Raw genomic sequence first — 44,867 nt, forward strand, 5'->3', positions numbered from 1 at the left:
CCAGGACGGCATCGACCATTTCGAAGGGCACCTGCTGCGTCAACTCACCCAGATGACCCGGCGCGAACCGGCCGGCAGCCACCGCGATCGTCCGGGTAATGGCACACTGTTCCAACGGCGGGGCTCCCGGTCCAGAGGCTGTCTTGGAGTGACAAACCTCTATACCGAGACCCCGCCGCCCTCGTCCAACGACACGCCCCTTGACGAGCGCCCCAAACCCTTAACTGAGCGGCATTGCCTCTAACCCCGCTCAAAGCGCACACGTTGCAGTGCTTGCGGGCCTCCGGTCAGCCGCGGCGTCACTGGGCCTAGGCGCGCGAGGCAGCTGCCGGCTGACGTCCGGGCCGCGCAGGGCCTCATCCGGCGACGGGGGACGGGACCTCCCGCAGCCGGATGATGTCGAGCCCTGGAATGTCCGCCACGGCGTCTGCGATTCGGCCCGGCAAGCCGCTCCCATCCGGGAAGGGCAGCAGTACGACGACGGAGCCGCTCGGCAGTTCGTGCCACAAGTCGTCTAGGACAGGAGTGGCGACCACGCATTGCCCCGGCGCGAGGCCAGCCAGCACGCTCCGCCTGCCCGTTGCGGATAGGGTCGCGTCGATGACGGGGACCGGCGCCGACGCCGCCCCGGCGAGCTGGTCGGCGGTATAGATGGCGTCGGCGGGCGTGGGCGCGACGACGAGGCAGGGCCGGGACAGCGACGCGACTCCGGCGAGCGTGCGGCGCAGGACGTTCCGTCGATCGTCGTCGGGCGGCGCGTTCTCGATCCGGTCGAGGACCGCCCATACTTGGGTAGACAGGTGCTCGCCGGCGTCCGTGGCACGCGCCAGCAACCGGGCGTGCAACGACGGCAAACTGTTGCTCCACCGCTGGGGGTGCTCGACGCCGAGGTTCCGGAGCAGCGCCCGAGCCTCCGTGCGGAGTTCCAGTTCCTCGCGGCTCACCTCGAAGGGCACCTCACGCACGGTCGGGTGGCCGCGTTCGTGCAAGACCTCCGTGCCGACAGCCAGCAGCACCGACCATTGTGCCCAATGCTGCCCGTCGCCCTCAGAAACCAGGGCCACCACCTGTCGAGCCTGGTCAGCGAGCTCGACCGGCAGCGAGGAGGCTGGGTCGTCCCATATCAGCAGGTCGGGACGCACGCTTGCCAGCACCCGCCGGCTCGGTCCACTCCGCAGCCTGCTGAAGGTCGTCACGATCGCGCCATCGCGCAGGCGGTCGAGACTCTCCAGCAGTTCCAGCGCGTCGGAGGCGCCGGCGAGCAGTCGCACCACCACGTCCCGATCCGCGAGCCGGGCAGCCCACTGGCGGGCCTCTGCGACGCTCCGCGTCACCACCATCACCAGCGACGTCGGGGCGACGCCGGCCACGTGCAAGAGGACAGCGGTGCGGATGCCAGCGCCGGGAGGTGCGAGGACTACACCGGCCCGCGGGCACGATGGGTCCCGGAGCTTTTCCAACAGGTCTCGCTGATGCGCGTACAGGTACCTCACCGGCCGCCGCCGCTCATGATGGCGCGGCGCCGGACCCAGGTCACGGCCTCGGACAAGCTTTGCACCTCCTCGGGCAGGATCTCGCCACGGAAGTGGAACACCTTGTTCCTGATCTCGCGGACAGGTTCCAGGGTGACCTTCACGACCCCCCGGTTCCGCCCGAAGCGGTGCCGAAAGAACCGGCCGAAGTTGCCGTCGTGTAGCAGCACTGTGGTGAGCTGGGACCAGGTCAGGTTCTCCAGGCGGGGCTCCGCGACCTCTACATCCGCAGGCAGCGCTGCGGTGATCGACGCTGCCAGGTCGTCGGCGGCGCAGCAAGAGCTCATCAGGTCGCGTACGCCAAGCTCGATGTCCCGCAGCAGCAGGAACGGCTGGGTACGCCGCCACAGGAACCGGTTGAGATCGGCGGGTGTCACGACGGCGAGCAGCCGCTCCTCGTCGCCGACCAGGACCGCGTTGTCGATGGCCAGCGGCTCGAGCACTTTCTCCATCCGCTCCGACGACGCCACGAAGGGCAGATCCTCAACCAGATCGTCTACCGGCGCCGCCAGCGGGTTCTGCCCCGGGACATGCGGGAGGCCCCGGGCGAGTGACCGATGGCTGAACACCCCAACCACGTGGCCGTGGGCGGTCCGGACGGGCAGCTGGTCCACGTTGTGCGAGCGCATCAGGCGCAAGGCCTCGGCGGCTGACGTTCCCACCAGGACGTCAAGGATCTCCTGATCGTCGGGGACGAGCTCGCGAACCCGGACGAAACTGATGTCCATCCTTGGCACCGCCGCTGAGCCGATCACCGCGATGGTGCCAGCATGACAGGCGGCTAGTCCACTGGGGCCCGGGTCAGGCAGCGCTGTCGGTGATGGCCAGGAAGGCCAGGATGGTGTGGGCTGGCGGCGGCGACCGGCACCCCCGCGCACCCCGCCTTCGTCATGTCGGAGAACGCGCAACGCCTGGCCGACAACGGGATCCTGCCCTCCATGGGCTCGGTCGGCGACTCGTTCGACAACGCCCTGATGGAGAACTTCTGGTCGGGAGGCACGTGGTGACGCGGTCGCGACGGGCGTGAAGCCGGTACGGCGCACGGCGTACGGCGCGAAACGGATCCGCTGAAACGCTGGCGGCTGACGTTTGGACGGAAGGGCCGGGGCCGGCGCCCTTGGCGGTCGACTGCCTCGGGCGGCTCGGGAGTGGCGGTCCTTTGGGCCCCGGCCTTCCGCGCGGTGAAGATTATCGGCGCGCACTGACCCTCGGGCGCCGCTTATGGCGGATTTAATCCGCAAATAAGCTCGTTGATTAGCCATACCCACTTGCTCACGGAGGGTGTGCGGGGCGGTCGGTTCGCCGACGTCGATGCCGCCGGGGTCGGGGGCAGCGGGGTGGCGGGCGCCCGCGTCGCAGTAGAGGGGCCAAGTACCCCTGTCCGGCGCCCACACCGGCACGGTTTCTGCGCGACGAGAGGATGTGCCAGCCGGTCAGTTGCCGCTGGTCTCGCGGCCCGAGATTGGGGAGCAGGTTGGGAGCAACCGGGTGCACTGAACGGCGTCAAACAGCGCCCAACGGCACCGAACGGCACTCAACTGCACCCACCCCGACCTGCAGGTTTCCATTTCCGCAGGCCAGAGTCGGTGCGGCGTCCTGCTTCACACGCAGTGCTCAACGGCGCTGAACAGACTTCAACTGCGCTCTATCTCGCCTGGTGGGGAGTATGCGCAGGTCAGGGCGGTAACGAGTCTGCGGCCGGGGCGGGGCTTTCGCTGGGAGCAGGTTGGGTGCACGCTAACGAAGTGGTCATCCTTGCCGAAGTGCTCAAGCAGCCCGCCACCGGCCAAGGCCGTGAGCAGCAACGATGTGGCGATCTGGCGTGCTTGACCTCCCAGTGAAGACCGAAGTGGTCACTCTGCTGCGGCTCCGCGATCGACCCGCGTCGAAAGCGTGTCGAGCACCGTCCGCGGGCCAGGAGCGAACCTGCTGAATCGACGCCTGACTCTGCGGCCAAACGCGCAGGCGCGACATGGGTCCCACGGGCTGGTACTCCGATCCCACCGGCATTGCCCTGACCAGGGCTTCCTGCTCGGCGACCTCTTCAGCGTCCTCGAAGGAGTCAGCCGCCTTCTACGCACCGATGTGTCCGGCTGGCGGCCGGGGCCTAGAGGAGTGGAAGTATCGGTAGTCCAGCCACTCGTCGCCGCGGCCCAGTAGCAGCAGGCTGCTGTCGAGGCTCTGTTGCGTTGAGCGTTGGCGTGATCGAGGCAGGCTTGATCGGTGAAGTCGTTGGTGCGTCCTCGCTCGTGGCCGCCACCGAAGTCGGCGTTCGCTGGCTTCCGGTTCCCAACCGAGGTGATCGTCGTCGCGGTGCGCTGGTATCTGCGGTTCAATCTGTCCTATTGGGACGTTGAGGAACTTCTGGTCGAGCGCGGCGTGGAGGTCGATCACGTCACCGTGTACCGGTGGGTGCAGCGGTTCACGCCGCTGTTGGCCGACGCTGCCCGGTTCTGCTGCCATTCACCAGGCGATAGGTGGCACGTCGACGAGACCTACGTCAAGCTCAACGGAGTCTGGCGGTACGTGTACCGGGCGGTCGACCAGTACGGGCAGGTCATCGATGTGCTGGTCTCGGCGCGTCGGGACGCCGGCGCCGCGCGGAGGTTCTTCCGCCGGGCGCTATCGGCGTTGAAGGTGACACCCAGCGAGGTGGTCACCGACGCCGCCGCGGTCTACCCCCGCTGTCATCGACGAGCTGATCCCGTCGGCGTGGCACCACGTCGAGCAGTACGCCAATAATCCGATCGAGGCTGATCACAGCCAGCTCAAACGCCGGCTGAGACCGATGCATGGGCTGCGAACGGAGGAGACAGCACAGGTGATCATCGCCGGACATGCCTTCATGCAGAACGTTCGACGCGGCCACTACGAACTCGCGGTCGACGCCCCGCCGACAACGCGGGTCGCCGCTGCGTTCACCGAAGTCGCCCAAGCAATCTGACCGCGGACCCTGCCCAGGTTCAACCCGTCCACCGGTTCCACAACGCAACGGCGCCGTTCCTTGTCCTGGAGGCCCCGCAGGCAGGGACCAGGACGGCGGCGCGCCCTGGTCCCGCTGCTGACGTCACTGGCGAGGCCGACGACGTGTCATGGTGGCTCTGGCTATCTGACGGGCTCGCCGGGAGTCACCCGCGTCGCCGGAGTCGTTGCGCAAGCTTCCGCAGCCGCTGCTGGTTGTCGGGCTTGTTGAGCTGCTCACGCGCTTTGCGGGTGAGCCGTTGTCCTTGCGGGTTGTGCAGGAATGTGCGGATGCGGTCGACCATGGGTGTCATGCTGGTTTCCTTCCTATCGTGGATCTTCGTGCCGGCGGCGGGGCGTTCGCCGGAGTCGGGTGAGGGCGGGGATGGGTGCGCGGCAAACCGGCGCCCGACGCTGACACGGGTGGCTGCTTCCCTCATTGCTGTCATCACTGTTCCGATCCACGCGCCCAGGATCGGGGCCCGGTTCCGCCGCGCGGTCGGAATCATGGCAGCCAGGCTGCCCCCGTCGGTCTTCCACACGTCCCGGGCAGGCTGTTCGCGCGGCTGATCCAGGCGGCGCTCGCCAGGGTGGGGGGCGCCTGGCTGGGTGGGGCCTGCTGGGGCCCGCGGCGGCGCTGTGGTGGCCGGGTCTGCCGGTGCGTTTCGGGTGCGATTGACGGACATGACATCCCCTGGGGTAGGGCCGGTGTGGCTGGCACCTCAGGAATGGGATGTCGTCGATTCCGGGATAACTCGATCGTACGCTTGTTCGGCCTGGCGCGCTTGGTGCTACTTGGGGGTCGTGGCCGCAACGCCCGCTGATGTCTCGTCCCTGCATACCGGACACGCCGCGTTCGACAGCGCACACATCTATCCAACCCGGCATCGTCGGCCCGCAAGCACCGGGCCTCAGCGGACGAGGCAGACCGGGTGTCGGACCGGACCAGCCTCGCAAACAGGAAGGAGAACACGATGGCAACCCGTCCGATCTCCACGGTCCAGCCCGTCGCGCCCCGCGAAGGCCCCACCGCGCGAAATGCACCGCGAACGGGTCCGGCGCGTCATACGCCGCCGCGCCGGCCGCATCCGGGGACTGCTCTTGGTCCTCGCCCTGCTCCTACCTCTGTTGATCACTCGCTCCTGGGCGAACTGACCTACCACAGCGGTCCCGCGTCGGTCGGAGGCCGGCGGGCCCCAACCGCGGCGGAACACTCTCGAGGTGCCTGCGTTCGCCCGCCGAACCAGCCGTTACAGCTACTGGCCCGCCGCGTTGTTGTCGGTGTTCGACACTCGCACGGCAGCGAGATCGGCGTGTTCATCACCGACCAGGCCGATAGCCGGTCACCGACTGAAGGTCCGAAGGGCGGAGCAGCCGCATGGAGTTCGACGTCACCATCGAGATCCCCAAGGGAACCCGCAACAAGTACGAGATGGATCGCCAGACCGGCCGGATCCGGCTGAACCGCACCCTGTTCACCGCGACTCAGTACCCGGCCGACTACGGCTTCATCGAAAACACCCTCGGCGAAGACACCGACCCCCTCGACGCGCTGGTGCTGGTACAGGAACCGACCTTTCCCGGCTGCCTCATCCGATGCCGGGCCATCGGCATGTTCCGGATGCGGGACGAGAAGGGGCCCGACCCAAAGGTGCTGTGCGTGCCCACGGCTGACCCTCGCCTCGCGCACCTGGGCGACATCACGGATCTGGAACACTTCCACAAGCTGGAGATCCAACACTTCTTCGACGTGTACAAGGACCTGGAGCCGGGCAAAAGCGTCGACGTCGAACGCGGGATCTGGGCAGGCCGGACCGAATCTGAGGCGGAGATCAGACGCTCACAGGAACGCGCCCGCCAGCCGACCTCTGCCAGATGACCACGCCAGGCCGAGCCCCCCGGAGCCTTCGTCCGCCTACTCGCCGTCCGGCCGAGCGTCTGGTAGCGCCGTTCAGGTATGCCGTACGGGTGGCGGAGTAGGCTGATGGAAGCGTTTGCTCCAGACCCCGGCGGCGTGCTGAGCGTCGATTACCGGGAGGATTCGTGAGCAGCATCGATTCGACCATCGCCCAGGTGCGGCCAGGGTCGCAGCACCGTCGCGGCAGCGATTATGCCGAACTGTGACCCGAACACCGAGGTGACCGAGTCGGCCAGGCGTTGTCCGGACGTGCGGTGATCGTGCCGGTACTGGTTAGCGGGGTGTCGGTGGTGATGCGGGGTCATGTCGGCCGCCACCCTTCGGGCCGGAGGGCCTGTCGTCTTCAGCCGGGCCGGGACGAGATGCCTTCGGCGTCGGCCGGTCGATGCGCTGCTGGGCGGGCAGTCGCGGCGCGTGCGGCGGCCCGGGGTCGTCGGTGTCGAGCATTCCCAGTCGCAGCACCAGGTACGGATGCCCGAGGTCGGCCACCAGCCGCCGCACCGACTGGCGGGTGCCGGCCACCTCGACGGCGGCGCTGAGCGGCAGGACGGACACCCCGAGCTCGACCGCGGTGAGCCAGGCCGACGACAGGGCTTCACCCGCGCGCAACCAGTCCACTGACTGGTCATTGGGACCGTAGAGCACCCCGTACACGGCATTGCGGTCGTGCCCGGTGCTCACCGGTAGGTCGCCGTGGTGGCCGAAGTCGCGGCCGGGCACGGTCGTCTGCGGAGCACGGAGGGGAATCGTGTCGTCGGGAACACCGGTGCCCGCTGGTCGGGTGCCACCGGTCCAGCACGCCAGCTCCGCCTGCCACGCCGGATCGGCGGTCTCCGTCTGTTGGGCGTGACTGGCTGCGGCGGCGAGGTCCAGCAGTTGGTCTGGTCGCAGGATGTGCAGCCACGCCCCTTCGGCCTGCACCGCGGCGGTGACGGCGCGCAGGTCGTCGGGTCCGACCGCCGGGCCGCTGACGGGACGGCGATCGGTGTGGCGCAACCGGATGGTGTGCGTACGGCGGACCGCCCGCAGTTCGACCGGCGCCCGCCCGACGACGCGCAGGTGCGCGAGATGGCCGGGGTCGGTCGGATCTGGCATCCGGGTCACGATGGCGCGCCAGCCTTGCGCGGCCAGGGCGATCCGGGCGTGGTGCAGAGCGGCTCCGCAGCTCAGTGTCGCGAGCCGGCTGTCAGGGTCCGTGACGGCGAACGTCCGGGCGCGGTCGGCGAAGAGGTCCAACCGGGTCCCGCCCACCCGCCACCGCCATGGCTGGGTGTTGTGGATCGACGGCGCGTAGCCCGCCACGGTTGCTGCTCCGACCAGCGCCTGGATCACGGCCCGAGCGTCGGTCGGTTGAGTCTGGGTCGGCACGACAGCGTCCCTTCGTGGATCTCTATGTCGTCTGGCGAGGCCGGTCACGCACCTCGCGCGGCTCATGACGGGCGCGGCCCGAGGCCCAGCGGTTGGTGGCATCGGTTCATCGCGCCCGGCGCGACCGGCGAGGCCGGCGGCAGGAGTGGTCCGCGAGGTAGCGCCGCGATTGCATCCCAGAACGGGGATCGGGCCGTCGTCGGGGCCCTAACCGAGGGCGCGTGCACCAGCGGTGGACTGTCAGCCACCGGGGTCCCGAGCGACACCCGCAGCCTACGCTCCCACACTGCCGGCGGCGATGATCGGATCGAACCCGCTTCCCCACCAGCCCGGCTGATTCGCCCCGGTCAGCGCGAAGCCTTTCCCGCTGACTGCGCGTATGGTGAGGGTGTCGCTCGGGCCCCCGGTGGCTGACCGCCCGCCGCCGTCGATCCGCTCACGAGCCGACCAGATCCCGTTGCTGTCGCACTGCGCTGTGCGCGGCCGGCCGACCGGTTGTGGCACCGATTCGCTGGCCCGACCACGTGACCGACACGCGGCCGTTCGCGTCGTGGGACTGACCCTGGGTCTCGCCTGGGGTGCGCTGTTCGGGATGGCGTTCGCCGCGGCCGGCTATGCCCTGACCGGCGGGCGTCGCGATTTCACATCCAGGAGTGCCACCGTACCCAGTCGTTTCGAGGTTCTCGTCGCCGCTGGGTACGGCGACCGGGCTCGCACCGTGCTGGAGGGCACGGCGCGCTGACCCGGCCGTGACCGCGGCCCCACCGGGAGCCACAGGTGGGGCCGCGCGGGCTCTCGGGCACCGCGCTGGCCGCAGCAGCGCCGGCGTCTAGCAGGTGTCGGCCAACCTCTGCCGGGTGCGGATTTGTGGTGGCGCCGGGTCAGCGGATCAGGTGGACGAACCTGGGTGGCGATGGGGGAGGGAGCGGTGGCGTCGACATGATCGCCACGGCCTTGCTGGAAGCCCCACGCGTCCGCACGGGCTGCTCCCCGCCGAGCCGCGACCGCGATCGGTGGACGCCCGATGCGCTCCGTGACCTTACCGGTGGCGTAGGGTGAGAGACGCAGCAGCCGCCCTGGTCCCTGGTGGTGCCCGAACCGCAGGCACACCACCAGGAGCATCGGATGTCTGTCCCACGCATCTACGTCGTGCCGGGTACTGAGTCCGTCAATGATCTCGTCAAGCGGATCGCCGACCGCGACCAGGCCGCTTTCCGCCGTTTCCACCGTCGTCTCGTCCGCGCCGTCTTCACGCAGGTGTGTGAGAGCCTCGGCAGCCCGGCGCTCGCCGTGGCGGTGACCCGGGCGGTGTTCGTCGAGGTGTGGCGGCTCGCGCCGATGCCCGCCTCCCGCCAGCTCGACGGCACCGCCTGGGTGACCGCCATCGCCGCTCGCCGGGCCGCAGACCGGCTCCGCGGGATCAACGGCCCTACGCCGACCCTCGGCACCGCCTATGACGATCTCCTCGGTCGCGAACTCGCCGTCGCGCTGGGAACCATACCGCCGGCACAGCTCGGAACTTCCTTCCGTACACCGACTGACTGACCGCCGCTTGCCGCCAACTGACTCGCGGCGCGCTGTCAGCCGTCGTGGCCGCACATCCGATCCTCGGGTTGGTGATCAACCGGGTCGTAGCCGATCGCACCGGCGCTGACCCGGTGACCGGCGGGGTCACCGGGCCGGCGCCACGTCCGGTCAGCGCACCGGTATCGGTGCGGCCTCCGGTTCGGGCTCGCTGGTCACGCGTCGCACGGCCGGCACCGTCACCGTCTCAGGGGCCGGCGGCCGGGTCGCGGCGGTCGGTGCCGGCGTGCTGGCGGCGGGCGTGACGCGGTCCAGGAAGCGCAGGAGTTCGACGGGGAACGGCATGACGAGGGTGCTGTTCTTCTCGGCGGCGACCTCCACGACTGTCTGCAGCAGTCGCAGTTGCAGGGCGGCGGGGTCGGCGGCCATGGTGGCGGCGGCCTGGGCGAGTTTGGTGGCAGCCTGGTATTCGCCGTCAGGGGCGATGACCCGGGCGCAGCGTTCGCGTTCGGCCTCCGCCTGGCGGGACATGGACCGCTTCATGGATTCGGGCAGCGCGACGTCCTTGACCTCGACGCGTTCGACCTTCACACCCCACGGTCCTTCGGTCGGTGTGTCGATGATGCTGGTGAGTTCGGAGTTGAGCTTGTCCCGGTCGGAGAGCAGTTCGTCGAGGTCGGCGCGGCCGATCACCGCGCGCAGCGAGGTCTGGGCAACCTGGGATACGGCGTAAAGATAGTTCTGCACGTTCACCAGAGCCTTGACGGGGTCGACGACGCGGAAGTAGACGACCGCGTCGACGCGTACGGAGACGTTGTCGCGGGTGATGCCGTCCTGGGCAGGAACGCTGAGGGTGGTGATCTGCAGGTTGACCTTCACCAGCCGGTCGACGCCGGGGACGATGAGGGTCAGCCCCGGGCTGCGGCTGCCCTCCTGCACCCGGCCGAAGCGGAAGACCACCCCGCGTTCGTACTGCTGAACGACGCGCACCGCTCGGGCGGCGGTGATGAGGCCGATGATGCCGATCGCCACGATCGCGATCACGATGGTTGTCGCTAGAGCGTTCATGCGGGCACTCCAGTGCGGGGACGGGTGGTGGATTCGGTGTGGCCTCGGTGGATTCCGCCCGACGCGGGGCTGCCGCCCTCGTTGTCCCACACCGCGTACGCGTCGGAGCTGGTCGTCGTTGTCGCGTCCTGCGGGGTCGGTCCGGTGGTGAGGATGTCGGGTGCGTGCCTGAGGTTGGTCGGGTCGGCGGCGGTGGCCATGGCCCGCTCGGCTGCCTCGGGTGTCGTGCCGGGTGGCACGACGAGCAGGTCGACCTGGTCGTCGCGGCCGGTGGTGGCGACCAGCAGGGCCGGGTCGAGGGTGTCGAACCAGCCGATCCGGACCACGTCCGGTCCGACCGCCAACCGGCGGATCCGGCTGTCCCAGGCGTGGATGTTGAGCATGATGTGCCGGATCCGGCCATGCCGTTCAGTCAGGGCGAGGACGAGGCCGGGGAGTTCGGCCACCGGGTCCCAGGAACGCGGCCACCATCCGCCGTCCAGGACCGTCCGGCCCCTGGTGGGAGCGAGGGACAGTCCGGGCCGGGAAGGCGGCGACGGGGGGATCACGGTGGTGGGCATGGCTCACCTGTCCTGGCGGTACGAACGCTTCGGCGTAACGCGGGCGGTGCCGGTCACCGTCGGGGAGAGCGGACCGGGCCTGGGTCGGGCGTCGGGGTTTCCGGCGGGACGGCGTTGGAGCATCCGGAGTTGCACGATGCGGGCGGTGCCGGGGAGGGCGACGAGCAGGATCCCGAAGACCGCGGCCAGCAGCAGAGCTACGCCCATGGGCAGGTGCCCGTGCGCGCCGAGGAACGACACCTCGGCACGCTGGCCGTTCTGCGCGTCGGGCGGCCAACACGGGGGACCTCGATCGGTGGGGTGCGTCCGCCGGCGGCGAACTGTCAGCCACCGGGGTCCCGAGCGACAACTACCATCGTACGCTTCTGCGGTCCCGGCGGCGATCGTGTCGGCGATCGCCTTGGCGCCCCGCGCCGCCCGCCAGGAGTACGGTGAGAGCGTCACCCGAGACCCCGGTCAGCCACACGGTATCTGTCCGCTTCGGACGACCCGGGTCGGAGCCAGTCTTGGACGAGCAGATCAGCGGGACCAGTCCCCGCTTGCGAGTCGCTTCTCGCACCCGCGTGCCTGTGCTCCGACTGACCGCGTCCGATTGTGGTCGCGCGGCCGATCCCGGTACGGCGAACCGATGAACTCCGATCGCAGGATCCGGCTGTGGACCCTGGTCATGGACGTGGCCCGGGGCGAGACGGTCGCGGTCGAGCACGTCTGCGCCGCGTCGGTGGCGGTCGCCGGCGTCGACTCTGCCGCCGTCGCGGTGACGCTGCGCGCCACCCCACGCGAGGTGCTGTGTGCCAGTGACCGGACCGCGTCGGAACTGGAGGACCTGACCCTCACCCTCGGTGAAGGTCCGTGCGTGGACGCGATCAGCGCCGGCCCGCATCTGGTCGCCGATCTGGCGGCGCCGGAATGCCTGGCCCGTTGGCCGGTGTTCGCCCCGGCGGCGGTGCTCGCCGGGGTCCGTGCGGTGTTCGCGCTGCCGCTCCAGGTCGGCGGGATCCGTCTCGGTGTACTGGACCTCTACCGTGCGCGGTCTGGCGGCCTCGACGGCGAGCAGCTGACCGACGCCCTGGTGTTGGCTGACACGGCGTGCGCGGTGCTGCTCGATGGCGCGCGGCCGGACCGGGACGAGCGTTGGCCCGAGCAGGCCGGTCTGCAGCATCCCGAGGTGCACCAGGCCACGGGGATGGTCACGGCCCAGTTGGGGGTGACCGCGGCGGTGGCGCTGATCCGGTTACGCGCCTTTGCCTACTCCCACGGCCGGCGGCTGCGGGATGTGGCAGGTGACGTGGTTGCCCGCCGGCTGCGTTTCGACTCCACCGACGACGCACGGGATGGCGGGGCCGGCTGAGAGTCCGACCGCGGCCGTCGCGAGGCGGCGGCGCCGACCACGGCCCCGTACCGCCGGAGAGCCGGCGGGACTATGGTACGACGAGGGTGAGTGACATGGGCGAGAGCCAGCTGGCGGACGTGTTCGTGGAAATGGCCGACACTCTCGTCGACGATTTCGACGTGATCGAGTTCCTGCACGTGCTGACCGAGAGGTGTGTCGAACTGCTGGGTGTGTCGGCGGCCGGGCTGCTCCTGACGGACCAGCGGGACACGCTGCAGGTCGTCGCCGCCTCCTCCGAACGCACCCGACTGCTGGAGCTGTTCCAGCTCCAGACCGACCAGGGTCCCTGCCTGGACTGCTTCCGTACCGGTCAAGCGGTGTCGGTCGCCGACCTGCCAACCGCCAATCGCTGGCCAAGGTTCACCGCCGCCGCGGCCGAGGTCGGCTTCGCTGCGGTGCACGCCCTGCCCATGCGCCTGCGCTCCGAGGTCATTGGCGCGCTGAACCTCTTCGATGTCCGGCCGGGGGCCCTCGACGAGGGCAAGCTCCGCATCGGCCAGGCGCTCGCCGACGTGGCAACCATCGGACTGCTGCAACAGCGCGCCATCCACCGGCGTGACATCCTCGCCGAACAGCTGCAGACCGCACTGAACAGCCGAGTCCTGATCGAGCAGGCCAAGGGGGTCCTGGCCGAACGCCTCCAGGTGGACGTGGGCGAAGCCTTCGCGCTGCTGCGCGACGGCGCCCGCAGCCGCAACCGGCGGCTGTCCGAACTGTCCCAGGCGATCGTCGACGGTTCCGAGCAGTTCGCGCCAGGAACGGCAGCCAACTTGTCCGCCTGACTGCCCGGTCAGGTCGATGCCGCCCGACCGCCACCGCCGGGCCTGTCCCGCCGGCCGACTTCCGGCGGTGCCGATTGGCACGATGAGGCGTACGGTGATGTTGTCGCCCGGGACCCCGGTGGCCGTCAATTTGACCGCCACCAGCCGTAAGGGGCGTTGAACAATGGACATCCCCACCCCGACGGCGACGACCGTTCCCCGATATCCGCCGGCGGATGAAGTGCCCGTGACGAACGACCAGCTGTTGCGTCGACACGCTGCCCTGGCCTGCGATGATCCTGGTCGCACGAGGCTCCGGGATCGGATCATCGAGGGCAGCCTCCCCATGGCCAGCCGGCTGGCCCGCCGATACGTCGGACGTGGGGAGCCCTATGACGATCTGACCCAGGTCGCTGCCCTTGCCCTGGTCAAGGCCGTCGACGGATTCGACGTCCACCGGGGCGTGCCGTTTTCCTGTTACGCGGTCCCCACGATTCTCGGTGCCCTCCGCAGGCACTTCCGCGACACGGCATGGGCGATGCGGGTCCCGCGCCGCGCACAGGAGCTGAACAGCATGGTGGGAGCCGTCACGGGGGACCTCACGCAGCGGCAGGGCCACCACCCGACCGCCGCGGAGCTCGCCGACCACCTCGACGTGAGCATCGAAGACGTGGTGGTCGCCCTCACCGCATCGCAGGCCTACCGCCTGCCATCCCTCAACGAGCCCCACCTCGGAGCCGATCACGTCGAGACCATCGAACTCATCGGCGCCGCCGATCCCGGCTACGCGCGCGTGGACGACCACCTGACCCTCCTGCCGTTGCTCGCCGACCTTCCCCTGCGTGAGCGCCGGATTCTCACCATGTGGTTCTACCGCCACATGACCCAGACGCAGATCGCCACCGAGGTCGGACTGTCACAGATGCACGTGTCCGGGCTGCTGAAGCGTTCTCTGGCTAAGCTCAGGGCCGCCCTGCCCAGCTGACGGGCCACCCCGTCCCGGTCGCATTCGATCGCCCGGAGGAGAGCGTCAAACGATCACGAAAGGACCTCGATGGCAGTTGATCCGTCCGTCACGACCGAGTCCTCCGTCATCCGCACAGGGGGATCCAGCCCGGTGCGGCTGGGCGTACGGGTGAAGCGGGCCGTCGAACGGCGCTCGGGTCGGGTGCGGGTGATCCTGCTCGTGACCGTTCTGCTCCTGCCGTTGCTGTTGACAACGCTGTTAGCTGACCGCTGACCGGGCACAGACCCGCCCTGAGCTTCTTCCTGGCGCTCGCCACCTGGTGGCTGCTGGCCCAGCTGCTCGCGCGGCGGACCCTCAACCGTGAGGCGCTCAGTGGTTCCGTGCCCGCCGCCGGCTGAGTTCGCAGGTGTGGCTGGAATGGTGTCACGCGGCCGGTGTCCTACCCCACTGGCCCAGTCCCTGGGCCGGACGGTGTCCCACCGCAGACCTCCGGCCCATACATCGCCCGGCAGGCGCCCCGGTCGCCTCGCCCACGCTACGACAAGATCAACTCAACATGCATCGTGGACACAAATTTCTCGAAGTCACGGAGGCTGGTCAGCTTCGGGCTGGTCTTCGGTGGTTTCGCAAGGAAGTTGTCCATTTTTTACGAGAAAGCGAACTGCATAGTTGGTCAAAAGGCAGCCAACCAACCATGAGAGAGCCGCAACGACGACTAGGTCGAAAAATAAAATATTCGTCATGCGACCAAGGGCCCATGCAAGCGTGGCGATCACGCCAGCTGGCCATGTCAGCCACTGCGGTCGCACTTCATCAAGTTCCGTATCCATACGCGCACCACAAAATTTCTGAGCCTCCCCGCATTCTCGGGACTGCTCTTCTTCGAAGATCAGGCCGCGGCTGCGGCCGGCTGTAGGGTCGTTCTAGCCGATCGGGGACAGGTTGCCAAGGCTTGAGTGGCGGCGGCGTGGGTTGTACCAGGCCTTGGTTCAGCCGAGGATCGCCTCGGCCAGCTGGTGGGGGCTTGCCCACGGCTGGCGCTCAAGCAGCTCGCGCTGCATCGAGCCGAAGCTCAGAGCCAGCGAGGCCGCCCAACGCGTCGCCGTCGCCGCGACCGGCAGCACCTTGACGAGGTCCACGGGCATCGCCGTCGTGCTGTCCCCGAAGATCCTCGGCTACGTCTGTGATATCCGCCGTTCCCGCCGGCAGGCCAGTTCTCCAGCTACATCGGCACCTTGCCCCTGGACGCCTCCAGCGGTAACCGCAACCGCGGCTGAGCCCCGGACACCATCGTCGTCTGCAAATCCCGACCCCGGCTCCGACGGGTCTACTGCCTGCGCAGACTCAGCGAGCCGAAGACCGCAGCCGAAGCCCGCCGGTCCCGGCTTACCCGTCCAGATCTCCGGTCGACCGGCATTGTGCCGGGGCCGGGGATTTGACCCGTTCGGGTGTCCCCCGGTCATGTGACCGCAACTAGCGTCGCGCAAAGACGGGCGCGTCGCGGATCCCCGGACCAGAGCGACGAACAGGCGCTGGTGCTGTCCGGGCGACAGGTGGTGCCCAGGTGAAGTTCAACGACGTCCTCGCCCATGCCCTCAGGTTGCACGGCGTCGAGGTGATGTTCGGCGTCATGGGCGACGCCAACATGTACGTCGTCGACTCCTTCCACTGCAAGGAGGGCGGCCGGTTCGTTGCGGCAGCCAACGAGGGCGGGGCGGTGCTGATGGCTGCCGGGTACGCCGCCGTGTCCGGACGCGTCGGTGTCGCAACCGTCACCCACGGCGCGATCGCGAACTGCGTGAGCGCCCTCTTCGACGCGGCCCGCGGCCACCATCCGCTGCTGGTCATAGCCGGCGACACGGCCAGGCACGAGGCCTTCCATCTGCAGAACATCCCGCAGCGCGACGTCGTCGTCCCGACCGGCGCGGCGTACTGTCAGGTCCGCTCGGTCGACACGGCGGCCGCCGATCTGGCTGCCGCGCTAGGGCAGGCCGTCGCGGAGCGGCGTCCTGTCGTGCTCGAGGTGCCCGCGGACTTTCAGCAGGCCGACACCACGATTGCAGCCGGCAGGATCCAGCAACTGGTCAATGGGGTGCTTACGCCGTCAGCCGAGGACCTCGAAGACGCTGCCGCTCTGATCGCCGGCGCCAACCGACCCCTCGTCATCGGCGGCCGCGGTGCCGGCTCTCCGGGCACGGCCGGGATGCTCCGCCAGTTCGCCGAGCGGATCGGTGCGCCGTTGGGCACCACTCTGCGCGGCAAGGGGCTTTTCGCAGGCGACCCCTTCGACATCGGCATCGTCGGGACCCTGTCCCACCCGGTTGCCTCGGACGTGATCGGCCGGGCCGACTGTCTCGTCGTCTTCGGCGCGGGGCTGAATGCCCTGACCACGCTGAAAGGGGAGTTGCTCGCGGGCAAGCGAATCGTCCAGGTCGACACCAACCCGGCAGCCCTCGGCCGTTACTTCCCGGTCGATGTGGGGATCGTCGGCGACGCGGCGAGGACCGCGGCCGGCCTGAGCGCCCTCCTCGACGAGGCGGAGGTGCCACCCGCCGGCTTCCGGCGCGACGACCTCGCGCGCCGCATTGCGGCCTGGCACGAGGAGGACAAGGCGGCGGCCGACAGCGATGGTCCGCTCACGCTCACCGGCGTGCTGCACCGGGTCAATGAAATCGTGCCGCGAGAGCGCACGCTGGCCATCGATGGCGGCCGGTTTTCGCACGAGGCGCTGCGGATCCTGGACGTCGACCACCCGTGGAACTACGCACACTGCCTCAACGTCGGCCACATCGGGATGAGCGTCGGCTACGGCATCGGCGCCTCGCTCGGCCGGCCGGGTGTGCCGGCACTTGTGGTCGCGGGCGACGGTGGCTTCATGCTGGGTGGACTCGCCGAGTTCAACACCGCCGTGCGCAATCACCTCGACGTCGTGGTCGTCCTGCTCAACGACGGTGCGTACGGGGCGGAGTACTACCGCTTCGTTGGGCAGTCGCTGGACCCTGCGTTGACGATGTTCGATTGGCCGGATTTCACGGAGGTGGCGACTTCGCTGGGTGGTACGGCGGTGCGGGTCGCGGAGTGGGGGGACTTCAAGCGGTTTGCCGAGGTGGTGCGCCGGGGTTGCGGCCCCGTCCTGGTTGAGGTCCTTCTGGACGTCGCCGCGATCCCGGACCCGGGCTTGCACTGATGTGGTGCCAGCTGGCCGTCAGCTGGCAGAGGGGCGCCCCGAATCGCGGCCGCCCGACGCCCAGATCATCTGGACCAGCTCCGCGCGATTGCGCACGTCCGTCTTGGCGAACACCCGCTTGAGGTGCTGCTTGACGGTGTTTTCGCTGATGAAGGCGCGGTCGGCGATCTGCTTGGTGGTGAGCCCCTCGCTGACCAGCTGGGCGATCTCCTGCTCGCGCTTGGACAGCACCTCCCAGCTCGGCAGGGTGCGGGCGTCCTGTGGGCCGCCGCAGTCGAAGATCAAGGTGACTGCCGCGCCCTGGGTGTCACCGAGCCGGTAGCTCTTGACGATCCTTTGGCTCTGGGTTCTCGGCTCGCGGATGCTCTGAATGTGCACGCGCTTGCCGTTGACCCGGAACTCCTCCATCGCCTCGGCGATGCTCTGTTCGACTGATGGGCCGCGATGGGGCCCGGGAATGCTGGGACGCAGCAGATCCGGGTCGTTGCGGGCGGCACGGTTGCGGAAGAGCACCTGGGCCTCGAGGTCGGTCACGATGACTGCCTGCGGAAGTCGGTCGAGAGTGCTCTCCATGATGCTCGCGCGGTGACCGGTCATCTCGAAGCGGAGCGCTCGTTCGGTGGCAAGGCCGAGCTGCTCGCTGATGATGCGCGCTGAGACCAGATCCTCGTCACTGAAGGCCGGCTGGTTGCCGGGGCGGGCGAAGTTCATCGTCCCAAGGAACATCCCGGAAGCGACCAGAGGTGCCTCCAGGGAGTGGTCCAGACCAGCGCTGCCGAGCGCTGACCGGGCGCCGCTTGCCTCCCAGACCTGCTCTGGCACCGCACGGCTGGAATCGATCGGCCGCCGTTGGCGGAGCACGAAGTTGAGGACGGGGTCGTCGGTACGCCCGTAATCCTCGTAGTGCTCGAGGAAGGCGCCCTGGGCATCGGAGCGGACGTCGAGCACTTCACTGGACTCGTGGTGGAGTCGGTACATCCCGACCGAGTGCGCGGGCAACACGGTGCGCACGGCCGTCACGAAAGTGTTGCTGACCTCGTCGAGCGTCAGGGCGGACTGCAGCGCCGCGGCAAACTGATGCCGCGCGGCAGCCGGCGATGACATGTCACCCATTGGTGCACCCACCCTTCGACCGTGCCCCCCCTACCCAGGGTGGGCGAACCCGTCGACAACGGCTTTGGCCGCCTATCATGCTTGTGAGCTGCCAAAAGCGGAAGGGTTACTGGCGAGTAGGGCTCACCCGGAGCGGGTGGTAACTGGGTAACAGCGTTGCGTCATGCGCTTGCTGGTCGGACGCGTGACAGCGAGCCTGCGGGCGACCAGGAGCCCATTTCAGCGTCCTACCGGGTCGGTGGTCCACCCTGTCGGCGAGCTGCTATCAACGCTGTTGCCGCTCCCTGAGTCCAGCCAGAACAGCCAACACCGGCGCGCTGCTGGTCGATGACGTGCGGCACCAGCCCGGCGTCGACGTGGAGCTTTGTCCGTAAACGCACGACCGTGGCGGGATGACGCATTTCCTCGCGCCAGCATGCCCGAATTTCCGCACCAACCAGGCTTCAGGACCGGCGACCTGGAGTAACCGATCAGTTGCACCGCGCTGCGTCAAGCGGAATCCACCCGTTTGGGTAAACCACTCGCGTTCGAAGCTGCCTAGCGTCGTCCCTCAAAGCCGACGGGCGCCTCTGCCGTCCCTGCCGGCGCTCCCATTCCATAGACGCCCTGGAGGCAACTCATGAGGAGATGGCGCAATACGGCACTGGGAGTGGTAGGGGCCCTGCTGCTGACCAGCGTCGCGACCGCGTGCGGCGGAAGCTCGCTCGGCAACAGCTCTCAGCGGTCCGACAGCGGCAAGGTGAAGGTCGGCGTGCTCGTCTCGCTCTCCGGTGTCTACGCCTCGGTCGGCAAGGACATGAAGAACGGTTTTGACCTCTACCTCGAGCAGCACGACAACAAGCTCGGCGGTCGGACGGTCGACCTGGATGTCGTCGACGAAGGTTCGGAGCCGCAGAGCGGCGTCGCCGGCGCCACCAGGCTCGCGCAGCAGGACGGCGTGGATCTCGTGGCCGGGATCGTCTCCGGCCCGACCGCGAGTGCCAGCCGCGACATCTTCGATGCCGCAAAGGTGCCGGTCCTGATGGGCAACACCGGTTCGGTCGCCCTCGGCAAGAAGCTCAAGTCCGACTGGATCTGGCGCGCGTCGTACGACAACGGTGACCCCGGCCGCCTGCTCGGCAAGGAACTCGCCGCCGACAACTCCGCGGGGAACGTGTTCCTGATCGGCGCGGACTACTCCGGTGGCCACGAGACACTCGATGGTTTCAAGGAGACCTTCCCGAAGGACCGGATCGCCGGGGAGCTGTACACGCCGTTCGGCAAGACGTCGGACTACTCGCCCTACCTGGCCAAGATCCGCGCGTCCGGTGCGAAGAACGTCTTCTGCTTCTACGCCGGCGGCGAGGCCATCGAGTTCACCAAGCAGTTCCACCAGTTCGGCCTCGACAAGTCCGTGAAGCTCTACAGCGCCGGGTTCCTGACCGAGGGCACCGCCCTGGACGCCGAGGGCGACGCAGCCCTGGGCGTGATGAACGCCAGCCGCTACAACTGGGACGTCGACAACCCCGAGAACAAGCAGTTCGTCGCGGCGTACCAGGCGAAGTTCAACCGGCTGCCCACCGTCTACGCGGCCAACATGTACGACATCGGCATCCTGCTCGACCAGGCGATCAAGTCGATCGACGGCGCGGTCACGCACGACAACCTGCGAAAGGCCATCAACGAGCTGGGCGGCGTGAACGGTGTGCGCGGCAAGCTGGAGTTCGACGACACCAACACGATCAAGCAGCCCTTCTACCTGGTGAAGGTGGACAAGACCGCCGAGGGGCTGCGCAACGTGATGGTCAAGGACCTCGGCCGCTCCTGAGAGGATCGAAAGGGCGGGAGACAGCTGATGGACTGGTTCGTCGACAACGCCGGCGTGCTGCTGAACGGCGTCGCCATGGGGCTGCTGCTGTTCATGATGGCCGCTGGACTGACGATCATCTTCGGACTGCTGGATGTGTTGAACCTGGCACACGGGGCGTTCTTCCTGACCGGTGCCTACCTGGGATACCGCATCGCCGGTGAGGCGACGGCCACCTGGGGAAGCTTCTTGCTGGCCGTGGTGGCGGCCGTCGTACTCGGCGCGGTCATGGGCGTAGCGCTCATGCTCATGACCGCGCCTCTGGTCGCCCGCGGCCACATGGACCAGGCGTTGCTGACCCTGGGCCTCGCGCTGGTCATCAGCGAGCTGCTGCTGCTGATGTTCGGCAAGGACGACCATTCCGTGGCCGCGCCGGCAGGGCTGGCGCACTCGACGTCGGTGCTCGGCAACTCCTACCCGGTCTACCGTCTCGCGCTCATCGTCGTGGGCGCCCTGATCGCCGCGGGCGTCTGGTACCTCCTCGAGCGGACTCCGGCCGGCGCCGTGGTCCGGGCTACCGTCGCCGACCGCCAGATGGTCGAGGCGGTCGGCATCGACGTCCGCAAGGTGATGGTGGTGACCTTCGCTGCTGCCACCGTCCTCGCCGTCCTCGGCGGAGTGCTGGCAGGCCCGGTGAAGGGCGCCACCGCCGGACTGGGGGACGAGATCCTGTTGCTGGCGCTCGTCGTGATCGTCATCGGTGGGCTCGGCTCGGTGCTCGGAACCTTGCTGGGCGCCCTGATCATCGGTCTGGTCCAGAACGTCGGCGTCATGCTCGCGCCGCAGTTGGCGTCGTTCACCATGTTCGCGGCGATGGTGCTGGTGCTGACCTTCCGGCCCCAGGGCCTGATCCCATCCGCGACGGCGGTGTCCCGATGACCGCCGCGCTGCGGGCCCGGCTGCTGCCGGCCACCGTCGCGGTGGTCCTGGTCGCCCTGGCACTGCTACCGATGATCGGGGCCAGCGTCTACGCCGTGGTCGTGCTGACCAGTGTGCTGTCCTATGCGCTGCTGGCGATGTCCATCAGCCTCGTCGCCGGGCACGCCGGACTACTGACCCTTGCCCACGCGGCGTACGCCGGTGTTGCCAGCTACGCGGTGGCGCTGCTCTCGCGCAACGTGACCAGCGACGCGCTCCTGCAGTTGGTAGCGGCGGTGGCCGCCGGCGCGGGTGTGGCCGCGCTGTCCGGGTGGATCGCGGTACGCGCCTCAAAGACCTACTTCCTGATGCTGTCGCTGGCGATCGGTGAGCTGCTGCACGTGCTCGCGCTGCAGTGGCGCGGTGTCACCCACGGCAGCGACGGTTTGTCCGCCGGTCAACCCTTTACGCTGTTCGGTTCCGGACCCGTGGTGCTGAGCGGCTACGTCTACTGGCTGGCCCTCGCGGTGTTCTTGGTCTTCGGCGGTCTCGTGCTCGCCGTCGCCCGGTCACCGTTCGGCGCCGCTCTGCGCGGTATCCGCGACAACGAGCCCCGGATGCGTAGCCTCGGGTATCCGACGTCCTGGTACAAGTACGGGGCCTGGGTGCTCTCCGGTGCTGTCGCCGGTGCCTCCGGTTGGATCGCCGTGGCCCAGCTGCCGCGGTTCGTCGCCCCGGACGCCCTCTCCTTCCACGTCGCCGGCCTGCTCCTGCTCGCGGTGGTCATCGGCGGCCTCCAGTCCATGTGGGGCGCCTGTCTGGGTGCCGCGGCCGTCGCCCTGATGACGAACGTGGTGAGCCAGGACCTCGGCGGCCACGGTCCGTTGGTGCTCGGCATCCTGTTCCTGATCGCTGTCTATCTCCTTCCACGCGGTTTGGCCGGGATCGGCAAGGGCCGCCGCGGACGGCCCGGCGCGATCGTGCCCGACGACGAGGACCACCCGGCGCCGGTTGACACGGGCGCCGACGAGTCACCCAGGACGGTGAACGCATGAGCGACGGCACGTCACCCGCCCTCGCCGTGTCGGCACTGACCAAGAGCTACGGCTCCGTGGTCGCCGTCGACGACGTCACGTTGGAGGTAGCCGATGGGCAGCGGCTTGCGGTGATCGGGCCGAACGGCGCCGGCAAGTCGACGCTGTTCGCGCTCGTCGCCGGCACCCTGCGCCCGACGGCCGGCGCGGTCTCGCTCTTCGGCGAGGACGTGACACGGCTTCGCGACCACCAGCGTGCCCGTCGTGGGCTGGTGAAGACCTTCCAGCACTCGAGCGTCTTCACGGCCATGACGCTCCTGGACAACGTGCTGCTCAGCACCCAGCGCACCCATGGTCGCGCAAGCCGCCCCTTCGGCCGCAGCACCCGGCTGGCGGTCGAGGCCGCCCGTCGGTCGCTCGAGCAGGTGGGCCTGGCCGACCGCGCCGGCGTCCTCGCCGGCTCGCTGTCGCACGGCGAGCGCCGTCAGCTGGAGGTGGCCCTCGCCCTCGGCGTGAACCCCAGGGTGCTGATGCTCGACGAACCCACCGCCGGCATGTCCGCGGCGGAGACGGAGCGGTTCGTGCAGCTGATCTCCGGACTTCCCCGCGAGATCACGGTGCTGATCATCGAACACGACCTCGACGTGGTGTTCTCCGTCGCCGACCGCGTCACCGTGATGCACCTTGGCGCGGTGATCGAGAGCGGTACACCGGATGAGGTCCGCGCCTCGGAGCTGGTACAGCAGACCTACCTCGGTGCCACCCCCGAATCTTCAGATCTGACGCAGGGAGGGACGCTGCGATGAGCCTGCTGGTCTTGGAGGATGTCGCCGGCGGGTACCCCGGAACCCGGGTCCTCGACGGCGTCGACCTGACCGTCGACGAGGGGGGCGTGCTGGTGCTGCTCGGGCGCAACGGCGTCGGCAAGAGCACGCTCGTGCACACCCTCATGGGGATGCTTCGAGGCACCGGGTCGATCAGCTTCGACGGCAAGCAGCTACTCGGTCTGCCCACGCACGCCGTTGCCCGCAGCGGTCTGGCACTGGTGCCGCAGGGTCGCCGCGTGTTCGCACCGCTCACCGTCGACGAGAACCTGCGCATCGCCGCCGCGCACGCCCGCGACGGGCGGTGGACCCCGCAGGAGATCTACCGACTGTTCCCGCGACTGGAGGAACGCCGCCGCAACTGGGCCGGGCAGCTCTCCGGTGGCGAGCAGGAGATGCTGAGCATCGGCCGCGCGCTGGTCACGAACCCACGCCTGCTCATCATGGACGAGCCGTCCGACGGTCTCGCCCCGTCGATCGTCAACCTCGTCGGTGACGTCATCCAGTCGCTCGCAGCAGAGGGCGTGACGGTGATGCTCGTCGAGCAGAACCTCGCACTCGCCCTCCGGGTCGCGGACCAGGTCGCCGTGATGAGCAAGGGCCGGGTGACGTTCAACGGACGGCCGGACGACCTGAGGCACGATGCCGCCCGGGTGCGCGACCTGCTGGGGGTGGGCTGAGGTGCAGCAGGAACGACCGGTCGTGGCCGATGACGACAAACAGGCGTACGTGGACGACATGGTGCGACGCCGCGGGTACGTGCTGCCCTACCACAAGGCGATGGCGGAGGTCGATCTGCCGGTGCTCAAGGCAGCAGACGACCTGGTGTCCGCGGCGTACCTCTCGCAGCGCACGCTGGACCACAGAACCAAGGAGCTGCTGTTCGTCCTCAGCCTCACCGTCCTCAAGGCCGAGCGGCATCACATCGCCAGCCACATCCGGACCGCGCTGCGCATCGGCGTCAGCCCGCAGGAGATCCTCGAGGCCATCGAGATCGCGCTGCCGGAGGCCGGCGTCGTGGCCTTTCAGCACGGGTTCGACGTGTGGCGCGAGGTGGTGGGCGTGACCGGCGTCGAACCCAGCGCTGGCGTCCTTCCTCGACAGTGACGGGTGAATTGACCCGACGGGGGGACGATCCACCGCAACGTCCCGACCTAGCCTCAGCACACCTGACAACAGCTCGAGCTCCGGGCCGCCCGAGAAGACGGAGGAACGACGTGACCGGCGACGCCCTGACGATCCGCAAGGTGTTCTCCCAGATCGAGGAGGTTCGACGCGCGGCCGGCGCCCACGACGACGGGCCGCCGCTACGCAAGGTCGCCGTCTGCGCCGTCGTGACCAACCCGTACGCCGGGCAGGGCTACGTCCAGAACCTCAACGCCCTCGTCGAGGCGTCGCAGGAGATCGGCACCATGATCGGCGCCGAGGCGGCGCGCCTGCTGGACGCCCCGGTGGCGAGCTACGGCAAGGGCGGTCTCGTCGGCGCCGCCGGCGAGCAGGAGCACGTGAACGCCGCTCTCACCTCGGTGTTCGGAAATGCCCTCCGGGACGCCATCGGCGGTGGCGAGGCGTGGATCACCTCGGTCACCAAGCCGGGGACGCCTGGAGTGGTCATCGACGTGCCGCTGGCCTACAAAGACGAGATCTGGGTGCGCAGCCACTACGACGCTCTCGAGGTCCGGATCCCCGACGCCCCGCTGCCCGACGAGCTGGTGATCATCGCCGCCGTCGCCAACCGCGGCCGGCTCAATGCCCGCGTCGGCGGCATGAGCGTGGACGAGGCGAAGGCGAAGGGCGAGCAGTGAGCACACTCGCGATCACCAACGCCGGCACGGTGCTTTCCGGTGACTTCGAGTCGCCCGTCATCGCCGACGTCGACACCGTCATCACCGAGGACGGTGTGATCACCGCCGTGGGCCGGCGGAGCGACCTCGCGGACCTGGTCGAGGCCGCCGACGTGGTCATCGACGCGCAGGGCAGCACGCTCGCACCGGGGCTGATCGACTCGCACTGCCACGTGGTGCTCGGCGACTACACGCCTCGACAGAAGACGGTCGACTTCCTCGCCAGCTACGTCCACGGCGGCATCACCAGCGTGATCTCACCGGGAGAGATCCACGCTCCGGGCCGCCCGCACAGCGCCGTCGGCGTCAAAGCGCTGGCGATCGCCGCGAAGACCTGCTTCGACAACTTCCGCCCCGGTGGCATGCGGGTCCACGCGGGAGCGGTCGTGCTCGAGCCGGCGCTCACCGAGAAGGACTTCGCCGACCTGCAGGACGCGGGTGTCCACCTCGCCAAGTTCGGCTTCGGCCGCTATGAGGACCCCTCCGACGGTGTCGACCAGGTGCGCTGGGCGCAGCAGCACGGCATCACCGTGATGTGCCACTCCGGGGGCGCTAGCATCCCGGGGAGCAAGCCGATCACTCCGGAGCATCTGCTCAAGCTCGCCCCCGACGTCTGCGGGCACGTGAACGGTGGGCCGACGTCGCTCGACCAGGCCGGCGTCGACGTGATCATCGAGCAGACGGAGATGGCGCTTCAGCTCGTCCAAGCGGGCAACCTGAAGTCCTCGGTTCGGATCCTGCGCAAGGCGTACGAGGAGGGCCGCTTCCACCGGATCGTGATCGGATCGGACACGCCGACGGGCACCGGTGTGATGCCGCTCGGCGTAATCAAGACCGTCGCCGAGCTGTCGTCGTTCAGTGGGATCGATCCGGCGCAGATCTGGGCGGCCGCTTCCGGGAACAACGCCCGTACCTGGGGCCTGCCCTCCGGCTTCGTTCGGCAGGGGGCTGCCGCCGATCTCGTGGTCATGGATGCCCCGTGGGGCTCGACCGCAGACGATGCGCTCGGCGCCTTGGCGATCGGTGACATCCCGGGCATCAGCGCTGTGGTCACCGACGGCGTCGTCCGGGGCCTGCTCAGCCGCAACACCCCGCGTGCGGCACGGCTGGCCACCGCACGCCCGGAAATGACCCACCTGGCGGGCGGCCACTGACGCCCACCGACCACCCACACGAGGAGTTGGACAAACGATGAAGGTTATCGTCGACCTCGACGCATGCCAGGGCTACGCCTGCTGCATGATGGAGGCGCCCGAGGTGTTCGACCTCGACGAGGACGCCGGCAAGGTGCTCCTGCTGCTGGAGAGCCCGCCCGAGGGCCTGCGCACCAAGACCGAGGCTGCCGTTCGGGCCTGTCCCGCCAAGGCCCTCAAGCTTGAGGACTGAGGACGGGGACATGGACAGGGTGGTCGTCGTCGGGGCGTCGCTCGCAGCGGTGCACGCGGTCGAGGCGCTCCGCGAACACGGGTACGCCGGCGACATCGCGCTCGTCGGAGCCGAGGACGTGCTCCCGTATGACCGCCCACCGCTGTCCAAGGAGGCCCTGCGCGAAGGCGTCGAGCCCGACAAGCTGCTGTTGCGCGACCCGGGCTGGTACGACGGCCAGGGCGTCACCCTGCGCCTGGGCCGGGCCGCCATCGGCCTCGATACCCGTGACCGCGCCGTCGTTCTCGAGGGCGGTGGCCGCGTCCCCTATGACGGGGTGGTGCTTGCGACTGGTTCGCGGGCCCGCACGGTGACCTGTGGACCCCCGGGAGCCGAGCGGGCCGTGCGTTCGCTCCGGTCGCTCGAGGACGCGGTCGCGCTGCGGCAGGAGCTGCTCGAGGCGAGGAGTCTGGTCGTCATCGGGGCTGGTTTCATCGGGCTTGAGGTGGCGGCGACGGCCCGTGAGATGGGCCTGGAGGTCACCGTGGTCGAGCTCGCGCCCGTGCCCCTGGCGCGCGTCCTCGGCGACGAAGTCGGCCATTGGTTCCGCCACTACCACGCGCAGCGCGGCGTGGACGTCCGGTGCGGAGTCGCCGTCGACGAGATCGAGAGGAGTGCCGGCAACAGCAAGGTCCGGCTGCGCGACGGGACGGTGCTCTCCGCCGACCTCGTCGTCGCCGGCGTTGGCGCGGCGCCGGCCACGGACTGGCTGGCCGGCAGCGGGCTCGGCCTCGGCGACGGAGTGCGCTGCGACGAGGCTCTGCGCACCACCGTGCCCGATGTGGTGGCTGCCGGTGACGTGGCCACCTGGTACAACCCGCTCTTCGACGAAACCATGCGCGTGGAGCAGTGGAACAACGCGGTCATCCAGGGGCGGCACGCCGCCGGCACGCTGCTCGGCGGAGGCGACGCCTGCGCCGTGGTGCCCTACTTCTGGTCCGATCAGTTCGAGGCCAGAATGCGCTTCGTCGGCCGTTCCAACGCCGCCAGTGACGTGCGTGTCGTCGAGAGCAGTGACCGGCGGCTCGTGGCGCTCTTCGGGCGCGACGGCAAGATCCGCGGTGCGCTCTGCGTCAACGCTCCCCGGCAGCTCGCGCTCTACCGGAAGGCGATCGAGGACCAGGTGCCCTGGGGCGACGTGGACTGACGCCGACGGCCCGCGCCTGTGCGCGTCGACTGCCCTGAGAGCTGTGCTGCTGATCGACGAGCACCCGCTCGTCGGTCAGGTCGGTCATCGCCGCGTCAAGCCCCTCACGGCCGCAGCCTGACTCCTTCACCCGGCAAGTGCATCTGCTCTGCCGGGTAGGATGCCACGTCGCCGGTCACCCACCCCGTCGACCTGTGCCTAGCGCACCGGTTGCCGTTCTCGGCGTCGATCCCCGCAGCCACCTCGTCGCGGCGCTCCTCGGGCCGTCGGGCGACATAATCAGGGTGTCCGAGCAGGCGTACGTCGACGTGCACACCAAAGTGATGACGGACGATCTACGCGGCGGTCGAGGCCCGCTCGAATCTGGTCGGCCGGGATGAGCGGCGAAACTGCCGACGAAGTGCCGTCGTACGGGTGGTGGAGCCGGCCCGTGCGCCCTCCTCGGGCTGGTCGGCGACCCACCAGGCTCGGACGTCGGACTGGGTGAACTCCTCAGCCGGCGGGCCGACGCAGCGATCGTGACCCGCGGATCGGACAGGTGGGCAGGCTCGCGGGATGAATTGACCCGTAGGGGTACTGCGTCGCCCTCCTGCGCGCTCATACGGTCCAGGTCGAGGCAGGACCGCCTCGGCACCGACCAGGAAGCGCGGATCGGAGGTGTGACGGTTGTTCCAGCTGCAGCAGATGTTGTGGGACATCCGCAAGGACATCGCGCTCGCGACCAGGTTCCAGAACGAGCCCGACGCCGTCCTCGACAGCTACGGCATCGAGGGGGTCGAGCGCGACGCCATGCGCACGCTCGACTTCAAGACGCTCTACGAGCGGGGCGCCAACCCATACCTCCTGTACTTCTGCGCCCTGCAGATCGGCGTGGACCGCGCCGAGTACTACACCCGTATCCGCGGAGAGGTGTGACCATGCCGAGCACCGCCACAGGCACCGGCCGCGTCGTCGGAGTATTCGCCACGTCTCACTCGCCGGGCATCACCGGCTTTCCCGAGCGCGCCGACCCCGCCCAGCGCAAGGCCGTCGAGGACGCGTTCGCCGACGTGCGCGACCGTATCGCCGCGCTCGAGCCGGACGCCCTCGTCGTGGTCTCGGTGGAGCACTTCACGAACTTCTTCCTCGCCAACCTGCCGGCCTTCGCCGTCTGCACCGCCGACAGCTACCTCGGTCCAGTGACGCCGGAGATGGGCCAGTTCCTCAACGTCCACCAGCATCAGTACCCGGGCGCCGGGCCGCTCGGTCGCCACCTATACGAGTTCGCGCTGGAGTCGGAGTTCGACCCGAGCCTGGTCGAGGGCGGGATGGCGTTCGACGAGAACTTCTGCGTGCCCCTCAAGCACCTCGACCCGGAGTCCCGGTACCCGCTGGTGCCGATCATCGTCAACGGCGTGAACCCGCCATGGCCCACCGCGCGCCGTTGCTACGACTTCGGGCGGATGGTGCGCGCCGCGGTCGAGGCGCAGAACGAGTACCAGCGAGTGGTCGTGGTCGCCACCGGCGGCCTCTCCCACTGGGTGGGCATGCCGGAGTCCGGAACGATCAACGAGGACTTCGACCGGGACTTCCTGGCGCGTCTCGAGGCGGGCGACCCCGAGCGGTTGACCGCCTACAGCCGGGACGAGATCGATCTCGCCGGAAACGGAGCCCACGAGATCAGGACATGGCTCGTCGCAGCGGGTGCGGCAGCCAGCCCCTTCGAGACGCTCGTCTACGAGCCCGTGCCTGCCTGGCTTACCGGAACCGCCGTCGTGGCCGCCCGGATGTGAACCGAACCAACCGATGAAGAAGGACGCCAACATGAGCAAGCTTCCCAAGGTCACCGGCCCGGACATGCGCGGTGTGATGTCCTACCCGCCCACCCCGGCCCTTCCCGGCGCGGAGCGCGTGGACGCCGTGGACACCGTCGACCTGGCCGAAACCGAGCGGATGATCAGAACGCTGATCGCCGACGGCGTCGACGCGATCGCCCTGAACGGCACCCTCGGTGAGTGCGCCACCCTGACGCTGAAGGAGTGGCAGGACTTCGCCGGCTGCGTCGCCGAGACTGTCCGTGACGTCAACCCGGACTTCCCGGTGTTCATCGGCACGACCACGCTGAACACCCGCGACACCGTGTCGCGGATGAAGTTCCTCGCGGAGCTGGGCATCACCGGCACGCTGCTCGGCCGGCCGATGTGGGGCAACATGGTCGCGCCGGTGATGGAGCGCTTTTACCGCGACGTCGCCGAAGCCGTCCCCGCGCTCGCGATCGTCGTCTACGACAACACCGCGGCGTTCGGCGGAATCATCCCCCGCAGCGTCTACAAGACCCTCATCGAGCTTCCCCAGGTCGTCGCCGTGAAGTACGCCGGCGGTGCGTCGGTCGGCTTCCGCTACCACAACGACATGGCCCACACCGGCAAGCACTTCCCCCTGATGCCGATCGAGACGGACTGGCTGCCGGCCTGGGAGATGTACGGCGAGGAGCTCGTCGGCATGGCCTGGTCGTCAACCACCGCCTGCGGCCCAGCCCCGGTGCTCGCGCTGCGGGACGCGCTGCGGGACAACCGCATCGAGGACGCCAAGTGGCTGACCGAGCGTCTGCGCTGGGCGCACGAGCCGTTCCTGGTCGGTCAGGACTTCATGGAGTTCGCGAAGTACAACATCCCGCTGGAGAAGATCCGGGTCAACGAGGCGGATTACATCCACGTCGGCAAGTGCCGCCCGCCGTACACGGAGGACCTGGTGCCGGAGAAGCACGTCCAGGACACCAAGGACCACATCGCCCGGTACAAGCAGGTGATCGACCAGGTGGCCGAGCGCTTCGGCACGACTCACACGACCCGGAGCTGACAAAGATGTCGCAGGACCTGGACACGATGATCCGCGAGATGCTCGAGGGAGTGCCCGCCGGGCGGGTCCCCGCGCGCATCTTCAACGATCGGGAGGTTTTCGAACGCGAGCTGACGCGGGTGTTCGGCAAGGCCTGGTGCTTCCTCGCGCACGAGTCGGAGATCCCGAAGCCCGGCGACTACGTCACGCGCTACATCGCCAACAACAACATCATCGTGGCGCGGGACGAGAAGGGCGAGGTGCACGCACACCTCAACATGTGCCGCCATCGCGGCAACATGATGTGCAAGTCCGAGATGGGCAACGCGTCGCACTTCCGCTGCTCCTACCACGGTTGGGTGTACAAGAACTCAGGCGAGCTCATCGGCGTTCCGTACTTCAACGAGGCGTACGCCAAGAAGCTCGACCGCAAGCAGTTCGGCCTGGTCAAGGTGCGCGTCGACAGCTACGCCGGCCTGATCTTCGGCACGCTGGACCCGGAGGCGGAGAGCCTTGAGGACTATCTGGGCGGGTTCCAGTTCTACCTGGACATCTACCTCAAGCAGGGTGTGAACGGCAGCGAGGTGCACGGCCCGCCGGACCACTGGGTGGCCGAGACCGACTGGAAGATCTGCACCGAGAACTTCTCCGGCGACGGCTACCACACCCCGGTGGCGCACCAGTTCGGGTTCCACCTGGGCTACTTCCCGTCCTCCGGCTCGACGCACTCGAAGGGCTGGGCGGTGCACATCCCCGGCAAGGGACACGGCATCGGCCTCGGGCACACGCCGGGGATGCAGCCGTTCTTCGGCTACCCCGACGACCTCGTCAAGCAGATGCACGAGAGCCTGAGCCCGGAGCAGCTCGAGGTCTTCTCCAAGACCAGGACCGCCGTGGGTTCGGTGTTCCCGAACCTGTCCTTCCTGATCCAGCCGCTGAGCCTGCAGCCCGGTGACCCGGGCGTGCGGTTCTGCACGATGCGGCTCTACCACCCGGTCGGCCCCGGGCGGATGGAGATGTGGTCGTGGTGCCTGGTACCCAAGGACGCCTCGGACGAGTACAAGAAGGCCGCCTACCAGGCGTACACCCTGGCCTTCGGTCAAGCCGGCACCTTCGAACAGGACGACTTCGAGAACTGGACGAAGGTCACCAAGATGACGGGCAGCACCCTCGCCCGCGACGTGGACTTCCCCTACATCCAGGGGCTCGAGCGAGAGCCGCTGACGGACTTCCCCGGCCCCGGGTACGCCGTCGAGCCGTACGTCACCGAGGACAACTTCCGCAACCTCTGGGCGACCTGGGCGCGCTACATGGAGGGTGAGTGACGTGGCACTCCAGATGGATCTCGCCGACCGGGAGGTGCAGGAGTCCGTCCGCGACTTCCTGCACCTGGAGTCGCTGGCACTGGACGAGCGGCGGTTCCGTGACTGGTTGACCGCCTTCGCAGAGAACGCCCGGTACGAGGTACCGGTGCGCGTGACACGCGAAAAGCTGGCTGAGTGGGAGCTGTCACCGACCTCACGGATCTTCGATGACACCAAGCGGACGCTGGAGTTCCGGGTCGAGCGCCTGGAGACGGACTTCGCGTGGTCGGAGCAGCCGCCGTCACGGACCCGGCACTACGTGACGAACGTACTGGTCGAGCGGACCGACACCGCGGACGAGTACCTCGTGCACTCGAACTGCCTCATCTACCGCAGCCGCGGCGACGACCCCAACCCGAGCATCTTCTCCACGCAGCGCAAGGACCGCATCCGCAAGGTCGACGACAGCTGGCAGATCGTGCACCGGTGGGCCGCGATCGACCAGTCGCTGATCAACGCGCACAACATGTCGATCTTCATCTGAGCGAGAACGCGGAGGAACCATGTCCGAGGAGAACGTACCCGCCGAACAGCCGGGGAGCGTTGCCAACCTCTTCCAGGTGGGCGGCTGGCCGGCGGAAGGGACACTGCTCGGCCGGATGCCGGAAGAGAGCATGCCCGGGCCCATCGTCGTCTCGAACGAGTTCGCCGATGTGGTCGTCACCCAGGTACGCAGCCGCAACGGCGTGCGACTGGACATCTGGTCGCCGCGCCGCGGCAGCCGGATCCAGCTCGACGCGGTCGCCCTCGACTGCCTGAGCTATCAGTCGCCCGACGTCATCACCCAGATGTTGGCCGAGAAGCCCGGAGGATGAGCGGCCGCCTCGCGACCGTCGCCGCGGTCGTCACCGGTGGCGGCTTCGGAATAGGACGGGCCGTCGTCGAGGCCTACCTCGCCGAGGGCGCCGCAGTCACCGTGGTGGAGCGTTCCGCCGAGAACGCCGAACGGCTGCTGCACGATCACCCCCACGGAGTGCAGGTCGTGGTCGGCGACGCGACCGACCCGGCGCTCCTGGCCAGGGCGGTCGCCGAGGCGGGAGCAGGCGGGCGGGCGCATGGCCAGCTCACCTGCTGTGTGGGCGTCCACGACAGTTTCGCCAGCGTGCGCGAACTCACCGCCGAGGCCCTCGCCGAGGCCGGCCGGGAGCTGTGGTCGACGAACGTGCTCAGCGCGATGCTCGCCGTCAACGCGGCCTACCCGTGGCTCTCGCGCAGCTCCGGCTCGGTGACGCTCACGGTCTCGGAGTCGGCCTTCCACAACACCGGGGGCGGGGTGCTCTACGGCAGCTCCAAGTGGGCGGTCCGCGGGGTGATCTCCCACCTGTCCGCGGACCTGGCACCCGAGGTCCGGGTCAACGGCGTGTCCCCGGGTGGCACCACCGCGACCCGCTTCGCCGGCTCCGAGACCCTCGGTACGCCGACACCCGCGGATCAGCGGGCCGGGCGCGACCAGATGATCGCCGACGGGAACGTGCTGGGCGTGGTGCCGTCGCCCGCCGACCACGCGGGCGCCTACCTGTACCTTGCCGACCCGGTGGCGGCTCGCGTCGTCACCGGCGTCGTCATCAACACCGACGGAGGTCGACGCTGACGTGTCCAAGACGCCTCTGGACCTGGTCAAGGACCACCTGCGCGCCGAGGACCGCCACGACGTCGCGGCGGTCCTGGCCACCTTCACCGACGACTGCATCTACCGGATCCCGGCCTACGACGTCGACCTGCGGGGCAAGGAGGAGATCGGACAGTTCTACTCCGGCATGTTCGCCTCGTTCCCGGACTTCGCCAACGAGTCGGAGACCTATCATGTCTCCGACGAGGCGGTCTTCGTGGAGATCGTCACCGAGCGCACCCACGGCGGCCCGTGGCGTGACTTCGAGCCGACGGGCACGACGTTCCGGACGACCTCGCTCGCTCAGTTCCCGATCGCCCCGGACGGGCTGCTCGGCGGAGAGATCGTCCATGTCAACCCCGTCGACGCGCTCTACAAAATCGGGGCGCTACCGAATCCGGACCTGTTCCGCGCGGTACGCCGCTTTCGCCCGCTCGCCGGGCGCAAGGCGTTGGTTACGGGCGCCTCGCGGGGCATCGGGGCCGCCACCGCGTCCGCCCTCGCCGAGGCGGGCGCCGACATCGCACTCGCGGGAAGGGACGAGACGGCCCTCGCCGAGGCCGCCGCCCATGCAGCGGCGGGCGGCATCCGGGTCGAGACCCTGATTGGCGACGTGACTGACGTGGCCACCTGTGAACGACTCGTGGGTGACGCCGTCGACGCACTTGGGGCCGTCGACATCCTTGTCAACGCCGCCGGTGGTACCCACCGCGTCCCGGCACTGGAGATGACCGAGGGGCAATGGGACGGGGTCCAGGACATGAACCTCAAGTCCGCCTTTTTCCTCAGTCAGGCGGCGGCACGGCGGATGGTGAAGCTGGGCCGGGGCGGGTCGATCATCAACGTGGCCTCGCTCAACAGCGTGGTGGGGAACGCCTGGGCGGCCTCGTACGCCGCCAGCAAGGGCGGGATCGCGTCGCTGACGCGTAGCCTCGCCCTCGAGTGGGCCGGCGCCGGCATCCGCGTCAACGCCATCGGGCCCGGCATGATTGCCACCGAGATGACCGAGCCGCTGACCGAGGACCTCGAGCGCTACCAGGCACTGCTCGCCCATATCCCGATGGGCCGCTTCGGCAGGCCGGATGAGTTGGCCGGAGCCGCCGTATTCCTCGCGTCGGCGGCGTCGTCGTACCTCACCGGTCAGATCATCTACGTCGACGGGGGCTACCTCTGTGTCTGAGCCACCGCACGACGGGCGTCTCCGGTCGCCTCGCGGTGGCCGTGTCGTCGTGGTGACCGGGGCCGCCGGTGGCATCGGCCGCAGCTGCGCACTGCTCCTCGCCGGGCGGGGGGCGGACCTGGCCTTGGCGGACCTCGATGCCGACCGGCTCGCCGTGGTCGCGGCTGAGGCGAGGGCACTGGGTGCGCGGGTGCACGTCCGACCTGTCGACGTCACCCGGGAGGATGACTGCGCTGCGCTGGTCGAGGACACGCTGCTGCACCTCGGCCGGCTCGACGGCGCGGTTCTCGCGGCCGGGACGGCCCACCACGCCGGCGTTCTGGATCTGACTTCGCAGCAGTGGCGGACCGCGGTGGAGGTACACCTCACCGCCACGTTTCTCTGTCTGCAGGCCGTCGCCCGGCAGATGGCGCCCGGTGGGGCGATCGTCTGCCTGTCCTCCACGGTCGCGGAGGTCGGTGGCCCGCCGCGGCAGGCCCACTACGTCGCCGGCAAGGCAGGCACGCTGGGCCTGGTGCGCGCCGCCGCCCGTGAGTTGGGCGCCCGTGGTGTGCGGGTCAACGCGGTGTCGCCGGGGTTCACCGACACCGGGATGAACACCGGACTGTTCAGCGACGAGGAGCTCGCCGAGCGGGTCGTCCGCGCGCCGCTGGGGCGACTCGCCGTGCCGGACGACATCGCCACGGTCGTCGCGTTCCTGCTGGGTGCAGACTCCGCCTTCGTCACTGGGCAGAACATCCGCGTGGACGGCGGCGCGAGCCTGGCCTGAGGATCCGCCCGGCGGGCGTGGGTGCCGAGAGGCCCGGCGCGAAGCGCCGAACAGTGAAACGGCCCCGGGCAACGGCACAGAGGTGCCGTGCCCGGGGCCGTCAACTGTCCCGCGGTGTCCGATCAGAGCCGGTCGGCGAACCAGTCGGTGAGCCGAGCCACGGCGACTGCCGCGTAGTCGTAGCTGCAGTGCAGGGACCCGGCGCCGTCGTAGATGTCGGTGGTGACGTCCTCGACCGTGAGCGCCTCGATGAACTGTTCGGCGCCCTTGATGTCCATGATGATGTCGCGGGTGCCGTGCATGACGTAGACCGGTACGTTGATCTTGTCCGCCACACCGTCGAGCGTGAACTTCGCGAGCTTCTCGCGGGCCTCGGCGTCATCCTTCGAGCCCGACAGCCACTGCAGTTGCTCCTGCAGGGGCGGGTAGAACTCGTAGAAGTCGCGGAGGATGCTCCAGGTGCCGCACCAGGCGGCGACCGCCTTCACCCGCGGCTCGAAGGCGGCTGCGCGCGGCGCGTAGTACCCGCCGAAGCTGACGCCGGCGAGTCCGAGGCGGTCCATGTCGACGTCGGAGCGGGTGGCGAGGTAGTCGAGCACCGCCGCGACCGGCACCTCGTAGTCCGGCCGGCTATACATCTTCTTGAACCGCAGCGAGCTGCCACGACCGGGCGTGTCGACGACGACGACGTTGATACCGCGGTCGGGGAACTGGTTGCCGCCGAGGAAAATCAGCTCCTCGGCCCAGGAGTCCGCACCGCCGAGGAACAGCACCGTCGGCCGCTTCTCCCCGGAGTTGTCGGGCCGCATGATGTAGCCGTCCATCGTGGTGTTCTCGAAGGGGACGTGGATCCGCTCGAGGACGCCGTCACTGAGCTCGACGGCCTTCTGGAAGTTCTTCGTGCCGTTGACGTAGGCCTGCTCACGCCGTGGATCAGAGGAGCGCAGGAAGAACTCGGAGTGCCGGTAGTAGCTGCACGAGCGGAAGAACGCTTTCATCGCGGTGTTGCGGTGGCCGGCGTCGAGCTCGCGCTGGGCGAACGCGCCGGTCTCCTCGGCGGTGCGCACCCACTCGCGTTGCCAGACCTCGCCGTCGGTGGTGGTGTCACCGATACGTGCCGCGGTACGGGCACACTCGAACAGGTCCGCACCGCCGACTGCCACCTGGGCGAGCAGTCGCATGGTCTGCAGCGACCAGTCCTCGTCCTGGGGGAAGAGTTCGATGATGGACAAGGCGTCGTGCTCGAGGTTCGCGTCGGGCGCATTCTGGCTGGTCGTCATGCTTCACTCCGTTTCTTACGAGGGCCTCTGACGCGGGACGGAGCGCGGCCCCGCGTACGCCGGCAGGCGCCGACGCGGTAACCCGCTGCTGCCAACGTAGGGACGGCCCGATACCGGGCACGTCCCCCCGACGGGTCAATTCAGGAATTCGCCGGATCGCCCCTTCCAGCGACTCCCGGTCTGGCCCATGCTCGGTGCTTGTCAGACGAGTGGATACCCGCTCAGGGCTACACGTCCTGGGCGTTCGGGCAGCGGCTCTGGCACCCACGGGGCTGCTCAGCCCGCTGGCCCAGTCGGTGCACACCCGCAGCCCGACGCAGGGCATCACCGCATGACACCTGAGATGACAGGAGAACCAGTGCAGCAGGTGCAGCCCAACTGGATAGCCGGGAAGCCGGTCGGATCCGACGACATCCTTGACGTCGTCCACCCCTGGGACGGGCGGCTGGCCGGCCGGGTCGGCCTGGCCACGCCGCAGCAGACAGAGGAGGCTGTCGCCGCCGCCGACGCGGTCTGCCGGGAGGCGGCCGCGCTGCCGGCGCACGTCCGGGCCGCCGCGCTCGATCACGTCCAGCGCCGGCTCACCGAGCGCGCCGACGAGATCGCCCGGCTGATCACCGCCGAGTCCGGCAAGCCGTTGAAGTGGGCCCGGGTCGAGGTCACCCGAGCCGCCTCCGTCTTCCGGCTGGCCAGTGAGGAGGCCCGGCGCTGGAGCGGCGAGCTACAGCGGCTCGACACCGATCCCGGCGGGGTCGGGCGGATCGCGATGATCCAGCGGGTGCCGCGCGGACCGGTCCTGGGCGTGGCGCCGTTCAACTTCCCACTGAACCTCGTCGCGCACAAGCTGGCCCCGGCCGTCGCCGTCGGCGCGCCGATCGTCGTCAAACCGGCCCCGAAGACGCCCCTGTCGGCGCTGCTGCTGGGGGAGCTGTTCGCCGAAACCGAGCTTCCGTCGGGCATGGTCTCGGTCGTCGTCGTGCCCAACGAACGCGCCGGCGACCTGGTCGCCGACCCGCGGCTTCCGGTGGTGTCCTTCACCGGCTCGGGGCCGGTCGGCTGGGGGATTCGCGACGCGGTCCCGCGCAAGCACGTCACCCTCGAACTCGGCGGCAACGCGGCGGCGGTGGTCTGCGCGGACTGGGCCAGCGACGCCGACCTTGACCGGGCCGCCTCGCGTATCGCGACTTTCGCCAACTACCAAGCCGGCCAGTCGTGCATCTCCGTTCAGCGGGTCTTCGTCGACCGGACGCTGGCCGGCCCATTCGCCGATCGGCTCGTCGCCGCCGTGCGGGCACTTCGGGTCGGTGACCCCTGGGACGAGACCACCGACGTCGGCCCGCTGATCGACGTCGTCGCCGCCGAGCGGGTCGAGGCGTGGGTGGGGGAGGCGGTGACAGCCGGCGCGACGCTTTTGACCGGTGGCGTGCGGGACAACAGCGCCTTTGCTCCGACCGTGCTCGCCGATGTGCCGCCGCATGTCAAGGTGTCCAAGGAGGAAATCTTCGGCCCAGTGCTCACCGTCACCACCATCGACGGAGTCGACGCCGCGTTCGCCGCCGTCAACGACTCACGGTACGGGCTGCAAGCGGGCATCTTCACCCACGACATCCGCGTCGCCATGCGGGCGCAGGCCGAGCTGGAGGTCGGTGGCATCATCGTCGGTGACGTGCCCAGCTACCGCGCCGACCAGATGCCTTACGGCGGGGTCAAGGAGTCCGGCGTCGGCCGAGAGGGTGTGCGTTCGGCGATGGAGGACCTGACCCATGAGCGAGTTATGGTTCTCGCCGTGTAGCGGGAACGGCCCCGCCCGGCGCCCGGCGCCCCGCCCAACAGGCCGAGCAATCGCGGGACGATTACCACCGGACTGGGGTAGCCGGCTGGGGGCAGTGGAGGACCCCGACCGGTGCTGAACTGCATCGAACAGCACTCAACTAGAGCCATAGGCGCTTACGGGCGGCCTGCAGGGACGGTGATCGACAGCCGAGATACCTTGACCAGTTCTTGTGCTCGCGACCTGCGTCGTTCGAGGCTGGATACATCGCCGTTGACCCCACCGGGCGCGTGATCGTCGCCGACAAGCCGGGACATCTGCCGGGCTAGATGAACGGCTGGCACTGCTGGCAGGGCGGCGAGCAAGCGCCCACACCACCCGTAGCGCTGCCTACTTCGCCTGGCACCGCGAGAACACCTCGCGGCCAACGCGACACGCCGTCGATGACGACGAGCCTCGTGCGTCAGATGAACGCCGAGGACCTACGTCGGGAAAGACCGCCGCTGGACCGGCAACAGACTTCGCTCAGTGACCTCTTCTGCCGTCCCGAAGAGGTCACTGAGCGGCTAGATCCATGCGAGCTCAAGGACTGCGGCCACGATCATCGGCGGTGGGGCTTCGGTTCGTGTCGCCCCTCGGACACAAACCATTGCCCCACGGTGCGCGCTGAGATGCAGCGCGCACCGTTTGCGTTTCAGGCCGATAGGTGAGTCGGAGTCCGAGTTGCCGGTAGACCTCGGCCTTGTCGGCGGAGTCGGCGTCGCGGAGCACGGTGGTGATGTCGCCGAGCGCGGTCACCAGGGTCGTGATTTCTGCTCGGCTCATCCGGCGCGGGGTGGTGCCCGCGTTCGCACGGAGATCCGCTTCCGCACGGGCGCGTTCGGCCTGTGTCTGCGCGATCCAGCCGGTGACTACCGCGGGGTCGGCACCAGCGTCGAGGGCGACGCGGTAGCGCTCCAACTTGGCGTCGCACTCGGTGATGATCGTTCGGGCTGGTGTCCTTGCTGACCTTCGCCCCATAGACCTCGTCGAAGTGCGCGGCGATCTCCCCGGTCGTCAGACCGCGTGTGGTCAACGACAACACCACATGGTCGACGCCGGCCAGCCGGCGCTGCCGCTTACGCACGATGACCGGGTCGAAGCTCTTGACCGCTGCGCTCATGGGATGTCTGTCAGGATGTCCGGCTGACGGTGGGCGAGGGGAGTCAGCGGTGGGCGACTGGTTCGAAACGATCGCCGACGTCGAGGCGACCGCCGAGGAGGCGGACCGACTGGGGGTCGAGGTGCTGTCCTGGCTGGTTGAGCAGGGCATCGTCATGGCGGAGCAGACCGACTGCATCCTGGGTGGCACTGGTTACGCTCCGGGCCCGGACTACGGTATCGCCGTTACCCAGCCTTACGCGCACATGCACCGTCAGGGGGTCAACGGGCTCAACGTGGTCACGGGACGGGCGGCGTTCTACTCCATGGGCGTAGATCGGATCGTGTGCCCCCACTGCCAATCGGCCGTCGTTGATCAGGACGACGAAGAGCACTGGCCCAGCTTCTCTGAGAGCATCGACAGCTGGTACGCCGGCGGCAGTGGCGTCGAGAGCTGCCCGCACTGCGGCAAGTCGGCCGGTCTCAACGAGTGGCACTGGAGCCCTCCGTGGGGCTTCGGCTACCTCGGCTTTGAATTCTGGAACTGGCCGCCACTTGATCCTGGCTTCATCGCTGACGTTGCCGATCTTCTCGGGCACCGGGTCGTCACACCCTGCGGAAAGATCTAGTGGCTGACGGCGGTGCTTCGCGTCCGTGCTTCCGGAACACTGCGCCCCCGGGAGCTCCGGAGCGAAACCACTGCCCAGTAGGCAACCGCCGGCGGGGGTGCGGCGTGACTAGGGGTACGACCAGGCGGGGAGGGAGGGGACGCATGTCAGGCGAGGAGAGCTTTGACGCGTTCTACCGAGGTAGCAGGCAGCGGCTCTACGACTGCCTGTACGCCCTCACGGGCAACGCCGCCGATGCGCAGGACGTGGTGCACGAGGCGTACGCCCGGGCCTGGCAGCGGTGGTCGACGGTCGGCGAGTACGCCGATCCGGAGGCCTGGGTACGGACGGTCGCCCGCCGCGTCGCGGTGAGTCGCTGGCGGCGGGCCCGTTCGGCGCTGAATGCCTACCGTCGGGCCGGCCCGCCGCAGGACGTGCCCGGCCCCAACCCGGACAGCGTCGCGCTGGTCGGCGCGCTCGCCCAGTTGCCGCCCGCTCAGCGGACCGCCTTGGTGCTGCACCACCTGGTCGGTCTGCCGGTGGCCGACGTGGCGCGGGAGACCGGCGTGCCCGAGGGCACCGTGAAGGCCCGCCTGTCCCGCGGCCGGCGAGCGCTCGCCAACCTGCTCGAGGCGACACCTTCGGAGGCGCACAATGTCTGACGGATTCGAGAGCACGTTCGCGCCGCTGCGGGGGCAGCAGCCGCCGGCGCCGTTCGCGTTCCCCGAGGCGGTCCGCCGTCGCGGACGGCAGCGCTCGCAGCGCCAGGCGGTCGTAGCCGGCCTGGCCGTCGTCGCCGTCGCCGTGGCGGGGGCGGGGGCCGGCTGGGCCGCGAACCTCGGGCCGGGCGACGGCTCGCCTATCCCCGGCGCCAGCCGGACGACCGTGGCGCCGAGCGGCACCGGGTCGCCGAGCGTGGCGCCGAGCCCGACGACCCCGGCAACGAGCGCCCCGCCGAGCCCGAACGGCAGCGGCAGGCCCGACCCCGGCGCGGCGGACCTGAGCACCCTCATGCTCCGGCCAGCGGATCTCGGGCCGGGTGCGTGGCGGAAGCAGCTGCCCAGCGAGCCGTTCTCCGGCGACACGTGGCGCTGGGCCGACCTGTGCGCGGCCTATCGCAGCTCCGACTATCCGTCTCTGCGCCGGCAGGCGGACCTCGACTTCACCGGGTACGCCACCGGGTCGGCCGGGTACGTCTACGAACACCTGCACCGGTATGCGGGCGGGTGGGGCCCGCGGGCGCTCGACGACGTACGTCACGTGCTGACGACCTGCGCCGGCACGGCGACACCGTCGACCGCGCCCGGAAGTCCGGCGCCCCGCAGGTTCACCGTCGTGGGCACCGGCTTCGCCGGGGACGAGGCGCTGCTCGTCCGCGAGGAGCAGTGGAACTACGAGGGTGAGAGGCTTGCAGCCGATCCGATCGTGACGCTCGTCGCGGTGGTCCGGGTCGGCGATCTGGTCGGCACCGTGATGTTCTCGCCCGACCGGGACGAGCCGTACGCGCGGATGGTCGCCACGGCGGCGGCGGGCCGGCTCGCGGCGGGGTAGCCGACGGCGGGTAAACCGGCAGTGGGACGCGAGGCGTTGTTCCGAGATGGCGGCCGAGCAGGAGTGTCTCCGGATCGCTGAGGTTGGGGGTGACGCCACCGATGATGGCCTCGGTGGTGTGGTAGGCGCGGTACTTCTGCCAGCCGCGCTTGCCGGGCCCGTAGCGGCTGTCGAGGCCGGGCGGGGCGCTGAGGAGGTCGAACACCACGTAGTGGGCGGGGTGGCTCCTGGCCAGGGCGTCGCGGTCAGTCCCGGCGGTGACCCGCCGCTGCAACTGGGAGAAGTCGGTCCGTTCCCCCGCCCACACCACGAGTTCCCCGTTTATCTCGGGTCAGCTAATCGCTTGCGGCGTCAGCCCGCACGGCGCCGTGTTCACGAGCCCGACACCCGCGCGTAGCCGATGCGGATCTCGGTCGGTTGCGCCGGTGCCGAAGGGGTTGGAGCGTGGCATTGGTGGTCGGCGGCGCTGTCCGGGTCGAGGAGGTCCTCATACACCCCGACCTTGAACCTGATCAGGTCCAGGCACTCGGCGAGTCTGCCGATCTGGGTGGTGACGTGGGCTTGGTGCTCGCGCAGGAGCGTGAGTCGTTCTTCCTCGTTGCCGGCTCCTTGCCTGACGAGGTCGGCGTATCGGCGTAGCGCGGGCAGGGGCATGCCGGAGGCGCGCAAGATGATGCAGACGGTAAGCCAGTCCACGTCATCCTGGCGGTAGACGCGCCGCCCGCCAGGTCCGCGCCGCACAGGGTTGACGAAGAGTCCCTCGTGCTCGTAGAAGCGCAGCGCGTGCACGCTCAAGCCGGTGCGTTTCGCGACCTGCCCGATGCTCAGACTTGTGGTGACCTCAGCCATACCGTTCACGGTAGCGGCTTGACCTAGAGCCGACTCTAGATCCTAGGGTTCCCCGTGCAATCGACACTTCTGTCGCGCTATGCAATCACGGCTGAACCAGTAAGGGAAGCATCACCATGCGCTATCGCACCCTCGGCGGAACCGGTATCGAAGTCAGTGTCTACTGCCTCGGGACCATGATGTTCCAGGATGGTTGCAACTCCGACCACGACGATTGTGTCCGCATCATCCACGCCGCCCTGGACCAGGGGATCAACTTCGTCGACACCGCCGACATGTACGGACAGGGAGAGTCCGAGGAAATCGTGGGCAAGGCGCTGCAGGGGCGCCGTGATGACATCGTATTGGCCACCAAGGTGCACTTTCAGATGGGCGAGGGCCGCAATCGCAGTGGCAACTCGCGGCGTTGGATCCTCAAGGCGGTTGAGGACAGCCTCAGGCGTCTGAACACCGACTGGATCGACCTCTACCAGGTTCACCGCCCCGACGATTCGACCGACGTCGAGGAGACGCTCTCGGTGCTCAGCGACCTTGTGCGCGAGGGGAAGATCCGCGCTTTCGGCTGCTCTACGTTCCCGGCCGAGGAGATCGTCGAGGCGCATCACGTCTCCGAGCGTCGCGGCCTGGGACGCTTCCGCACCGAGCAGCCGCCGTATTCGATCCTGGCGCGCGGGATCGAGGCCTCGGTCCTGCCCGTCTGCCAGCGCTACGGAATGGGTGTGCTGGTCTGGAGCCCACTGGCCTTCGGGTTCCTCACCGGCAAGTACCGCAAGAACCAGCCCATCGACCTGTCAACCGGCCGTCCCACAATCCGGCCGGAACGATTCGATCCCACGATCGCGGAAAACGCCGCCAAGCTCGACGTCGCCGAGCAGCTCGTCGAGCTCGCGGAAAACATCGGCTGCACCCTCCCGCAGCTCGCCATTGCGTTCACCGTGGCCCACCCCGCCGTCACCTCGGCGATCATCGGACCGCGGACCATGCCGCAACTGGAGGACCTCCTCAAGGGCGCCACGCTAACCCTGGACGATGCGACTCTCGACCGGATCGACGAGATCGTGCCGCCCGGAACCAACCTGTACAACCCCAACGCTCCCCTGCCCCCGCGTTCACTGACCGACACGGCACTGCGTCGCCGCCCACTCACCGACCGCGCCGCGGCCTGAGTGAGCTGATTGTGGTGGGCCAGTTGCTGAATCGAGGGAAACGGGCGCCCCCCCCGTCTCCCTCTTGGACTATCGATGACAGGTCCCGGCGCAGGTCGCGAGGCGTCTCGTCCGGTCCGGATCACGACGATCAGCAAAGCGGATCAATGCCGCTGGAGGCGGCTCAGGAACTCATTCACCAGGTGGGGCTTGGTGTCATCCATTCGGGTCCGAGTGCCCGACGTGATGCCACCCGCCTGGCCGCCACATGTGTAGATCAGCGGTACCGGTGGCCGGTCCGGGTAGCGCAGCACGAACGAGTGCTGGTGGGTGTATCCGATCATGGGGCAGGCTTCGCCCATCGGCTCTGGGGCGGCATCGGGCCACCAGCCGCTGTGTCGCTGCTGCCAGTGCCGCCAGGACTGGTTGCGGTCGGGTAGTCGGTTGAGCAGGGCGACGAAGTCGGTGGCCCCGGCGTGCAGCACCCGCTGACGCGGCGGATCGGCAACCCTGCGGCCCGGGATGTGCAGCGCCGTGGGCGTCGTGCATAGCAGAACCTCCGTTGCGCCGGGCGGCACCAGCGGACCGTGGGCGTCGACGAACTGGCGCCGCTCCTCGATGACCGGGCAGCCGTCCGATCCGAGCGGTATCTCATACGGAGTGCCTGTCACGGCCGGCCAGGGCGACGCGGTGCGCCGGACCCAGGCGGTCGTGACCACACCCGCGGCCACCGCGACCATCGACACCACGACGACCACCGCCCGACGCCGGCGCGGGCTCCACGTGGTCAATGGCAACCTCCAGCTCGGCGATTGCCAACGAGGCTAGCCTGCCGATCCAGGCAATAGCGCGGCGGCGAATGGCACGAACCGCCGTTCAACCGAGCAGCTTGCCAGCAGAAAGCAGCGAGCGCATCGGCGGCCGGCGCGAACGTACGATGCGGAGCCTCAGAGGACCAGCGCCGACCCACACTGCGCCCTGGAGAGCGAGGACCATCAAGGGGTCGGACCGTGGGGCCGAAAGGGGTCAGCTCCGGCAGGCCGGCCGGCGCAGGAAGACCCAGCATCCGCACGGCGCGCCCACAGTGGATGGGCCGCCCCGATCCGGGTCAGCTCCGAAGCACGGAGATTTGGCTAGATTCCAGATCCAGTCTTCAGGCGGAGCTGACCCCGGTAGAGCCCGCAAGGCCATAGGTGCAGGTGCCGAGGGCAGGTAGCTTCGTGATGTGGCGGACACCTGGCACCCCGGGCAGCAGACGTTGTGGCAGGAAGCCGAACACGCTGCCGCCAGGTTCATGCGGGCCATCGGTTTCAGGGACGCTGCTCTAAGAGACCGTCGGGTAACCGAGTGGTTACGCTGCAATAAGTCGTTCGGCGTCGATGCGTAGTGCGGCTTCGCGTTCGGTGGCGTTGGTCCAGCGGACCGCCTGGCCGGCCAGACGTATCGTCATGAGT

46 protein-coding genes and 2 pseudogenes are annotated in these 44,867 nt (G+C 68.9%); 33 read left to right on the forward strand and 15 right to left on the reverse strand.

Annotation, left to right across the window (positions count from 1 at the left end; translation table 11 throughout):
* Positions 1–356: 356 nt before the first annotated feature.
* Positions 357–1,370 carry a hypothetical protein gene (locus KBX37_RS17415; RefSeq protein ID WP_210777002.1) on the reverse strand — a complete coding sequence of 338 codons (1,014 nt, stop codon included), beginning with the start codon at positions 1,368–1,370 and terminating at the stop codon, positions 357–359.
* 119 nt (positions 1,371–1,489) lie between these two features.
* Entirely contained in the window at positions 1,490–2,260 is a 771-nt protein-coding gene (locus tag KBX37_RS17420; RefSeq protein WP_210777003.1) for a CBS domain-containing protein, read from the reverse strand.
* A 1,507-nt stretch (positions 2,261–3,767) separates the two neighbouring features.
* Between KBX37_RS17420 and KBX37_RS17425 the strand changes: the two are divergent.
* Positions 3,768–4,476: pseudogene (locus KBX37_RS17425) on the forward strand (IS6 family transposase).
* A 184-nt stretch (positions 4,477–4,660) separates the two neighbouring features.
* Here the strand turns inward: KBX37_RS17425 and KBX37_RS17430 are convergent.
* Positions 4,661–5,035 carry a hypothetical protein gene (locus tag KBX37_RS17430; protein WP_210777045.1) on the reverse strand — a complete coding sequence of 125 codons (375 nt, stop codon included), beginning with the start codon at positions 5,033–5,035 and terminating at the stop codon, positions 4,661–4,663.
* An 836-nt stretch (positions 5,036–5,871) separates the two neighbouring features.
* On the opposite strand from KBX37_RS17430, the gene KBX37_RS17435 reads away from it, so the two are divergent.
* Positions 5,872–6,372 carry an inorganic diphosphatase gene (locus KBX37_RS17435; RefSeq protein ID WP_210777004.1) on the forward strand — a complete coding sequence of 167 codons (501 nt, stop codon included), beginning with the start codon at positions 5,872–5,874 and terminating at the stop codon, positions 6,370–6,372.
* 312 nt (positions 6,373–6,684) lie between these two features.
* Here the strand turns inward: KBX37_RS17435 and KBX37_RS17440 are convergent, their stop codons facing one another.
* Entirely contained in the window at positions 6,685–7,779 is a 1,095-nt protein-coding gene (locus tag KBX37_RS17440; RefSeq protein ID WP_307849103.1) for a nitroreductase, read from the reverse strand.
* A 550-nt stretch (positions 7,780–8,329) separates the two neighbouring features.
* Between KBX37_RS17440 and KBX37_RS17445 the strand changes: the two genes are divergently transcribed.
* Positions 8,330–8,521, forward strand: coding sequence for a hypothetical protein (locus tag KBX37_RS17445; RefSeq protein ID WP_210777005.1), 192 nt, complete (start codon positions 8,330–8,332; stop codon positions 8,519–8,521).
* A gap of 347 nt (positions 8,522–8,868) precedes the next feature.
* Positions 8,869–9,324: a hypothetical protein gene (locus KBX37_RS17450; RefSeq protein ID WP_210777006.1), complete on the forward strand. Its 456-nt coding sequence runs from the start codon at positions 8,869–8,871 to the stop codon at positions 9,322–9,324.
* A gap of 150 nt (positions 9,325–9,474) precedes the next feature.
* Here KBX37_RS17450 and KBX37_RS17455 read toward each other — a convergent pair whose 3' ends face one another.
* The 3 genes from KBX37_RS17455 to KBX37_RS35230 are packed head-to-tail and all read right to left on the reverse strand — an operon-like array spanning position 9,475 to position 11,375.
* Complete coding sequence (locus KBX37_RS17455) at positions 9,475–10,371, reverse strand: slipin family protein (RefSeq protein WP_210777007.1); 897 nt, start codon at positions 10,369–10,371, stop codon at positions 9,475–9,477.
* Positions 10,368–10,931, reverse strand: coding sequence for a DUF5994 family protein (locus tag KBX37_RS17460; RefSeq protein WP_210777008.1), 564 nt, complete (start codon positions 10,929–10,931; stop codon positions 10,368–10,370). Before KBX37_RS17460 ends, KBX37_RS17455 begins: the two co-directional genes overlap by 4 nt.
* A gap of 3 nt (positions 10,932–10,934) precedes the next feature.
* The gene (locus KBX37_RS35230) at positions 10,935–11,375 is read right to left on the reverse strand and encodes a lipopolysaccharide assembly protein LapA domain-containing protein (protein ID WP_307849104.1); all 441 of its coding nucleotides are present in this window, start codon (positions 11,373–11,375) and stop codon (positions 10,935–10,937) included.
* A 184-nt stretch (positions 11,376–11,559) separates the two neighbouring features.
* Here KBX37_RS35230 and KBX37_RS17470 point away from each other — a divergent pair, with 184 nt between their 5' ends.
* The 4 genes from KBX37_RS17470 (at position 11,560) to KBX37_RS17485 (ending at position 14,325) form a co-directional block, all read left to right on the forward strand.
* Positions 11,560–12,282, forward strand: coding sequence for a GAF and ANTAR domain-containing protein (locus KBX37_RS17470; RefSeq protein WP_210777009.1), 723 nt, complete (start codon positions 11,560–11,562; stop codon positions 12,280–12,282).
* A 95-nt stretch (positions 12,283–12,377) separates the two neighbouring features.
* A complete protein-coding gene (locus KBX37_RS17475; RefSeq protein ID WP_210777010.1) occupies positions 12,378–13,106 on the forward strand; it encodes a GAF and ANTAR domain-containing protein in 729 nt (242 codons plus the stop codon).
* A gap of 163 nt (positions 13,107–13,269) precedes the next feature.
* The gene (locus KBX37_RS17480; protein WP_210777011.1) at positions 13,270–14,070 is read left to right on the forward strand and encodes a SigB/SigF/SigG family RNA polymerase sigma factor; all 801 of its coding nucleotides are present in this window, start codon (positions 13,270–13,272) and stop codon (positions 14,068–14,070) included.
* 69 nt (positions 14,071–14,139) lie between these two features.
* A complete protein-coding gene (locus KBX37_RS17485) occupies positions 14,140–14,325 on the forward strand; it encodes a hypothetical protein (RefSeq protein WP_210777012.1) in 186 nt (61 codons plus the stop codon).
* Positions 14,326–14,636: 311 nt separating this feature from the next.
* Here KBX37_RS17485 and KBX37_RS17490 read toward each other — a convergent pair whose 3' ends face one another.
* Complete coding sequence (locus tag KBX37_RS17490; RefSeq protein ID WP_210777013.1) at positions 14,637–14,882, reverse strand: hypothetical protein; 246 nt, start codon at positions 14,880–14,882, stop codon at positions 14,637–14,639.
* Between the two features lie 159 nt (positions 14,883–15,041).
* The gene (locus KBX37_RS17495; RefSeq protein WP_210777014.1) at positions 15,042–15,191 is read right to left on the reverse strand and encodes a hypothetical protein; all 150 of its coding nucleotides are present in this window, start codon (positions 15,189–15,191) and stop codon (positions 15,042–15,044) included.
* Between the two features lie 425 nt (positions 15,192–15,616).
* Here KBX37_RS17495 and KBX37_RS35645 point away from each other — a divergent pair, with 425 nt between their 5' ends.
* Positions 15,617–17,239: a thiamine pyrophosphate-binding protein gene (locus KBX37_RS35645; protein WP_210777015.1), complete on the forward strand. Its 1,623-nt coding sequence runs from the start codon at positions 15,617–15,619 to the stop codon at positions 17,237–17,239.
* 18 nt (positions 17,240–17,257) lie between these two features.
* Here KBX37_RS35645 and KBX37_RS17505 read toward each other — a convergent pair whose 3' ends face one another.
* Entirely contained in the window at positions 17,258–18,352 is a 1,095-nt protein-coding gene (locus tag KBX37_RS17505; protein WP_210777016.1) for a LuxR C-terminal-related transcriptional regulator, read from the reverse strand.
* Positions 18,353–19,001: 649 nt separating this feature from the next.
* On the opposite strand from KBX37_RS17505, the gene KBX37_RS17510 reads away from it, so the two are divergent.
* From KBX37_RS17510 to KBX37_RS17600, 19 genes are all read left to right on the forward strand, one after another.
* The gene (locus tag KBX37_RS17510; RefSeq protein ID WP_210777017.1) at positions 19,002–20,159 is read left to right on the forward strand and encodes an ABC transporter substrate-binding protein; all 1,158 of its coding nucleotides are present in this window, start codon (positions 19,002–19,004) and stop codon (positions 20,157–20,159) included.
* A 27-nt stretch (positions 20,160–20,186) separates the two neighbouring features.
* Positions 20,187–21,077: a branched-chain amino acid ABC transporter permease gene (locus KBX37_RS17515; protein ID WP_210777018.1), complete on the forward strand. Its 891-nt coding sequence runs from the start codon at positions 20,187–20,189 to the stop codon at positions 21,075–21,077.
* Complete coding sequence (locus KBX37_RS17520; protein WP_210777019.1) at positions 21,074–22,111, forward strand: branched-chain amino acid ABC transporter permease; 1,038 nt, start codon at positions 21,074–21,076, stop codon at positions 22,109–22,111. Before KBX37_RS17515 ends, KBX37_RS17520 begins: the two co-directional genes overlap by 4 nt.
* Complete coding sequence (locus KBX37_RS17525; RefSeq protein WP_210777020.1) at positions 22,108–22,896, forward strand: ABC transporter ATP-binding protein; 789 nt, start codon at positions 22,108–22,110, stop codon at positions 22,894–22,896. The genes KBX37_RS17520 and KBX37_RS17525 overlap by 4 nt, the downstream gene beginning before the upstream one ends.
* Positions 22,893–23,594, forward strand: a complete 702-nt coding sequence (locus tag KBX37_RS17530) for an ABC transporter ATP-binding protein (RefSeq protein WP_210777021.1) — start codon at positions 22,893–22,895, stop codon at positions 23,592–23,594. The genes KBX37_RS17525 and KBX37_RS17530 overlap by 4 nt, the downstream gene beginning before the upstream one ends.
* A gap of 22 nt (positions 23,595–23,616) precedes the next feature.
* A complete protein-coding gene (locus tag KBX37_RS17535; protein ID WP_210777022.1) occupies positions 23,617–24,021 on the forward strand; it encodes a carboxymuconolactone decarboxylase family protein in 405 nt (134 codons plus the stop codon).
* Between the two features lie 110 nt (positions 24,022–24,131).
* On the forward strand, positions 24,132–24,719 hold the full coding sequence (locus KBX37_RS17540; protein ID WP_210777023.1) for an amino acid synthesis family protein: 588 nt from the start codon (positions 24,132–24,134) through the stop codon (positions 24,717–24,719).
* Positions 24,716–25,912: an amidohydrolase family protein gene (locus KBX37_RS17545; RefSeq protein ID WP_210777024.1), complete on the forward strand. Its 1,197-nt coding sequence runs from the start codon at positions 24,716–24,718 to the stop codon at positions 25,910–25,912. Before KBX37_RS17540 ends, KBX37_RS17545 begins: the two co-directional genes overlap by 4 nt.
* A 37-nt stretch (positions 25,913–25,949) precedes the next feature.
* On the forward strand, positions 25,950–26,144 hold the full coding sequence (locus KBX37_RS17550) for a ferredoxin (RefSeq protein WP_210777025.1): 195 nt from the start codon (positions 25,950–25,952) through the stop codon (positions 26,142–26,144).
* A gap of 19 nt (positions 26,145–26,163) precedes the next feature.
* Positions 26,164–27,330 (forward strand): NAD(P)/FAD-dependent oxidoreductase, encoded by a 1,167-nt coding sequence (locus tag KBX37_RS17555; RefSeq protein WP_210777026.1) that lies wholly within the window; start codon positions 26,164–26,166, stop codon positions 27,328–27,330.
* A gap of 666 nt (positions 27,331–27,996) precedes the next feature.
* A complete protein-coding gene (locus KBX37_RS17560; protein ID WP_210777027.1) occupies positions 27,997–28,245 on the forward strand; it encodes a hypothetical protein in 249 nt (82 codons plus the stop codon).
* Between the two features lie 2 nt (positions 28,246–28,247).
* Entirely contained in the window at positions 28,248–29,102 is an 855-nt protein-coding gene (locus KBX37_RS17565; RefSeq protein ID WP_210777028.1) for a hypothetical protein, read from the forward strand.
* 31 nt (positions 29,103–29,133) lie between these two features.
* Positions 29,134–30,168 carry a dihydrodipicolinate synthase family protein gene (locus KBX37_RS17570; RefSeq protein ID WP_210777029.1) on the forward strand — a complete coding sequence of 345 codons (1,035 nt, stop codon included), beginning with the start codon at positions 29,134–29,136 and terminating at the stop codon, positions 30,166–30,168.
* A 5-nt stretch (positions 30,169–30,173) separates the two neighbouring features.
* The gene (locus tag KBX37_RS17575; RefSeq protein WP_210777030.1) at positions 30,174–31,472 is read left to right on the forward strand and encodes an aromatic ring-hydroxylating dioxygenase subunit alpha; all 1,299 of its coding nucleotides are present in this window, start codon (positions 30,174–30,176) and stop codon (positions 31,470–31,472) included.
* A 1-nt stretch (position 31,473) separates the two neighbouring features.
* Positions 31,474–31,995 carry a 3-phenylpropionate/cinnamic acid dioxygenase subunit beta gene (locus KBX37_RS17580; RefSeq protein ID WP_210777031.1) on the forward strand — a complete coding sequence of 174 codons (522 nt, stop codon included), beginning with the start codon at positions 31,474–31,476 and terminating at the stop codon, positions 31,993–31,995.
* A 19-nt stretch (positions 31,996–32,014) separates the two neighbouring features.
* Positions 32,015–32,326, forward strand: a complete 312-nt coding sequence (locus tag KBX37_RS17585; RefSeq protein ID WP_210777032.1) for a hypothetical protein — start codon at positions 32,015–32,017, stop codon at positions 32,324–32,326.
* Complete coding sequence (locus KBX37_RS17590) at positions 32,323–33,102, forward strand: SDR family NAD(P)-dependent oxidoreductase (protein WP_210777033.1); 780 nt, start codon at positions 32,323–32,325, stop codon at positions 33,100–33,102. Before KBX37_RS17585 ends, KBX37_RS17590 begins: the two co-directional genes overlap by 4 nt.
* 1 nt (position 33,103) lies before the next feature.
* Positions 33,104–34,300: a glucose 1-dehydrogenase gene (locus KBX37_RS17595; RefSeq protein WP_210777034.1), complete on the forward strand. Its 1,197-nt coding sequence runs from the start codon at positions 33,104–33,106 to the stop codon at positions 34,298–34,300.
* Between the two features lie 49 nt (positions 34,301–34,349).
* Positions 34,350–35,069 carry an SDR family NAD(P)-dependent oxidoreductase gene (locus KBX37_RS17600; RefSeq protein WP_210777035.1) on the forward strand — a complete coding sequence of 240 codons (720 nt, stop codon included), beginning with the start codon at positions 34,350–34,352 and terminating at the stop codon, positions 35,067–35,069.
* A 122-nt stretch (positions 35,070–35,191) separates the two neighbouring features.
* Here KBX37_RS17600 and KBX37_RS17605 read toward each other — a convergent pair whose 3' ends face one another.
* Positions 35,192–36,349, reverse strand: a complete 1,158-nt coding sequence (locus KBX37_RS17605; RefSeq protein WP_210777036.1) for a S9 family peptidase — start codon at positions 36,347–36,349, stop codon at positions 35,192–35,194.
* A 367-nt stretch (positions 36,350–36,716) separates the two neighbouring features.
* Here KBX37_RS17605 and KBX37_RS17610 point away from each other — a divergent pair, with 367 nt between their 5' ends.
* A complete protein-coding gene (locus KBX37_RS17610) occupies positions 36,717–38,141 on the forward strand; it encodes an aldehyde dehydrogenase family protein (protein WP_307849105.1) in 1,425 nt (474 codons plus the stop codon).
* A 561-nt stretch (positions 38,142–38,702) separates the two neighbouring features.
* On the opposite strand, the gene KBX37_RS17615 is transcribed toward KBX37_RS17610, so the two are convergent.
* Both KBX37_RS17615 and KBX37_RS17620 read right to left on the reverse strand, forming a co-directional pair.
* The gene (locus tag KBX37_RS17615) at positions 38,703–39,080 is read right to left on the reverse strand and encodes a hypothetical protein (protein WP_210777046.1); all 378 of its coding nucleotides are present in this window, start codon (positions 39,078–39,080) and stop codon (positions 38,703–38,705) included.
* A gap of 10 nt (positions 39,081–39,090) precedes the next feature.
* Positions 39,091–39,264 (reverse strand): annotated as a pseudogene (locus tag KBX37_RS17620) (transposase); the annotation flags it as partial.
* A 67-nt stretch (positions 39,265–39,331) separates the two neighbouring features.
* Between KBX37_RS17620 and KBX37_RS17625 the strand changes: the two are divergent.
* From KBX37_RS17625 to KBX37_RS17635, 3 genes are all read left to right on the forward strand, one after another.
* Positions 39,332–39,889, forward strand: coding sequence for a hypothetical protein (locus KBX37_RS17625; RefSeq protein ID WP_210777038.1), 558 nt, complete (start codon positions 39,332–39,334; stop codon positions 39,887–39,889).
* A gap of 143 nt (positions 39,890–40,032) precedes the next feature.
* Entirely contained in the window at positions 40,033–40,530 is a 498-nt protein-coding gene (locus KBX37_RS17630) for an RNA polymerase sigma factor (protein ID WP_210777039.1), read from the forward strand.
* Positions 40,523–41,419: a hypothetical protein gene (locus KBX37_RS17635; protein ID WP_210777040.1), complete on the forward strand. Its 897-nt coding sequence runs from the start codon at positions 40,523–40,525 to the stop codon at positions 41,417–41,419. The genes KBX37_RS17630 and KBX37_RS17635 overlap by 8 nt, the downstream gene beginning before the upstream one ends.
* A gap of 372 nt (positions 41,420–41,791) precedes the next feature.
* On the opposite strand, the gene KBX37_RS17640 is transcribed toward KBX37_RS17635, so the two are convergent.
* Positions 41,792–42,268, reverse strand: a complete 477-nt coding sequence (locus tag KBX37_RS17640; RefSeq protein ID WP_210777041.1) for a MerR family transcriptional regulator — start codon at positions 42,266–42,268, stop codon at positions 41,792–41,794.
* A gap of 116 nt (positions 42,269–42,384) precedes the next feature.
* On the opposite strand from KBX37_RS17640, the gene KBX37_RS17645 reads away from it, so the two are divergent.
* Positions 42,385–43,434 (forward strand): aldo/keto reductase, encoded by a 1,050-nt coding sequence (locus KBX37_RS17645; RefSeq protein ID WP_210777042.1) that lies wholly within the window; start codon positions 42,385–42,387, stop codon positions 43,432–43,434.
* A gap of 143 nt (positions 43,435–43,577) precedes the next feature.
* Here KBX37_RS17645 and KBX37_RS17650 read toward each other — a convergent pair whose 3' ends face one another.
* Positions 43,578–44,171: a hypothetical protein gene (locus tag KBX37_RS17650; RefSeq protein WP_210777043.1), complete on the reverse strand. Its 594-nt coding sequence runs from the start codon at positions 44,169–44,171 to the stop codon at positions 43,578–43,580.
* Positions 44,172–44,867: the final 696 nt, after the last annotated feature.

The sequence above is a fragment of the Micromonospora sp. U56 genome (genome assembly GCF_018070095.1).
Lineage (GTDB): Bacteria > Actinomycetota > Actinomycetes > Mycobacteriales > Micromonosporaceae > Micromonospora > Micromonospora purpureochromogenes.

Excerpts from the sequence above, each read along its gene's own strand:
- KBX37_RS17640 (WP_210777041.1), bottom strand. The coding sequence starts at position 42,268 with ATGGCTGAGGTCACCACAAGTCTGAGCATCGGGCAGGTCGCGAAACGC.
- KBX37_RS17550 (WP_210777025.1), top strand. The coding sequence starts at position 25,950 with ATGAAGGTTATCGTCGACCTCGACGCATGCCAGGGCTACGCCTGCTGC.
- KBX37_RS17475 (WP_210777010.1), top strand. The coding sequence starts at position 12,378 with ATGGGCGAGAGCCAGCTGGCGGACGTGTTCGTGGAAATGGCCGACACT.
- KBX37_RS17570 (WP_210777029.1), top strand. The coding sequence starts at position 29,134 with ATGAGCAAGCTTCCCAAGGTCACCGGCCCGGACATGCGCGGTGTGATG.
- KBX37_RS17565 (WP_210777028.1), top strand. The coding sequence starts at position 28,248 with ATGCCGAGCACCGCCACAGGCACCGGCCGCGTCGTCGGAGTATTCGCC.
- KBX37_RS17460 (WP_210777008.1), bottom strand. The coding sequence starts at position 10,931 with ATGCCCACCACCGTGATCCCCCCGTCGCCGCCTTCCCGGCCCGGACTG.
- KBX37_RS17635 (WP_210777040.1), top strand. The coding sequence starts at position 40,523 with ATGTCTGACGGATTCGAGAGCACGTTCGCGCCGCTGCGGGGGCAGCAG.
- KBX37_RS17525 (WP_210777020.1), top strand. The coding sequence starts at position 22,108 with ATGAGCGACGGCACGTCACCCGCCCTCGCCGTGTCGGCACTGACCAAG.
- KBX37_RS17485 (WP_210777012.1), top strand. The coding sequence starts at position 14,140 with ATGGCAGTTGATCCGTCCGTCACGACCGAGTCCTCCGTCATCCGCACA.
- KBX37_RS17585 (WP_210777032.1), top strand. The coding sequence starts at position 32,015 with ATGTCCGAGGAGAACGTACCCGCCGAACAGCCGGGGAGCGTTGCCAAC.
- KBX37_RS17420 (WP_210777003.1), bottom strand. The coding sequence starts at position 2,260 with ATGGACATCAGTTTCGTCCGGGTTCGCGAGCTCGTCCCCGACGATCAG.
- KBX37_RS17630 (WP_210777039.1), top strand. The coding sequence starts at position 40,033 with ATGTCAGGCGAGGAGAGCTTTGACGCGTTCTACCGAGGTAGCAGGCAG.
- KBX37_RS17435 (WP_210777004.1), top strand. The coding sequence starts at position 5,872 with ATGGAGTTCGACGTCACCATCGAGATCCCCAAGGGAACCCGCAACAAG.
- KBX37_RS17470 (WP_210777009.1), top strand. The coding sequence starts at position 11,560 with ATGAACTCCGATCGCAGGATCCGGCTGTGGACCCTGGTCATGGACGTG.
- KBX37_RS17575 (WP_210777030.1), top strand. The coding sequence starts at position 30,174 with ATGTCGCAGGACCTGGACACGATGATCCGCGAGATGCTCGAGGGAGTG.
- KBX37_RS17505 (WP_210777016.1), bottom strand. The coding sequence starts at position 18,352 with ATGGGTGACATGTCATCGCCGGCTGCCGCGCGGCATCAGTTTGCCGCG.
- KBX37_RS17645 (WP_210777042.1), top strand. The coding sequence starts at position 42,385 with ATGCGCTATCGCACCCTCGGCGGAACCGGTATCGAAGTCAGTGTCTAC.
- KBX37_RS17515 (WP_210777018.1), top strand. The coding sequence starts at position 20,187 with ATGGACTGGTTCGTCGACAACGCCGGCGTGCTGCTGAACGGCGTCGCC.
- KBX37_RS17520 (WP_210777019.1), top strand. The coding sequence starts at position 21,074 with ATGACCGCCGCGCTGCGGGCCCGGCTGCTGCCGGCCACCGTCGCGGTG.
- KBX37_RS17530 (WP_210777021.1), top strand. The coding sequence starts at position 22,893 with ATGAGCCTGCTGGTCTTGGAGGATGTCGCCGGCGGGTACCCCGGAACC.
- KBX37_RS17605 (WP_210777036.1), bottom strand. The coding sequence starts at position 36,349 with ATGACGACCAGCCAGAATGCGCCCGACGCGAACCTCGAGCACGACGCC.
- KBX37_RS17455 (WP_210777007.1), bottom strand. The coding sequence starts at position 10,371 with ATGAACGCTCTAGCGACAACCATCGTGATCGCGATCGTGGCGATCGGC.
- KBX37_RS17480 (WP_210777011.1), top strand. The coding sequence starts at position 13,270 with ATGGACATCCCCACCCCGACGGCGACGACCGTTCCCCGATATCCGCCG.
- KBX37_RS17590 (WP_210777033.1), top strand. The coding sequence starts at position 32,323 with ATGAGCGGCCGCCTCGCGACCGTCGCCGCGGTCGTCACCGGTGGCGGC.
- KBX37_RS17490 (WP_210777013.1), bottom strand. The coding sequence starts at position 14,882 with ATGGATACGGAACTTGATGAAGTGCGACCGCAGTGGCTGACATGGCCA.